Annotated in this window: 63 protein-coding genes (1 of these 63 running past the window's edge); 14 read left to right on the forward strand and 49 right to left on the reverse strand. The window is 35.6% G+C overall.

Annotated features, from left to right (window positions below; translation table 11 throughout):
• Window positions 1-2944 (reverse strand): PKD domain-containing protein (locus tag ES676_RS08705; protein ID WP_148369939.1); only part of this gene is annotated, 2944 nt, incomplete at its 3' end.
• Window positions 2945-2954: 10 nt separating this feature from the next.
• The gene (locus ES676_RS08710; protein ID WP_148369940.1) at window positions 2955-3416 is read right to left on the reverse strand and encodes a hypothetical protein; all 462 of its coding nucleotides are present in this window, start codon (window positions 3414-3416) and stop codon (window positions 2955-2957) included.
• A 165-nt stretch (window positions 3417-3581) separates the two neighbouring features.
• Between ES676_RS08710 and folE the strand changes: the two genes are divergently transcribed.
• The 3 genes from folE to yidD are packed head-to-tail and all read left to right on the forward strand — an operon-like array spanning window position 3582 to window position 6039.
• Window positions 3582-4259 (forward strand): GTP cyclohydrolase I FolE, encoded by a 678-nt coding sequence (gene folE / locus ES676_RS08715; protein ID WP_148369941.1) that lies wholly within the window; start codon window positions 3582-3584, stop codon window positions 4257-4259.
• A gap of 30 nt (window positions 4260-4289) precedes the next feature.
• Window positions 4290-5771: a cysteine--tRNA ligase gene (gene cysS / locus ES676_RS08720; RefSeq protein WP_148370107.1), complete on the forward strand. Its 1482-nt coding sequence runs from the start codon at window positions 4290-4292 to the stop codon at window positions 5769-5771.
• 34 nt (window positions 5772-5805) lie between these two features.
• Window positions 5806-6039: a membrane protein insertion efficiency factor YidD gene (gene yidD / locus ES676_RS08725; protein ID WP_148369942.1), complete on the forward strand. Its 234-nt coding sequence runs from the start codon at window positions 5806-5808 to the stop codon at window positions 6037-6039.
• Between the two features lie 311 nt (window positions 6040-6350).
• Here yidD and ES676_RS08730 read toward each other — a convergent pair whose 3' ends face one another.
• The 12 genes from ES676_RS08730 to asnB form a co-directional block, all read right to left on the reverse strand.
• Window positions 6351-6851 (reverse strand): carboxypeptidase-like regulatory domain-containing protein, encoded by a 501-nt coding sequence (locus tag ES676_RS08730; protein ID WP_148369943.1) that lies wholly within the window; start codon window positions 6849-6851, stop codon window positions 6351-6353.
• Window positions 6852-7550: 699 nt separating this feature from the next.
• Window positions 7551-8042, reverse strand: a complete 492-nt coding sequence (locus ES676_RS08735; RefSeq protein ID WP_148369944.1) for a DUF192 domain-containing protein — start codon at window positions 8040-8042, stop codon at window positions 7551-7553.
• A 2-nt stretch (window positions 8043-8044) separates the two neighbouring features.
• Window positions 8045-8971 (reverse strand): prolipoprotein diacylglyceryl transferase, encoded by a 927-nt coding sequence (gene lgt, locus ES676_RS08740; RefSeq protein WP_148369945.1) that lies wholly within the window; start codon window positions 8969-8971, stop codon window positions 8045-8047.
• A gap of 372 nt (window positions 8972-9343) precedes the next feature.
• A complete protein-coding gene (gene secDF / locus ES676_RS08745) occupies window positions 9344-12370 on the reverse strand; it encodes a protein translocase subunit SecDF (protein WP_148369946.1) in 3027 nt (1008 codons plus the stop codon).
• A 156-nt stretch (window positions 12371-12526) separates the two neighbouring features.
• Window positions 12527-13150 (reverse strand): hypothetical protein, encoded by a 624-nt coding sequence (locus tag ES676_RS08750; RefSeq protein ID WP_148369947.1) that lies wholly within the window; start codon window positions 13148-13150, stop codon window positions 12527-12529.
• A 115-nt stretch (window positions 13151-13265) separates the two neighbouring features.
• Window positions 13266-13919: a hypothetical protein gene (locus tag ES676_RS08755; protein ID WP_148369948.1), complete on the reverse strand. Its 654-nt coding sequence runs from the start codon at window positions 13917-13919 to the stop codon at window positions 13266-13268.
• 185 nt (window positions 13920-14104) lie between these two features.
• Window positions 14105-15031, reverse strand: coding sequence for a malate dehydrogenase (gene mdh, locus ES676_RS08760; RefSeq protein WP_148369949.1), 927 nt, complete (start codon window positions 15029-15031; stop codon window positions 14105-14107).
• 83 nt (window positions 15032-15114) lie between these two features.
• Window positions 15115-16128 carry a DUF6588 family protein gene (locus tag ES676_RS08765; RefSeq protein ID WP_148369950.1) on the reverse strand — a complete coding sequence of 338 codons (1014 nt, stop codon included), beginning with the start codon at window positions 16126-16128 and terminating at the stop codon, window positions 15115-15117.
• Window positions 16129-16275: 147 nt separating this feature from the next.
• Window positions 16276-18225: a DNA topoisomerase (ATP-hydrolyzing) subunit B gene (gyrB, locus tag ES676_RS08770; protein ID WP_148369951.1), complete on the reverse strand. Its 1950-nt coding sequence runs from the start codon at window positions 18223-18225 to the stop codon at window positions 16276-16278.
• A gap of 477 nt (window positions 18226-18702) precedes the next feature.
• On the reverse strand, window positions 18703-19578 hold the full coding sequence (locus ES676_RS08775; protein WP_148369952.1) for a pirin family protein: 876 nt from the start codon (window positions 19576-19578) through the stop codon (window positions 18703-18705).
• Between the two features lie 17 nt (window positions 19579-19595).
• Window positions 19596-19886 (reverse strand): GNAT family N-acetyltransferase, encoded by a 291-nt coding sequence (locus tag ES676_RS08780; RefSeq protein ID WP_148369953.1) that lies wholly within the window; start codon window positions 19884-19886, stop codon window positions 19596-19598.
• Between the two features lie 158 nt (window positions 19887-20044).
• Complete coding sequence (gene asnB / locus ES676_RS08785; protein ID WP_148369954.1) at window positions 20045-21712, reverse strand: asparagine synthase B; 1668 nt, start codon at window positions 21710-21712, stop codon at window positions 20045-20047.
• A 237-nt stretch (window positions 21713-21949) separates the two neighbouring features.
• Between asnB and ES676_RS08790 the strand changes: the two genes are divergently transcribed.
• Complete coding sequence (locus tag ES676_RS08790; RefSeq protein ID WP_148369955.1) at window positions 21950-22495, forward strand: DUF2911 domain-containing protein; 546 nt, start codon at window positions 21950-21952, stop codon at window positions 22493-22495.
• A gap of 68 nt (window positions 22496-22563) precedes the next feature.
• Here the strand turns inward: ES676_RS08790 and ES676_RS08795 are convergent, their stop codons facing one another.
• The gene (locus ES676_RS08795) at window positions 22564-23193 is read right to left on the reverse strand and encodes a 7-carboxy-7-deazaguanine synthase QueE (RefSeq protein ID WP_148370108.1); all 630 of its coding nucleotides are present in this window, start codon (window positions 23191-23193) and stop codon (window positions 22564-22566) included.
• Window positions 23194-23298: 105 nt separating this feature from the next.
• Here ES676_RS08795 and ES676_RS08800 point away from each other — a divergent pair, with 105 nt between their 5' ends.
• The 6 genes from ES676_RS08800 (at window position 23299) to ES676_RS08825 (ending at window position 28427) form a co-directional block, all read left to right on the forward strand.
• A complete protein-coding gene (locus ES676_RS08800; protein ID WP_148369956.1) occupies window positions 23299-24810 on the forward strand; it encodes a helicase HerA-like domain-containing protein in 1512 nt (503 codons plus the stop codon).
• Window positions 24811-24839: 29 nt separating this feature from the next.
• On the forward strand, window positions 24840-25397 hold the full coding sequence (locus ES676_RS08805; RefSeq protein ID WP_148369957.1) for a hypothetical protein: 558 nt from the start codon (window positions 24840-24842) through the stop codon (window positions 25395-25397).
• A gap of 63 nt (window positions 25398-25460) precedes the next feature.
• A complete protein-coding gene (locus ES676_RS08810; protein WP_148369958.1) occupies window positions 25461-26432 on the forward strand; it encodes a YitT family protein in 972 nt (323 codons plus the stop codon).
• Window positions 26432-26800, forward strand: coding sequence for a cupin domain-containing protein (locus ES676_RS08815; protein ID WP_148369959.1), 369 nt, complete (start codon window positions 26432-26434; stop codon window positions 26798-26800). Before ES676_RS08810 ends, ES676_RS08815 begins: the two co-directional genes overlap by 1 nt.
• A 4-nt stretch (window positions 26801-26804) precedes the next feature.
• The gene (locus ES676_RS08820) at window positions 26805-27632 is read left to right on the forward strand and encodes an alpha/beta fold hydrolase (RefSeq protein WP_148369960.1); all 828 of its coding nucleotides are present in this window, start codon (window positions 26805-26807) and stop codon (window positions 27630-27632) included.
• A gap of 21 nt (window positions 27633-27653) precedes the next feature.
• Window positions 27654-28427, forward strand: coding sequence for a pseudouridine synthase (locus ES676_RS08825; protein ID WP_148369961.1), 774 nt, complete (start codon window positions 27654-27656; stop codon window positions 28425-28427).
• Between the two features lie 357 nt (window positions 28428-28784).
• Here ES676_RS08825 and ES676_RS14710 read toward each other — a convergent pair whose 3' ends face one another.
• From ES676_RS14710 to ES676_RS08840, 4 genes are all read right to left on the reverse strand, one after another.
• Window positions 28785-29024 carry a TMEM164 family acyltransferase gene (locus ES676_RS14710; protein ID WP_449374890.1) on the reverse strand — a complete coding sequence of 80 codons (240 nt, stop codon included), beginning with the start codon at window positions 29022-29024 and terminating at the stop codon, window positions 28785-28787.
• A gap of 241 nt (window positions 29025-29265) precedes the next feature.
• The gene (locus tag ES676_RS08830; protein ID WP_148369962.1) at window positions 29266-30147 is read right to left on the reverse strand and encodes a bifunctional 5,10-methylenetetrahydrofolate dehydrogenase/5,10-methenyltetrahydrofolate cyclohydrolase; all 882 of its coding nucleotides are present in this window, start codon (window positions 30145-30147) and stop codon (window positions 29266-29268) included.
• Window positions 30148-30284: 137 nt separating this feature from the next.
• Entirely contained in the window at window positions 30285-31613 is a 1329-nt protein-coding gene (gene ffh, locus ES676_RS08835; RefSeq protein WP_148369963.1) for a signal recognition particle protein, read from the reverse strand.
• Window positions 31614-31933: 320 nt separating this feature from the next.
• The gene (locus ES676_RS08840; RefSeq protein WP_148369964.1) at window positions 31934-33610 is read right to left on the reverse strand and encodes a hypothetical protein; all 1677 of its coding nucleotides are present in this window, start codon (window positions 33608-33610) and stop codon (window positions 31934-31936) included.
• A gap of 139 nt (window positions 33611-33749) precedes the next feature.
• On the opposite strand from ES676_RS08840, the gene ES676_RS08845 reads away from it, so the two are divergent.
• From ES676_RS08845 to ES676_RS08860, 4 genes are read left to right on the forward strand one after another with little or no spacing between them, the layout of a single operon-like run.
• The gene (locus ES676_RS08845; RefSeq protein WP_148369965.1) at window positions 33750-34265 is read left to right on the forward strand and encodes an RNA polymerase sigma factor; all 516 of its coding nucleotides are present in this window, start codon (window positions 33750-33752) and stop codon (window positions 34263-34265) included.
• Between the two features lie 57 nt (window positions 34266-34322).
• Window positions 34323-35225: a FecR family protein gene (locus ES676_RS08850; protein ID WP_148369966.1), complete on the forward strand. Its 903-nt coding sequence runs from the start codon at window positions 34323-34325 to the stop codon at window positions 35223-35225.
• On the forward strand, window positions 35218-37509 hold the full coding sequence (locus ES676_RS08855; protein WP_148369967.1) for a TonB-dependent receptor plug domain-containing protein: 2292 nt from the start codon (window positions 35218-35220) through the stop codon (window positions 37507-37509). The genes ES676_RS08850 and ES676_RS08855 overlap by 8 nt, the downstream gene beginning before the upstream one ends.
• Window positions 37510-37567: 58 nt before the next feature.
• Complete coding sequence (locus ES676_RS08860) at window positions 37568-38737, forward strand: M28 family peptidase (RefSeq protein WP_148369968.1); 1170 nt, start codon at window positions 37568-37570, stop codon at window positions 38735-38737.
• Here the strand turns inward: ES676_RS08860 and ES676_RS08865 are convergent.
• The 30 genes from ES676_RS08865 to rplB all read right to left on the reverse strand — a co-directional run.
• Entirely contained in the window at window positions 38734-39648 is a 915-nt protein-coding gene (locus ES676_RS08865; RefSeq protein ID WP_148369969.1) for a dimethylarginine dimethylaminohydrolase family protein, read from the reverse strand. The genes ES676_RS08860 and ES676_RS08865 overlap by 4 nt on opposite strands.
• A 67-nt stretch (window positions 39649-39715) precedes the next feature.
• The gene (locus ES676_RS08870) at window positions 39716-41002 is read right to left on the reverse strand and encodes a citrate synthase (RefSeq protein WP_148369970.1); all 1287 of its coding nucleotides are present in this window, start codon (window positions 41000-41002) and stop codon (window positions 39716-39718) included.
• Between the two features lie 180 nt (window positions 41003-41182).
• Complete coding sequence (locus ES676_RS08875) at window positions 41183-43051, reverse strand: T9SS type A sorting domain-containing protein (RefSeq protein WP_148369971.1); 1869 nt, start codon at window positions 43049-43051, stop codon at window positions 41183-41185.
• Window positions 43052-43331: 280 nt separating this feature from the next.
• Window positions 43332-44624, reverse strand: a complete 1293-nt coding sequence (gene eno / locus ES676_RS08880; RefSeq protein WP_148369972.1) for a phosphopyruvate hydratase — start codon at window positions 44622-44624, stop codon at window positions 43332-43334.
• Between the two features lie 143 nt (window positions 44625-44767).
• The gene (gene carA / locus ES676_RS08885) at window positions 44768-45871 is read right to left on the reverse strand and encodes a glutamine-hydrolyzing carbamoyl-phosphate synthase small subunit (RefSeq protein ID WP_148369973.1); all 1104 of its coding nucleotides are present in this window, start codon (window positions 45869-45871) and stop codon (window positions 44768-44770) included.
• 86 nt (window positions 45872-45957) lie between these two features.
• Window positions 45958-46431, reverse strand: coding sequence for a 50S ribosomal protein L17 (rplQ, locus tag ES676_RS08890; RefSeq protein WP_148369974.1), 474 nt, complete (start codon window positions 46429-46431; stop codon window positions 45958-45960).
• Between the two features lie 61 nt (window positions 46432-46492).
• Complete coding sequence (locus ES676_RS08895) at window positions 46493-47485, reverse strand: DNA-directed RNA polymerase subunit alpha (RefSeq protein WP_148369975.1); 993 nt, start codon at window positions 47483-47485, stop codon at window positions 46493-46495.
• Between the two features lie 21 nt (window positions 47486-47506).
• A complete protein-coding gene (rpsD, locus tag ES676_RS08900) occupies window positions 47507-48112 on the reverse strand; it encodes a 30S ribosomal protein S4 (RefSeq protein ID WP_148369976.1) in 606 nt (201 codons plus the stop codon).
• Between the two features lie 174 nt (window positions 48113-48286).
• On the reverse strand, window positions 48287-48679 hold the full coding sequence (rpsK, locus tag ES676_RS08905; RefSeq protein ID WP_148369977.1) for a 30S ribosomal protein S11: 393 nt from the start codon (window positions 48677-48679) through the stop codon (window positions 48287-48289).
• An 8-nt stretch (window positions 48680-48687) separates the two neighbouring features.
• Window positions 48688-49062 (reverse strand): 30S ribosomal protein S13, encoded by a 375-nt coding sequence (rpsM, locus tag ES676_RS08910; protein WP_148369978.1) that lies wholly within the window; start codon window positions 49060-49062, stop codon window positions 48688-48690.
• A 2-nt stretch (window positions 49063-49064) separates the two neighbouring features.
• Window positions 49065-49181, reverse strand: coding sequence for a type B 50S ribosomal protein L36 (gene ykgO / locus ES676_RS08915; RefSeq protein ID WP_013305171.1), 117 nt, complete (start codon window positions 49179-49181; stop codon window positions 49065-49067).
• 5 nt (window positions 49182-49186) lie between these two features.
• The gene (gene infA / locus ES676_RS08920; protein ID WP_028289261.1) at window positions 49187-49402 is read right to left on the reverse strand and encodes a translation initiation factor IF-1; all 216 of its coding nucleotides are present in this window, start codon (window positions 49400-49402) and stop codon (window positions 49187-49189) included.
• Window positions 49403-49412: 10 nt separating this feature from the next.
• Window positions 49413-50765, reverse strand: a complete 1353-nt coding sequence (gene secY, locus ES676_RS08925; protein WP_148369979.1) for a preprotein translocase subunit SecY — start codon at window positions 50763-50765, stop codon at window positions 49413-49415.
• Window positions 50766-50779: 14 nt separating this feature from the next.
• Window positions 50780-51232, reverse strand: a complete 453-nt coding sequence (gene rplO / locus ES676_RS08930) for a 50S ribosomal protein L15 (protein WP_148369980.1) — start codon at window positions 51230-51232, stop codon at window positions 50780-50782.
• A 16-nt stretch (window positions 51233-51248) separates the two neighbouring features.
• Complete coding sequence (gene rpmD, locus ES676_RS08935) at window positions 51249-51428, reverse strand: 50S ribosomal protein L30 (RefSeq protein WP_148369981.1); 180 nt, start codon at window positions 51426-51428, stop codon at window positions 51249-51251.
• Between the two features lie 11 nt (window positions 51429-51439).
• Entirely contained in the window at window positions 51440-51964 is a 525-nt protein-coding gene (rpsE, locus tag ES676_RS08940; protein WP_148369982.1) for a 30S ribosomal protein S5, read from the reverse strand.
• Between the two features lie 6 nt (window positions 51965-51970).
• Complete coding sequence (gene rplR / locus ES676_RS08945) at window positions 51971-52327, reverse strand: 50S ribosomal protein L18 (protein WP_148369983.1); 357 nt, start codon at window positions 52325-52327, stop codon at window positions 51971-51973.
• Window positions 52328-52337: 10 nt separating this feature from the next.
• Window positions 52338-52880 carry a 50S ribosomal protein L6 gene (rplF, locus tag ES676_RS08950; RefSeq protein WP_148369984.1) on the reverse strand — a complete coding sequence of 181 codons (543 nt, stop codon included), beginning with the start codon at window positions 52878-52880 and terminating at the stop codon, window positions 52338-52340.
• Between the two features lie 18 nt (window positions 52881-52898).
• Entirely contained in the window at window positions 52899-53297 is a 399-nt protein-coding gene (gene rpsH, locus ES676_RS08955; RefSeq protein ID WP_148369985.1) for a 30S ribosomal protein S8, read from the reverse strand.
• Between the two features lie 63 nt (window positions 53298-53360).
• On the reverse strand, window positions 53361-53630 hold the full coding sequence (gene rpsN, locus ES676_RS08960) for a 30S ribosomal protein S14 (RefSeq protein WP_148369986.1): 270 nt from the start codon (window positions 53628-53630) through the stop codon (window positions 53361-53363).
• Window positions 53631-53633: 3 nt separating this feature from the next.
• Window positions 53634-54185 carry a 50S ribosomal protein L5 gene (gene rplE, locus ES676_RS08965; RefSeq protein ID WP_148369987.1) on the reverse strand — a complete coding sequence of 184 codons (552 nt, stop codon included), beginning with the start codon at window positions 54183-54185 and terminating at the stop codon, window positions 53634-53636.
• A 2-nt stretch (window positions 54186-54187) separates the two neighbouring features.
• On the reverse strand, window positions 54188-54499 hold the full coding sequence (gene rplX / locus ES676_RS08970; protein ID WP_148369988.1) for a 50S ribosomal protein L24: 312 nt from the start codon (window positions 54497-54499) through the stop codon (window positions 54188-54190).
• A 12-nt stretch (window positions 54500-54511) separates the two neighbouring features.
• Window positions 54512-54880 (reverse strand): 50S ribosomal protein L14, encoded by a 369-nt coding sequence (gene rplN, locus ES676_RS08975; protein WP_148369989.1) that lies wholly within the window; start codon window positions 54878-54880, stop codon window positions 54512-54514.
• 2 nt (window positions 54881-54882) lie between these two features.
• Window positions 54883-55140 carry a 30S ribosomal protein S17 gene (gene rpsQ, locus ES676_RS08980; protein WP_006988541.1) on the reverse strand — a complete coding sequence of 86 codons (258 nt, stop codon included), beginning with the start codon at window positions 55138-55140 and terminating at the stop codon, window positions 54883-54885.
• A gap of 12 nt (window positions 55141-55152) precedes the next feature.
• On the reverse strand, window positions 55153-55344 hold the full coding sequence (rpmC, locus tag ES676_RS08985) for a 50S ribosomal protein L29 (RefSeq protein ID WP_148369990.1): 192 nt from the start codon (window positions 55342-55344) through the stop codon (window positions 55153-55155).
• 13 nt (window positions 55345-55357) lie between these two features.
• Window positions 55358-55777 carry a 50S ribosomal protein L16 gene (gene rplP / locus ES676_RS08990; protein ID WP_148369991.1) on the reverse strand — a complete coding sequence of 140 codons (420 nt, stop codon included), beginning with the start codon at window positions 55775-55777 and terminating at the stop codon, window positions 55358-55360.
• Between the two features lie 20 nt (window positions 55778-55797).
• Window positions 55798-56520 (reverse strand): 30S ribosomal protein S3, encoded by a 723-nt coding sequence (gene rpsC, locus ES676_RS08995; RefSeq protein ID WP_148369992.1) that lies wholly within the window; start codon window positions 56518-56520, stop codon window positions 55798-55800.
• Window positions 56521-56527: 7 nt separating this feature from the next.
• Window positions 56528-56935 (reverse strand): 50S ribosomal protein L22, encoded by a 408-nt coding sequence (rplV, locus tag ES676_RS09000; protein ID WP_148369993.1) that lies wholly within the window; start codon window positions 56933-56935, stop codon window positions 56528-56530.
• 6 nt (window positions 56936-56941) lie between these two features.
• Window positions 56942-57220, reverse strand: a complete 279-nt coding sequence (gene rpsS, locus ES676_RS09005) for a 30S ribosomal protein S19 (RefSeq protein ID WP_148369994.1) — start codon at window positions 57218-57220, stop codon at window positions 56942-56944.
• Window positions 57221-57223: 3 nt separating this feature from the next.
• Window positions 57224-57671, reverse strand: partial view of a 50S ribosomal protein L2 gene (gene rplB / locus ES676_RS09010; RefSeq protein WP_148369995.1) — the 3' portion only. It continues 377 nt past the right edge of the window; 448 of the gene's 825 nt are visible here — the last part of the coding sequence; its start codon lies beyond the right edge, outside the window; its stop codon occupies window positions 57224-57226.

Below are 57671 nucleotides of genomic sequence, written 5' to 3' on the forward strand. Positions count from 1 at the left end.
TTGGTTGTCCGCCAGAAACGGTCCCTGTGGTAGCATCTATTACAGCGCCATCCGTTGGTACTGGGTTAAACACATACGTTCCGCCTGGTGTTGCTTCTGTATCGACAATACCGCCGTCGCACGTTGGCGTCATTGTTATACTCGCATCGTCTACTGATAAAACGGTAAGATCGAAAGATGCTGAAGAAGGACAAGTCCCTCCAAAGCTATACTCTACTGTATAGTTAGCTCCTGAAGTTCCATTTGTTACTGCACCAGTTGTAGGATCGATTGTTGCTGTATCCGTTGGTAGTGGATTAAAAGCATACGTACCACCTGCCGTAGCAAAACTATCTACAGTTCCGCCGTCGCACGTTGCTAACATTGTAAATGAGGCATCTTCAGTCGTATTAACCACAAATGATTGTGTACTAAAATCAGGACACGTTCCATTTGTTGTGTATTCTATAGTATAAGAGGTATTAGAGGTTCCTCCTGTAACTTCACCCGTCGCCACATCAATCGTAGTACCATCTGTTGGTACTGGATTTAAAGCAAATACGCCACCTGGAGTAGTAACTGTATCTACTACTGCGCCATCACAAGTTGCCAAAACGGTAAAACTAGGATCGTCTAAAGCAGGAATTACTAAATCGAATTGCGATGTCTCTGGACACGCACCATTGGTAGTATATTCTATCGTATAGGTTGTATTTAAAGTAACATTTGTTACTTCACCTGTATTAGCATCAATTACCGCTGCATCGGTTGGTGCAGGATTAAATACAAATGTTCCTCCTATTAAGGCTACTGAATCAACAGTTCCTCCTGTACATGTTGCATCCATTGTAAATGACGCATCATCCGCCGGCAACACAGTTAAATCTTGAGTAGTAATTCCTGGACAAGCGCCTAAAGTGTTATATTCTATGGTATACGTCGCTCCCGGCGTACCGTTAGTTACTTCACCTGTATTAGGATCGATTGTTGCTGTATCTGTTGGCGCTGGATTAAAAGAAAAGATTCCACCAGTTGTAGCTATTGTATCTACAGTTCCTCCTGTACAAGAAGGGATCATAGTAAATGAAGCATCGCTATTTGAAAAAGTAATCACCACATCGTCTGTGATAGTACATCCAGCTCCTGTAACGCTAACACCATATGTTCCTGTATTAGGAGAGGCTACTGTTAATGTAGGATTTGTTTCTCCAGCAATATCTGTACCATCTAAAGTCCATTGATACGTTGCTCCAGTTGTAGCAACAGTGGCATCTAAAACAACATCTGCATTACCAACACATAAGTTTTGATCTGGTCCTAAATCTACAGAGAAAGGAACAAAAACAGTCACATCATCGGTAACAATAACAATCTCACCATTACAGTTGGTATATGTTACTTCTGCTGTATAGGTAGTATCTTGAGTTGGGCACACACTAAATGTAGGATTTGTTGAAATTACTGTACCGGCAGCATCCAACCAAGCGAATGTTACCACACTAGGTCCAGCTGGTGTAAAACGCCATGCTTCGTCAGTAGTCACCCATGGGGAATCTGAAGTATTACGTCCTGGTGGTACAAAAGCCGTAGTACCCGCATGATTTTGAATACCTACAACTGCACTACCACCGTTCCATGAACATGTTGGCTTATCTTGAATATAGATATCAATAACATTAGTTGTTTCATACATTACCGCCATATGCGTTGCTTTCTCACTAGTACAACTAAACATTGAGACGTCATAAAAAGATACCGCCAAAACTCTATTAGGCGCAGTACCTATAACTTCCCATGCTATTTCATTACCATTAGTTGATGAAGGAAGTATATCGTGTCCTGGTGTAAAAATATTAGCCTCCCCTAAAGTTGGGTTTGTATTATTAGGCAAATTCTCACTAAAACCCCAAGCATTTGTAGTGTCGGCTGGATCAACATCAAAACGAACAACCCCATTAGAACCTACCTGAAACTGAGTCTCTACGCCTCCAAAATAACAGAAATCAAAGGGTAAGCTCTCTACTGCTGCCCATCTATCATCTGTACTAAGATTTATCGAGTTCGCTAAGCCATTAAAAGGAAATGGCGGCGTAAAGGTAATTTCATTTACGTTATACGTATTGGTTAAACCAATATCTAAATATTGTGCATTTAAATCGACACAACCGGTGGCGCAATCTACAGTTAAATCGTCACCTGCATCTACGTTAGGGTTACCGACGCTAGACGCACCAATTATCGCTACTAAATCGATAGTGTTAGTACTCTGGCATCCGTTAGGATTTGTGTCTATAATAGTAAGTGTAACATCAAACAGTCCTGCTGCAGGATAAGCGTGCGTTACCGTTTGTCCCGTTGCCGTATTTCCATCTCCAAAATCCCAAGTATAGGTTGCACCTGCTCCAGATCCAGAAAAATTACCACTACCATTAAAGGTTATAGTTTCGTTAAGATCGGCTTCTACATTACCATCTATATTTAAAACTGGAGAGGTACTATCTAGAACGGCTACAATAGTTTGGCAAGGTTCGAAACAAGAAATTGTTGCTGCCCATCCAGAAGCATTTCCACTAGCATTCGATGTGAAATTTAATGTTAAACAACCCGTTGCATTAATTGTCGTATCAGAGGCTGTTACAAAACCAGGGTTAGCAGACGCTCCACCACCAGTATATGTTCCTAAAACAGGTGCAGTCGTGTCGTCCCCATCATAAATAGTTAAAAATTCGCCATTATTCTGCGTACTGTACGCAAAACCTGAAAAATCTAATTGGGTTAGAGAATTGCCCTGATCTGGACAGATAGTAATTGTAAAGTTTTCGTTTGAGCCATAACTTGCAGATGGTCCTCCAGAATCGTAAAACGTTCCCGAACACTGCGTAAATGTACCGTTTTGCATTAACACATCTTGTGAAAAGCCAAAACTTGAAAATAAAATTAGTATTAAAAGGGTAATTTTTTTCATTGTGTATTTTTTAGTGTTCGTGCTGAGGAATTATCGTTAAAATATAAGCGCTGTTATCTATGTGATATGTCACGCGTTTTTTACCATAAAACGGTAAATTGTATTTAAGTACGTTAAAGTTGTCTGAAGAGTAAAAAGCATCTCTAGTTAACGCCTTATTATAAATATTAAAAAGTGGTATACTTGATAAAGCAGGGAAGTATGATAAATCTTTATTTTTATGCTCTACAATCTCTACTCTATTTCTTAAAATGTTTTTAATATCCTTAATGCGTTGCGGACGGTTTAACACCTCTTGATCTAAGTGATCTGCGTAAACATCTTTCAACATTTTTAATTCTTTCGCTGTTAAAGGCGCCTTAACATTGTCGGCGTAAAAGACGTGTGTTGAATGCTTCTTAGTTACCGACTGAGCCTTAACATTATAAGCGCTAAAAGTAAGCATAAACACTAAAGTGTAGAGTAATTTCATAGTTGTTTTTTATATTATAGGGTCTAAAAATAAGTAAAATATCTTTAACATTACGTTAATATAATGTTCTGTTAATTATATAACAATTCAAATTTAAAAACCCCTACCTCTTAACTATGATTTTTTTATTACTTATCTTTGCTTTTTAAACATTTTACTGGATTAATGGAAATTGATAATACAACAAAAAATCACGAGTCAATTGGTGAAAACCACATAGGTACTTCGGCAGTTACGCCTATGAAAGCAGACGCTTTTAAACTAACAAGCACAGAAAAAATTGACATCATAAAAGACGATGTACGTCATATACTAGAAACCTTAGGTCTTGATTTATCAGACGATAGTTTAAGTGGTACACCAAATCGTGTCGCTAAGATGTTTGTAAACGAAATTTTTGGTGGTTTAGACCCTCAAAATAAACCTAGCGCTTCTACTTTCGATAACAAATATAAATATGGCGAAATGCTGGTAGAAAAAAACATTACGGTGTATTCTACTTGCGAGCACCATTTATTACCAATTGTTGGCCGGGCTCACATCGCCTACATTTCTAACGGTACTGTTGTGGGCTTATCTAAAATGAATCGTATTGTAGATTATTTCGCAAAACGTCCTCAGGTTCAAGAGCGATTAACCCTTCAAGTCGTACAAGAGTTACAAAAAGTATTAAACACTGAAGATGTTGCTTGTGTAATGGATGCTAAACACCTTTGCGTCAATTCTCGTGGTATTAGAGATATCGATAGTAGCACAGTAACTGCAGAGTTTGGTGGCCAGTTTAAAAACAAAGACACCAAAAGAGAATTCTTAGATTATATTAAGTTAGACACAACGTTTTAATTTAAACAAACAGTATCATAACCTATGGCAATGCAGCTTTTTAAAAACCAAACTATTAAGATCTACAATTCGCTAAGCGGAAAAAAGGAACCTTTTAAAACAATTACCGACGGTTACGTGGGTATGTACGTTTGTGGTCCTACCGTTTATAGTCATGTACACCTTGGTAACGTTAGAACTTTTATGTCTTTCGATATGGTCTTTAGATACTTAAAACATTTAGGTTTCAAGGTGCGTTATGTCCGTAATATTACAGATGCTGGGCACTTAGAAAATGATGCCGACGAAGGTGAAGATAAAATTACAAAAAAAGCACGTTTAGAAGAAATTGAACCTATGGAAGTAGTACAACGCTACACCGTAGATTTTCATAATATTTTAAACACTTTTAATTTTTTACCGCCAAGTATCGAGCCTACAGCTACTGGACATATTATAGAGCAGATAGAATTAATTAAGACTATTATTGACAATGGTTTCGGTTACGAAATTAATGGTTCTGTGTATTTTGATGTCCATAAATATAATGAGACTAATAATTACGGTATTTTAAGTAAACGCAAATTAGAAGATCTTATTCATAATACACGAGAGCTGGACGGCCAAAGCGATAAAAAGAATCCGCAAGATTTTGCGCTTTGGAAAAAAGCCGAACCACAACATATTATGCGTTGGCCATCGCCTTGGAGCGACGGTTTTCCGGGTTGGCACCTAGAATGTACAGCGATGAGTACCAAGTACTTGGGTAATCACTTCGATATTCACGGTGGTGGAATGGACTTAAAATTCCCACATCACGAATGCGAAATCGCTCAAAATCAAGCGGCCAAAGGGCAGTCGCCAGTAAATTACTGGATGCACGCCAATATGCTAGAGCTTAACGGACAGCGCATGTCTAAAAGCACCGGGAATATTATAAATCCTACCGAGCTTCTTACCGGTCATAACGATAAAATGTCTAAGGCATACAGCCCAAGCGTTATTCGCTTTTTTATGATGCAAGCTGGGTACCGTAGCGTTTTAGATTTAACCGATGCCGGATTACAGTCTAGCGAGAAAGGTTTTAATCGTTTACTCGACGCGATTAAAGAATTAGACACTTTAACACCGTCTGAATCATCGACATTAGATATTGACAGTTGGAAGCAGAAATGCTACGACGCAATGAACGACGATTTTAATACACCTATTTTAATTGCTCATTTATTCGACGCCGCAAAGTTTATTCACCAAATTAAAGACGGCTCGCAACATGTAACAATAGCTCATTTAAACACACTTAAAACCACCATTAATGCTTTTGTTTTTGAGGTTCTAGGATTAACAAATGTTACCGAAGCCGCATCAGAAACCGATACTTTAGCCGGTGCTGTAAACGTGCTTATTAAATTACGCCAAGAAGCACGAGCCAACAAAAATTTTGCCCTTTCCGATCAAATTCGCGACGAACTCGCCAATGCGGGAATACAACTAAAAGACGGTAGAGACGGTACCAGTTTTTCGGTAAATTAAACGCACGCTTTTTTAAGCCTAAACTTTTTGTAACGTGAAAAAAATTCTAATCGCCCCTTTTTTATTTATAATTAAGGTGTACCAAGTCTTTATTTCTCCATTTACACCAGCCACGTGCCGGTACCAACCCACCTGCTCGCACTACACCAAAGAAGCACTACAAGTTCACGGCCTAATTAAGGGCGGGGTACTCGCTATAAAACGTGTTTTTAGTTGCCATCCTTGGGGCGGCAGCGGTTTCGATCCCGTTCCTAAAAAGGAGGAATAATTACGATATGCTTATGGGAATTCCCTTGTAAAAAAGGAAAGTCAGGCTTTCGCTACTCGCTTCCCAAAGAATTATTGAGGGAGCTCAAAGCATTCCGCTCAACTGCGAAGTAATCACGAATACCCTTTTAAAAAAATGAGTGAATGTTCTCCTTAACTCGATTAACGCCTTATAAAAGAAACTCTGTAAAAAAAAGAAAGGACATTATTAAAATTTAATAATGTCCTTTCTTTTTTGTAACAACGTCTATGTATACAAACACCCAACGTCCTTTGATTTAGCACTAAAACCGTAATTGTTTTAAAACGGTGTTAGCCACTATTTTTCTTTTTCAGTTTTCCTTTTATTAACTCAATTTCTTTATTTATTTTTTTTTCGTCAAGATATATAATTAAACTATCGGATTTAATTTTAAAATTCCCACTATATTTTTCAACCCAAGTTCCAGTTACAAAAGTGTTTTTATTATACGGATTTGGATAAAAAGGTTCTTCATATTCAATAAATTCGGATTGCTTTTTTAGTTTAAAGTTTTGAAATTCAGATTCCGATTCTAATTCAATTAAGAAGGGTTTATGTCCTTCGTAGGTCACTTCTATTTTTGGATCATAACAAAAACCAGACATATCTCCAATTTTAAAAAGTCCGTTTTGGTTGGATTCTGAAGTTATATTTTTTCCAACCATTTCAATTTTCGCACCGTTTATTGGCTTTCCAGTTTCTGACGAAATAATTTTCCCACTTACAATAATTTGACAGTCGCAAGAACATAATAAAAATAAAATTACGATTGAAGTAAAAAAGTTTCTCATTGTCATCTCTCAAATTGTGGCTAACGGTTACGTATATGATTTGTGCGGCTTAAAATCCGCAGGATTTTCAGCCGTAACAAACAGATTATTAAATATATAAAACTTTAAAATATGAACGGATTTAATCATAAATTATATACAATGTTAGCAATAGTACTTTTTATTTTAAAGAGTCCGATTTTATGGTTTCAGGATAATGTTCACGATAATCCAACGTATCCAAATTTGACGAATCTTTTATTTTGGTGGTTAATTGCTACTGTTGTTTCAGTTCTGTTTGTTTGGTATTTTCTAAAGTGTCTTTTTTGGATTTTAAATCCGATTCTTTTATGAAATTAGCCCATATTAAAATACCTAAAGTTGCTGTTGGGAATATGTACTTAAAGAGAATGTTTTTAATATTTTTCCAGAACAAGTTTTTAAATCCGCCCAGATTTTCTAAATCGGTTATTTGTGGCTCGAAAAATTTAAAACTATATGAATTACCCCTAACCAGTTCAACTCCAAGTTTTAATTGTTCCGCTCTAATTATAGCGATTAATTTTAAAAATTCGGATTCTGGTATTTATTTAAATTTATCTGAAAGACTACTGAATGAAGTTATTTGGGCTCTATCTTCTTTGTGTTTACATATAGATAGAAGTAAATCAATGTTTTTAGCTTGTTTGTATGTCATTTCAGTATTATTGCCAACACCTTTTATAGTGCCGAAAATTCTATTTTATCCCCAGCTTCAAGATTCCATTTTTTAGATAGGCCGCCATTTATTTCTAATACATATTGCGCAGCACTTTCCGATGGTAAAGACGATTCATCCATTGGTTTGGCCTCTCTTTGAATACTTACAATCGCTCTATTGTGGTCTAAATAGATAATATCTAAAGAAATGTGCGTGTTACGCATATAAAAACTTCGCGGCTGGCTATCTGGAAATACAAATAGCATTCCTTGGTTGTCCTTTAATTCGTTTCTATACATTAACCCTAAATCGCGTTCGGTTTGCGTTAGTGCTAATTCAATATCTAAAACTTTAATAATAGAATCTGTTCCTTTTTTAAAAAGTGTTAAATCACCTTCCTTTTTAAAGGGTACTTCTACCTGCTTAATCACCTTATTCTCTTCTTTACAAGACATTGTTGTTAGTGCAAAACAAGTACTTAATGCTATTAAGACTACACGGTATGCTTTCATAATTACTGCACTTTTGTTTTTGGTTTATAGACAAACATAAAATACAGTCCGACTATTATAAATGGGATACTTAACCATTGTCCGGTATTTAACAACCAATCGGCACGCTCTGCATTTTGAGCTTCTTTTATAAATTCTACAAAGAATCTTACGGTCCATAACAACACTAAAAACAGTCCGAATAAAAAGCCAATTTGTTCCGATTTTTTTGTTTTCAAATAGAAAAACAATAATATAATGAATACGAAAATGTAACAAAATGCTTCGTATAATTGTGCCGGGTGTCTTAGCGGCACAGCCTCCAATAAAGATACAAATTGCGGATTATCGGTTACTGCGGCATACGCCTGCTTGTAGTTTTTAATTCCAGTAAGTTGCATAATTTCGCGTTTGCCATAAAATTCTTGCACAAATCGCACTCCAAAAGGAGAGTCGGTAATTTTACCTATAATCTCAGAATTAAGAAAGTTACCAATACGTATAAAAACAGCCCCAGACGCTACAGGAATCACGATACGATCTAAGATCCACATTAAGGACTTATACTTGTATTTGCGACGGTATAAATACATACCAATAACAATACCTATAGCTGCACCGTGACTTGCTAATCCAGAAAATCCTGAGAATTCGAATTCTGGAACGAAATGAAACGGTAAAAACACACTAAAGAAATCTTGAGAGAATAATTCTGGCTGATAAAAGATAACGTGTCCTAAACGCGCTCCCAACATTGTCGCTAGAACGGTATAAATAAATAAGGGATCTAAATATTCTATTTTTATTTTTTCTCTTATAAAAATGCGCTTCATTACTTGCCAGCCTACAATAAAGGCGGTAACCCACATTAAACTGTAGAAATGAATTTTAAAATTACCTACGATGTCTATTCCCGTAATAGGATTCCAGTCGATTGTTAATAAGTGCATAGATGTATTTTTAGGTTTGTAAATATAGCATTTACAGATAATTTATTACGGTTTCTTACCAAAGGATTAACGATAATTATTATCTGTGTTATGGATTATGCTTTCATTAATTATTAATAGTTTTATAAATAGCGGTTTTATTACGGATTACCCCTTCATTTTTAATTTTATAAACAGGTATTCGTTATTACTACGCCACAGAGCGATTGTTTAAGCGCTTCCAGTGTTTCTTTGGTCAGTGAACCGCGAAATCCCTTATTTTTACTAGTAATTGCAACGTCATACCCAAAACACAGCCATTAAAATTAAGATACAAAAAAGCCTTTCAAGAACAGATCTTGAAAGGCTTTTGTATTTTAAAACTTAGAATTCTTAAGCGTTTAACTCAGTGTTTTCTTCTGTTTCTACTTCTTTATCTTTTAATGCATTCGCTGTATCTCCTTTTTTAACTGAATCGTACATTATAGGTGTTGCAATAAATAATGATGAGTACGTACCTACAATTACACCAACAATTAAGGCGAACATAAATCCTCTAATTGATTCTCCTCCAAAAATGAAGATAGTTAATAACACGACTAATGTTGTTAACGATGTATTTAAGGTTCTACTTAAAGTACTACTTAAAGATCTATCTATAACCTCATCGAATGTCCAAGAAGTGTGCTCGTTAAAGAATTCTCTAATTCTATCGAATACTACCACGGTATCATTTAAAGAGTAACCAATTACGGTAAGGATCGCTGCGATAAACGCTTGATCTATCTCTAAAGAGAATGGCATAAACTTGTAGGTTAAAGAGAATACTCCTAATAGTATTAATACATCGTGGAAAACTGCTGCTACCGCACCAAGTGAGAATTGCCATCTTTTAAAACGAAATAATATATATAAGAACACGACCACTAACGATCCTATTACAGCCCAGAAAGACTCTTTTTTAATGTCGTCGGCAATGGTTGGACTTACCTTATATTTCTTCATTAAACCAGCCGTTTTAGATTCTTTATTTTCAATAAAGCTTGGGTAGTCCATACCATTTAGGTAAGGCTGTAAAGCATTAAATAAAGACATTCTTATTTCTTCGTCTGCTTGTTGTGAAGATTCGTTAACTCTAAATTTAGTAGTAATTTTTAATTGGTTATCGTCTCCAAAGGTTTTAGCATCGGCACTACCAAAAACAGCGTCGTCTGATAACAGATCAGTAATTTCCGTTGCGCTAACAGGCTGATCGAATCGCACTTGATACGTTCTACCTCCAACAAAATCGACACCTTGATCTAAACCATTTGTAAAGAAAGAAACTAAACTTACTAAAATCATTACCGTAGAGATACCATAAGCTATTTTACGTTTCTTAAGGAAACTTACATTAATACCTCTAAATAAGTTTTTAGTAACTCCTGTAGAGAAGCTTAATTTTCCACCTCTTGCATCGTACCAGTCAATTAATAATCTGGTGATGAAAATAGCTGTAAATAATGAGGTACAAATACCTATTAATAACGTTGTTGCAAACCCTTTAATTGGCCCTGTACCAAATAAGAATAAAATTAAAGCGGTTAAACCTGTTGTAATGTTAGCATCTAAAATTGAAGATAATGCATTACTAAAACCGTCTTTAATAGCCGTTTTTTGGTCTTTACCTTTATAGAGTTCCTCTCGAATACGTTCAAAAATAAGCACGTTCGCATCGACCGCCATACCAATAGTTAATACTATACCGGCAATACCAGGCAAGGTTAATACAGCTCCTAATCCTGATAAAATACCGAAGATTAATAGAATATTTAATAACATTGCAATATCTGCAAATACTCCTGCTTTACCGTAGTAAAAGAACATCCAGATTAATACTAATGTTAACGCAATTATAAAAGACATTGTACCACTCTCGATAGCTTCTTTACCTAATGTTGGTCCAATCTCATCCGATTGAATTATCTCCGCTTTTGCAGGTAAACGACCGGCACGTAAAACGTTTGCTAAATCGGTTGCTTCGTTCAATGTAAAGTTTCCTGAAATCTCTGAACGTCCGCCGGCAATTTTACCATTGTTAATTCCTGGTGCAGAATACACGACGTTATCTAATACAATAGCAATCTGGCTTCCCGTTTTAGAGGCTTTATCGGTCATTTCTTCCCAAATTTTAGAGCCTTGAGCATTCATTTGCATCGTTACTGTTGGCTTGTTCGACGGGCTGTAAGATTGGCGTGCGTCGTCTACCACTCCTCCGCCTAACGGTGGAATGTTGTCTCTGGTTCCTTTTAATACATATAATTCTGTTAGCTCGCTATTTGGTGCTGGTTTACCAAATACGAATTTTACATCTTTAAGTTCTGTTGGCAATAAAGCTTTTACCTCACGCTTTTTTAATATTGAATATACTTTAGCACTATCTGCTATGTTAAATTGATAAACGATTGGTCCGCCTTGGTAGCCTGGTCCTTTTACTAAATCTAATAATGGATTTACTTCTTTAGTTGATGTATCTTCCTCTCCTGTAAGATCACCAATAATATCATCGGTAGCGTCTTCAGTGCTCTCTTGTGCTACTGTTTCTTCTCCTTCTACTTGGTTTTCTGCTTTTATCTCGTCTTTCAACAATGTATTTACATCATTAAAATACTGAAAAAACTGCTCTCCTTTTAAAGTATCCCAGAATTCTAATTCTGCCGTACTTGTAATTAATTCTTTAGCACGCTCAACATCTTTAACCCCTGGTAACTCTACAAGAATACGCCCTGAAGTTCCTAAACGTTGAATGTTTGGAGACGCCACACCAAATTGGTCAATACGTGTACGCAATACTTGTAATGCAGAAGCGATAGATTCGTTGATTTTTTGTGATAAAACAACTTTTACATCATCGTCCGACATTCCTCTTTTGATTTCACTTTCCAAAGAACGCGTTGCAAAAATATCTGGAGACGCTAATTTAGTATCGCCTTTAATAGCATCGAAAGCCGTGTAGAAATCGTCAATAAAGTCATTCTGACTGTCTTTCTGAAGTTCGGCAGCATCATCTAATGCTTTGTTGAAAATAGGATCTTTACTATTGTTAGCCAATCCTTTTAAGATGTCTTTTACAGAGACTTGTAAAATTGCTTCTAAACCCCCTTTAAGGTCTAGTCCTAATTTCATCGAGTTTTCTTTAACATCTGCGTAAGTACTTCCTAAGAATACTTTCTCATTAGAGGCTGCTAACGAGTCCAAATAAACGACTTCGTAATCGTTAACTTTTTCTTTTCTGTCTTCTACTGAAGCATCAAATTTACTTTCCGCAATTGTTAATGCATCGCTCTCGATTGCACTATTTTTAAACGTGAAAGATAATTGGTAAAGACTTACCAATCCGAATAAAACTGCAAACAGCTTTATTAATCCTTTATTTTGCATGGTGTTGTTATTTTATTGTCGGTTTTTTTTAGAACGAGCAAATATAGAATTTACATCGAGATTCGACAATTATTTTAATAATTAAATAGGGTGTTTTCGCTTTTATAAAATAATTTTAAAAGCTCAATTTTAAAGTAGAAAAGCACTTTTATGTGTTTACGCGCTTCTAGAATAAGAGGGTCCGGCACGAACTTCTGGAATAGTATATAAACCTTTGTTTAAAGTATAGACAATGGTAGTATTTATTTTGTAAGCTACGGCTTCAGTTTCCGATGTCAAGTTACTATATTCTTGCCCTAAAAACGAACTAAAAGTAGGACTGTTAAACCGTTCTAAATCGCGTTTTTCGTTAACGACAAGCGTTCCTTTTAAATCTATTTCTGAATCTAAATTGCGAGTAATTTCATAAACATCTACATGGTAATGATTAGATGTTTTCTCTAATGGAATACCACTATTGGGTTGATTAGAGTTCGCGATATCTATTGATAATGACGATGGCGTACCTAGTATTTTTTTAATACGCGCTACGTTTGAAGCACTATAATAAGTGATCGTGTATTTCCCGTTAGACTCAGCATGCACCTGAATCGCGTAAACACCTAATTCTTGTAATTGTTTTTTTACTAATATAATCGTTTTTTCAGCTTCGTTAGCCGAAACGTGTGCGCTATTAAACTCTAGAACGAGTTCTTGATTAGGGATAACAGTGTCGTCCCTAAAAACCCCAATACAGGCAAGGACAAGTAATAAGACACTAAAACACCAATTAGCTTTCATGTGCCAAATATATGATATACAGCAAGAAATGACAATACAATTACTGTTTTTTATACAAAAAAAGAGCAACCAAATAGTTGCTCTTTTAATAGTCTTTTATATAGAATAGACTGTTTTATTGCTTCATTTCTGTATAGCCTTCTGGGGGTGTCATATTAAATTTATCGCTAGAAACAGCTTCTTCCTTAATTTCTGTTACCGTATTTTCGATAGTAATATTTTTTCCCATCTGACTCATATTTAATACAAAATACATTGGAAACCCTTCAATTTTATCGCCATACATTTGTGATTGTTGCGAATAGGCCGTAATACTTTTAGTGGTGTAAAGCGTCATCTCTACAGTTTGTCCTCCTGCCGTCATAATCACATCGTAACCCTCACACTCGTAACCTAAAACTGTTTTTTTATCATCTCTATTTGTTACCTCAATATTTTCTACTTGTGCCGCTTTAGAATCTGTACTCATCTCCATATAGCTTTTACCGCTCATAGGGTTATCCATTAGCATTAACATCTTTTTGGTCTCCGTATCAGTAATAGTAACGACGTCTCCCGTCATCGGGCTAGACACTTCCGATCTTGATTTCTTCTCTTTAATGTAAGTTGTTGTCACCACTTCTCCAACCATTGCTAATTGCGAGTTCATAGCTTCATCGTCACTAGACATTGTTTGCGTTGATATAACGGTACCTTCCGTTAGTTTATCTTGTGCAAAACTGGTAAAACTTAACGTAACTGCTAACAGTAATAATATTGATTTTTTCATCTTATTCTAATTTTTCCGTGTTTAAGTATTATTATTTGATTTAGTTGGCAACAATAATACCAAAAATTTTTCAATTTCTTTTTAAGACTGTTAAATTATCTTTTAAAAAGAGGTCCTCTATAACTACAAAAACACCTTAAAGATTTAAAACCTTAAGGTGTTTCTTTATATAATTAGAAAACCGACTATAGTTCTAATAAACCATTCGTCGCTTTTACACCTTTAGCACTTTCTTGCATATGCGCTTTTTCGGCATCGCTTAATTTAATTTCTACGATACTTTCAATACCATTTTTACCTAAAATAACTGGCACACCAATACATAAATCATTTAAACCGTATTCACCTTCTAATAACGTTGAACATGGGAACATTTTCTTTTGGTCGCAAGCAATTGCTTGTACTAAACCAGAGACTGCTGCACCTGGTGCGTACCAAGCTGACGTTCCTAATAATTTAGTTAATGTTGCGCCTCCAACCTTAGTGTCTTCTGTTACTTGCTCTAAACGTTCTTTAGACAAGAATTCTGTTACTTTAATACTGTTTCTAGTGGCGTGCGCTGTTAATGGCACCATACCTTTGTCGCTATGTCCACCAATTACCATTCCGTCTACATCACTAATAGGGGCGTTTAAAGCTTCAGCTAATCTGTATTTAAAACGTGCAGAATCTAAAGCACCACCCATTCCGATGATTCTATTTTTAGGTAATCCTGTTGTTTTATGCACTAAATATGTCATTGTATCCATTGGGTTACTTACCACAATGATTATTGTATTTGGAGAATGCGTGATTAAGCTAGCCGATACTGTTTTAACAATCCCTGCATTGATACCAATTAATTCCTCACGAGTCATTCCTGGTTTTCTAGGAATTCCCGATGTTATAACACAAATATCACTATCTGCTGTTTTAGAATAATCGTTAGTGCTTCCGGTAATTTTAGTATCGAAACTATTTAAAGAAGCTGTCTGCATTAAATCCATTGCTTTACCTTCAGCAAAACCTTCTTTAATATCTAGTATAACAACTTCACTTGCAAAATCTTTAATGGCGATGTATTCTGCACAACTTGCACCTACTGCACCTGCTCCAACTACTGTTACTTTCATTTGTATTATATTTTAGTTTGTGTTAAATTTTATCCTCCAAATTTAAGAAATTCTTAGGACGTATGTATTTTTTTAAGAAAGTTTTAAAAGCCGAAAGTCATTCCTAACGAGGCGCTACTAAAATCGGCAATTGTATAGGCTGCATTTACACTAAAGAAACCAAGTTTTACATTTGCTCCCAAAGTTCCAATAATACCGCTAGTGTCTGATTCTACTGAAAACGGATCTACAATTTCTTTAGAAAACAAAATCCCATCAGAGACGCGATAGGTTCCTAATAAGTCCGTTTTATTTTTTCCATCTAAATACCCTACAGAACCGTACACATTAAATAGTTTTAAATTTGTCCCTACTAATAGTTGGTACAACATTGTGTGAGTTTGTGTTTCCACGCGTTGGTTTTCACCCTCTACTGTACTTGTATTCACTAAATCGTATGTTCCGTTTAATTGGGTATAAGCAATTAATCCAGAAACAGCCACCGGAAATAATTTATCGGAAGGTAGCCAAGAAGTAAACTCCTGCTGAAGACCAAAACCAAATAAGCCGGCCTCTACATCTTGTTGATTTATTTTAGGAAAATAACGTGCTTTTACTTCGGTACCTTTAAAAGGCGAAAAACTTCCTTGTAAAAACACCGTCGGAATTAAATTTATATTTGCAGATCCTATTCCTGTTGGCAAAACAATATCTGTGGTTTGTTCCCCAAACAACGGATCGTCGTAAGTAATTTCGACAATAATATCCTGATCGTTATGTCCCAATGCAGTTGCAACAGGTTTTGATGCACTCCCATCTTTAAAACGTATATTTTCGTAATCGGAAGCGGTCATTATAAACTTTTTATCTTCATCGTTTATAAAGGTTGCATTTCCAATAATGGATAATGAGAAGCCAAGTCGTTTCGGTGCTTTCGCACTGTTAGACCAATTGTTATTGATGCCGTAAGCTAAACCATCGTTTGCTGGTTTAATATAGCGTTCTGAAAATTGTTTGGTATCGTCTATACCAGCCGCCAATAATTCGTTTAAGTTTTCCTGGGCCGTTACAAAATGCACAGACGCCAATGTAATAAGAAATAGAAAAGGGGTTTTCATAAATTTTATTTTTTTTATAATATAACAAAAGTAAACGTTAGATAGTGATTATAACTCGTTTAGCTTATTTTTTATTTTTAAATATAAATAAAAAAACACCTTAAGCACATAAGACGAAAGGTGTTTTTAAAAAGTATGTATTACTAATTATACATCAATTTTTGCATAAATTGCGTTTTTCTCGATAAATTCTCGACGTGGTGGCACCTCATCTCCCATTAACATAGAGAACACACGATCGGCTTCTACACCGTTATCAATTTGTACTTGACGAAGCGTTCTAAAATCTGGATTCATTGTGGTATCCCAAAGTTGTATGGCATTCATTTCTCCAAGACCTTTATAACGTTGTATTTTTGTACCATCACCAAATTCTTGCATTAAAACTTTACGCTCATCATCACTCCAAGCGTATTGCTTTTTAGCTCCTTTTTTCACTAAGAATAGTGGCGGAGTTGCAATGTAAATATGTCCATTTTCAATCAATTCTTTCATATAACGGAAAAAGAACGTTAAAATTAAAGTTTCAATATGCGCACCATCGATATCGGCATCACACATAATCACCACTTTATGATATCTTAACTTTGAAAGATTTAAAGCCTTACTATCTTCTTCTGTTCCTATAGTAACTCCTAAAGCGGTAAAGATATTTTTTATCTCTTCGTTTTCAAACACTTTATGTGTCATCGCTTTTTCAACATTCAAAATTTTACCACGTAGGGGCAAAATAGCTTGAAATGCTCTATCCCTACCTTGTTTTGCAGTTCCACCCGCCGAATCTCCCTCGACAAGGAATACTTCACATTTTGTAGGATCTTGCTCAGAACAGTCAGATAATTTTCCTGGCAAACCACCAATACTCATTACTGTTTTACGCTGTACCATTTCACGCGCTTTTTGCGCAGCGTGGCGTGCTTGAGCAGCTAATATTACTTTTTGAACTATTATTTTAGCATCGTCTGGATGCTCTTCAAGATAGTTAGAAAGCATTTCTGAAACCGCCTGACTCACAGAAGCAGAAACTTCTCTGTTTCCTAATTTTGTTTTTGTTTGTCCCTCGAATTGTGGCTCTTGAACTTTTACCGAAATAATTGCTGTTAAACCTTCACGGAAATCATCTCCCGCAATATCGAATTTTAATTTATCTAGCATCCCAGATTCGTCGGCGTACTTTTTTAAAGTATGCGTTAACCCTCTTCTAAACCCCGATAAATGCGTCCCACCTTCGTGGGTATTAATATTGTTTACATACGAGTGTAAGTTCTCAGCATACGACGTGTTATACATCATCGCAACCTCAACTGGCACTCCGTTTTTCTCTCCTTCAAAAGAAATAACCTCTTTTATTAAAGGCTCTCTACTTCCGTCTAGAAATCTTATAAATTCTTTTAAACCTTCTTCAGAATGGAATGTTTCACCTTCGAAAGAACCATCATCTTTAACCGCTCTTTTGTCGATTAAATGAATAGTAATCCCTTTATTTAAATACGACAATTCGCGCATTCTACTGGCTAATGTATCGTAGCTATACTCTAACGTTTGCGTAAATATGGTATGATCTGGTCTAAAGGTAATTACCGTACCTCTTTTATCTGTTTCTCCAATACATTTTACAGGATACAAAGCTTTACCGTGCTTGTATTCTTGTTCCCAAACTTCGCCATTTCTGTAAACCGTAGCTCTTAAATGATCGGATAATGCGTTAACACAACTTACACCAACCCCGTGCAGTCCTCCAGAAACTTTATAAGAATCTTTATCGAACTTACCTCCGGCGCCAATCTTTGTCATAACTACTTCAAGAGCAGAAACACCTTCTTTTTTGTGAAGATCTACCGGAATACCACGACCATCATCTTCGGTCGAAATGGAATTGTCTTCATTAATAGTTACCGTAATATTATTACAGTGTCCGGCCATCGCCTCATCAATAGAGTTATCTACAACTTCGTACACTAAATGGTGAAGCCCTCGAGTTCCTACGTCTCCAATATACATGGAAGGACGCATACGAACGTGTTCCATACCCTCTAGAGCCTGAATACTATCCGCTGAATAATTCTCTTTGTTAAACTCTTCTTTTTTTTCGCTCATAGTTATAGTCTTTATAATCTAATAGTCCTTTTTTGAAAACCCCATTTTCTGCAACGGGAGTCCTTTTATGCGCTATTACAATGTCTTAAAACAGTGTGTCCTTAACATAAAAAAAGGAGGCTTAAGGCATCCTTTTGAACACCACCAAATATACGCAATTTCGAGATGGTTTTAAAGCTTTTTATGGAAAGCTCCCTGTTTTTATTAACAATTATTAATTTAAAGAAAGTCGCTTAAATCGACTAAAACACATCTTAAATTGAATAGTGACTTGTTTTTAATTATTCTGAAAACTAAAAATTTAAAAACGAGCTAAAAAGACAAGTTTTGGAGCTCCCAACCTTAATAAAAAGATCTACAGACGGGAGTATTACGACTGAAAAACGCTAAAAAAGAGAAGGAATAAAACCTTTTACAAGGGTCTCTTCTCAAAGCATTCCTCTTCAATTTATTTCTCGGGAACGACGGAGTGAATCACTATTCTAAATAGCCAAATTTACCGCTATTAAAATCGTGTATCGCTTGTGCTAATTCTTCTTTAGTATTCATTACAAACGGGCCTTGTGCGGCAATCGGTTCGTTAATTGGGGCTCCGCTTAAAACTAAAACCACTGCCGCTTCAGTGGCCTCTACCGTAAATGTTTCGCCTTTATTCTCAAACAATACAAAGTGGTCGGTAGAAACATTCTCTTTGCCATTCACTTTTACCTCACCTTCTATTACGACTAAAGCCGTGTTGTAATGCGCCGGAAAAGAAAAATCGGCGTGTGCCTCTTTTTTTAGTTTTACATTTAATAGATGCAGTGGCGTAAACGTTGAAGCGGCACCTTTAACCTCTTTATAAACACCAGCGATAACCTCAACCACACCTTGCTGATCTGGTAATTGGTATTTTTTAATACTGGAAGGATCTAGTCCTTGATATTTAGGCGTAGACATTTTATCTTTTTGAGGCAAATTCACCCATAATTGCACCATCTGAAAATCACCTCCCGCAGCACTAAACTCCTTTTCGTGATATTCTTTGTGTAAAACCCCCGAAGCGGCCGTCATCCATTGCACTCCGCCTTCTCCAATAACGCCGCTATTTCCAGCACTGTCATGATGAGCGATTTTTCCTTTATAAGCAATGGTTACCGTTTCGAAACCACGATGTGGATGCACACCGACTCCACGCGGCTCGTTTGTTGGCGGAAAATAAAATTTAGAATTATAATCCATAAAAATAAAAGGATCCATTCGTTTCATATCTAACCGAAATCCGCTCGGTATAAAATTATGCACCCGAAATCCGTCACCAACAAAATGCGGTGCCCTTGGGCGCGCCACCAACTCTATAGACTTTGTACTCATTTTACGTCTCTCGTTTTTTATTTTTTATTGTGAACAACTGAAATATCCTGATATTCTGGATGCTTATCGATATACGACAAAATAAACGAACATTCTGGTTTCACTTGTAAATTATTCTCTTTCGCGTAGTCTAAAATCCCTTTTGCTATAAAGCTCCCCACGCCTTGACCAGACATTTCTGTCGGCACTTCGGTATGTGTATAAGTAATACCATTTTCAAAACGCTCGTAAGCTGCAAAGGCGATACTATCGTTTAAATGGACTTCAAATTGATGTTTGCTTTCGTTATGTATAAGCGTGTGTGACATAGTATGATTTATTTACTTCAAAAATAAAGCATACTGAGGACTTTTAAAACGGAATGTGATAGGAATAATTTATTGCATAATATTAAGCACTCTTAATAAAAAACCCTCTTATAGCTAAAAGGGTTTTCACTTCATTCTATCATATATCTTTTATTATATTATGAATACGCCGCGTCGTGCACATTTGCAATTGCTCTACCTGAAGGTTCGTTCATATTTTTAAACGCTTCGTCCCATTCTAGGGCTATTTTTGTACTACATGCTACGCTTGGCTCTTGCGGCACACTTAGGGCCGCCGCATCACTTGGAAAATGCGCTTCGAAAATGGAGCGGTAATAAAACTCTTCTTTGTTTTGCGGTGTTTGTAATGGGAAACGGTATTTGGCATTCGCCATTTGCTCATCGCTAACTGCTATATTAACAACTTCTTTAAGTGTATCAATCCAACTATAACCAACGCCATCGCTAAATTGCTCTTTTTGTCTCCACGCGACACTTGCTGGCAACATATCTTCAAAGGCCTTACGAATTACCCATTTCTCCATACGTTCACCATTAATCATTTTATCTTGTGGGTTAATACGCATCGCTACATCTATAAATTCTTTATCTAAAAAAGGTACGCGCCCCTCTACTCCCCAAGCCGCTAAACTTTTGTTTGCTCGCAGGCAATCGTACATATGTAATTTATCTAATTTACGCACTGTTTCTTCGTGAAATTCTCTAGCGTTCGGTGCCTTATGAAAATATAAATAACCTCCAAAAATTTCATCTGCTCCCTCGCCAGACAGCACCATTTTTATTCCCATCGATTTAATAACTCGTGCCATTAAATACATAGGTGTACTAGAACGAATTGTAGTAATATCGTAGGTTTCGATGTTATAAATCACATCTTTTATCGCATCTAATCCTTCTTGGATTGTAAATTTTATTTCGTGGTGTACTGTCCCAATATGATCGGCTACTTTTCGTGCGGCGGCTAAATCTGGTGAGCCTTCTAATCCCACTGAAAAACTGTGTAATTGTGGATACCAAGCATCTCTAGTATCGTCACTTTCCACCCGCTTTTGCGCATATTTTTTAGCAATTGCCGAAATCACAGATGAATCTAATCCGCCCGATAATAGAACACCGTAAGGCACATCACTCATTAATTGTCTTTTTACGGCGGCTTCTAAGGCTTCTTTTATTTCAGCAATACTGGTTTCGTTTTCTTTTACTGCATCATAGTCACTCCAATCTCTGTTGTACCATTTTACAAACTTCCCATCGGTACTCGACATATAATGTCCTGGTGGGAATAATTCAATTTTTGTACACACACCTTCTAAAGCTTTCAGTTCGGAAGCGACATAAAAAGTTCCGTTTTGATCCCAGCCAATATATAGCGGAATAATTCCCATATGGTCGCGAGCAATAAAATACGTGTCGTTGGTTACATCGTAAATAGCGAAACCAAAAATACCATTCATTTCATCAATAAAATCAACGCCTTTTTCTTGGTACAATGCTAAAATGACTTCGCAATCACTTTGAGTTTTAAACTGGTATTTACCCTCAAATTGCTTACGTAATTCTCTATGGTTATATATTTCGCCATTTGCCGCTAAAACAAGAGTACTATCAAGACTTAACAACGGTTGTTTCCCTGAGGCTGGATCGACGATAGCCAAACGCTCGTGCGCTAAAATAGCTTTATCGTTACTATAAATACCACTCCAATCTGGTCCGCGATGTCTAATTGTTTTTGACATCTCTAACACCCGAGGTCTCAACTCTTCACTGTTCTCTTTTAAATCGAAAGCACATACAATTCCACACATAATATATCGTATTAAATTTCTTATTCTGTTTTATTTATTAAGCAAATATGGTATATCTGTTTCATATTAAAAACACAAAATACTAAAACAGTTATAAATTGTAATATAATTATTAATAATAATATGAAAATGAAACAAAACACATTACTTTTATAGTATTTTACTTAATAAGTGTAAAGTTTAACAATTTAACTCGACCTTTATAGCATAACACTTATAAATTAACACCGTAGAATTATGAAAAAAACAACTTTTATCGCCACTTGCGCTTTAGCGTTTACCACTTTACTTAGCGTTAATGTTACCGCTCAAGATTTTCCAGAATTAGACAAAAGTCCAATGGACGTAGCCGCGTTTCCAACAAGTTATAAGGACGCCAACAAATTAGTAAAAATCACTTACAGTCGTCCGCAATTAAAAGACCGTGAAGTCTCTAAATTAGCACCAATGGACAAAGTATGGCGAGTTGGCGCTAACGAAGCAGCAGAAATTTCATTTTACAAAGAGATAAAATTAGGAAAAACAACTATTAAACCAGGCACCTACACGTTTTACTTAATTCCAGGAGAAAAAGAATGGACAGCCATTATAAATGCAGATGTTAATGTTTGGGGAAGCTACTTTTATAACGAAGCTAACGATGTTGCGCGTTTAACTGTTCCTGTAAAAAAAGGTGACGCTGTTGTAGAAGCATTTTCTATTGTTTTCGACGAGAACAAAGAAAACGTGAATATGCATATTGGATGGGGAAACACAAGACTTGTTGTTCCTTTTACCAAATAGATTACAAAGTAGTTGCGCTTATTAAGCGCATAAAAAAACCTTCAGAAATGAAGGTTTTTTTTGTTCTATTAGGGTATATTTAAATACTTGTGTGTTTGTAGTGAGACTTTCCACTTTGGATATTTCATCACATAGTTCACTATTTCTGGAATCATTTTATCACTTTTACTCCATTCTGGTTGCATATATAAAATACAATCCTTTCCTACTTTTGCTGCCTGCTCTTCGGCAAACTTAAAATCGTCTTTATTATAAATAATGGTTTTCAACTCGTTAGCAACATCGTAAACACCTTGCGTTGGTAACTTCATTTTTTTAGGTGATAAACACACCCAATCCCATTCTCCTGTTAATTGGTAAGCACCAGACGTCTCAATATGCACTTGCATTCCTTGCGCTTTTAACTGTGTTGTAAGCGCTGTCATATCCCACATTAAGGGTTCACCACCCGTAACTACAATGGTGTCGCTATACTTTTTAGCGTTTGCAACAATATCTTTTGTTGCTGTTGGTGGATGCAATTCTGCATTCCAACTTTCTTTAACGTCACACCAATGGCAACCCACATCACAACCGCCTAATCGTATAAAGTACGCTGCTGTTCCTTTGTGAAATCCTTCACCTTGAATCGTGTAAAACTCCTCCATTAATGGGAGCATTTCACCTTTGTTTACTAAATCTTTTACCGCTTCCGTCATAGCGGCCAAAGATAGTATATTTAGATCTTTTTGCTGTTAATATTTTCTTGTTTTCCAAATCGTTTCATCTAAGATTACTATTTTTACACAAACAAATTAAATAGTATGAGTAAACGCGACGAATTCTTTAATCATATTACCGAAGGAAACAAAACTCAAGGCGATTTTATAACTTTAGGATCGGCTATGCTAGACGGTGAAACGGTAACTAACGCTTATGTTAAGATTCCTTTAAAAACAATGAATCGTCATGGCTTAATTGCTGGAGCTACCGGAACCGGAAAAACAAAAACGCTACAGGTTTTAGCTGAAAATTTAAGCGACAAAGGAATTCCTGTCCTTTTAATGGATATTAAAGGTGACCTAAGCGGATTAGCAAAACCAAGTCCCGGACACGAAAAAATTGATGAACGCCACGAAAAAATTGGTATTCCGTTTGATGCTAAAGGATTTCCTATTGAATTGATGACGCTTTCGGAACAAAACGGGGTAAGACTTCGCGCTACTATTAGTGAATTTGGTCCTGTTTTACTCTCTCGTATTTTGGAATTAACAGACACCCAATCGGGCATTGTATCGGTAATTTTTAAATATTGCGACGATAACAAACTCCCTTTATTAGATTTAAAAGATTTTAAAAAAATTCTTCACTACTGTACTCAAGATGGTAAAGCTGAATTTCAAGAAGAATACGGTCGTATTTCTACTGCTTCAACCGGTGCTATTTTAAGAAAACTAATCGAAATAGAACAGCAAGGTGGCGATCTCTTCTTCGGAGAGAAAAGTTTTGAAGTTGAAGATTTAATGCGAACCACTCGCGATGGTAAAGGCTACATTAACATTATAAGATTAACAGACATTCAAGATAAACCGAAGCTTTTTTCGACATTTATGTTGAGTTTATTAGCTGAAATCTATGAAACGCTACCCGAACAAGGCGACTCTGAAAAACCAGAATTAGTATTGTTTATAGACGAGGCGCATTTAATTTTTAATGAAGCCTCTAAAGCACTTCTTAATCAAATAGAAAGTATTGTAAAATTAATTCGCAGTAAAGGCGTGGGTATTTATTTTGTTACGCAAAACCCAACCGACGTTCCTGAAGGTGTTTTAAGTCAGTTAGGCTTAAAAGTCCAACACGCTTTAAGAGCTTTTACTGCCAAAGATCGAAAAGCTATAAAATTAACGGCCCAGAATTATCCTGATACCGATTATTACGACACCGCGGCGATTTTAACGGCCTTAGGAACTGGTGAAGCTCTAGTTTCTGCATTGGATGAAAAAGGCCGACCAACGCCATTGGCGGCAACGATGATGCGTGCTCCAATGAGTAGAATGGATATTTTAACGGATAAAGAACTACAAGTCGTTATCGACGATTCTAAATTGGCTTTAAAATATAACGATACAATAGACCGCGAAAGTGCTTACGAAATATTAAATAAAAAAATTGAAGCTGCAGAAGCGGTAAAAGCGAAACTCGATAAAGAAGCCGATAGCCAGAAAAAGACGCGCACCTCATCTCATCGTAGCACCCCACAAAACCCCTTAATAAAAGTATTAACCAGCGCGACTTTTATACGAAGCGTGTTTGGTATTATAAAGAAAGTATTGTAGTTAACCCCTAAATAATTAAGAATAATATAATGAAGAAACTATTTTTTACCCTTACTATCGCTAGCCTACTTTTTACTTCTTGCGAGAAAGAAGTTAATCCGTTTTTAATTTCTAGTCAGAATATTGGTTTGTTAACCGATTCTACTCAAATTAACGATTTAAAAACCATTTTCGCTGCCGACTCCATAGCTAATTTCACATCTACAGATGCCTATTTAAAAAACGGAAACGATATAGAAGTTTTCGAGAAAGGCGGAAAAAAATTGCTAGAGCTATCACCTAATCATTTGATAGATTCAACGGCTACTATTGAAACTATAAAAATTATCGATCCGCGTTACAAAACGGAAAAAGGCATTAGTACCGAAAGTACTTTTGGAGATATTAAAGCAAACTATAAAATTTCTAGTATTCAAAACACCATTAGTAATGTAGTAATTTTTGTAAACGAAAATAACACGTTCTTTACAATCGACAAAAAGGAATTGCCTTCAGATCTTCAATTTAAAGTATCACAAAAAATTGTAGCTAATAATATTCCTGATACCGCAAAAATTAAATACTTTATGGTAGGTTGGAACGATTAATTTCTGCCACTACGGATTAAAACATTTCATCACTATTCAACCTTATAAGAAGCGACATAATATATGATTCCATTTATAAAAAAAGTACTCACAAAAATTGCTAATAAACGCATAAAAAGTAGCGGTGTTCTTATTGACGACCAGAAAAATGAAGTCGGTTCTATTGTTAGAAATTTAGAAATTGAATTGTCTCACGGTCTTAAGGAAACACTATATATGGTTATTGGTGTTATTTCTGCAGGGTTTGGTTTAAAAGGCTTTTTATTACCTAATAATTTTATAGATGGTGGTGTTACCGGGATGTCGCTATTAATACAAAATATGACGGGTATTTCATTGAGTATTTTACTTATTGTCGTAAACATTCCTTTTCTAGCTTTAGCAATGCAAACTATTAGTGTGAAATTTGCTCTAAAAAGTGTCGTGGCTATTACTTTACTAGCTTTAGTGGTACATTTTGTGGACTATCCAATAGTAACCGAAGACAAACTACTTATTTCTATTTTTGGAGGCTTTTTTCTAGGTTTCGGTATTGGTATGGCTATGAGAGGCGGCAGTGTTATTGACGGTACCGAGGTTTTAGCTATTTATTTAAGTCGAAAATTATCGTTAACTATTGGGGATGTTTTACTGGTTATAAATATCTTAATTTTCTCGGTAGGTGCTTATATCTTATCGGTAGAAACTGCGCTATATGCAATCCTAACGTATTTATCTGCCGCAAAAACTATAGATTATGTTATAGATGGTGTTGAAGAATACATTGGTGTTACCATTATTTCAAAACAGCACGAAGACATTCGTTTAATGCTCACCGAAAAAATGCGCCGGGCGTGTACTATATATGCTGGTAAAGGCGGTTATAAAACGGGTAAAGATGAGTATAATAAACCCATTATATTTATCATTATTACACGTTTAGAACTTGCCCGATTTGAAACTGAAATAGACAAAATAGATCAAGATGCCTTTATAATAATGAATGTTGTTAAAGATTTAAAAGGCGGAATGATTAAAAGAAAACCTTTAAAATAATGAGCACTAAAAAATATAAAATACAGAATTCTCCTTTTGTTGTACCCACCACAGATGGCAAATTAATTGAAGAGCATTTCGGGCAAGCGACCGATGGAAACCAAGACATAAGTATTGCGCATATGGTGGCACCTGCCAATTGGGAAGAGCCTTTTCAAACGCCAGAATTCGATGAGTATACTTATATTATAAAAGGTAAAAAACAATTTATTATAGACGACGAGATTATTGTTCTCGAAGCTGGGCAATCTATTAAAATAGAGAAAAACACGCGTGTGCAATATTCGAACCCGTTTACTATTGCTTGCGACTATCTGTCGGTTTGCACCCCTGCGTTTTCTATAGACAAAGTACATAGAGAAGACTAAATATATGTCTAAAACACTTATTAAAATAATAGGTAACGCGCTAAATGCTGCTAGCTACGCGTCGCAAAACTATGCCACTAGCAAAGCTTGGAGCCTATTTATAACGCCCAGAAAAGGGCGTGTTAAAGATACACAACAGCCCTTTTTAAATACTGCGGTACAGCAAACCATAACGCACGATGCTTTAAAGATTGCCACGTACCATTGGCAAGGAAGTAAAAAGACTATTTTGCTCGTTCACGGTTGGGAAAGTAATACGCACCGTTGGGAAAAACTAATTACAGAACTTCAGGCGTTAGATTACAACATTGTGGCTTTAGACGCTCCAGCACACGGTAAAACGTCTGGCAAACATTTTAATGCTATTTTATATGCAGAGTGTATTCATAAAGTGACCACTATTTACCATCCCGAAATTATAATCGGCCATTCGGTAGGTGGTATGGCTTCAGTATTTTATCAATATCAGCATCAAAATAAAGCCGTTGAAAAACTAATTCTTTTAGGCGCTCCTTCAGAATTTACTGGCGTTTTCGAGCGCTATGTTGCTATGTTAGGTTATAACAAACGTATTGAAAAAGGTTTAAATGATCGCGTATTTTCAACATTCAATAAAACACCAGATTACTTTTCGTTAGCGCAGTTTGTTAAAGAAATATCTACGGATACACTTTTAATTCACGATAAAAACGATCAAATAATTCCGTATAGTGATGCTAAACTCATTATTAAAAATCTAGAAAAAGGCCGTTTAATTACCACTGAAGGATTTGGCCATAGCCTCCGAAAAAAAGAAATTAATAGTCATATTATAAAATTTATAACCCATTAAACTTTATTGTAGCTTTGCACTATGGAAGAAAAATTAACAAGACTGAATAAATACCTAAGTGAAGTTGGCTATTGCTCGCGCCGAGAAGGAGATAAACTTATCGCTGCAGGCCGCGTTACCATAAATGGAGAAGTGCCAGAAATGGGTACAAAAGTAAAAGAAAGTGATGTTGTAGAAGTGGATGGCAAAGCCGTTACAGAACGCAAAGACGACTACGTTTATCTTGCCTTTAATAAGCCCGTAGGCATTGTTTGCACAACAGACACCACTGTTGAAAAAGATAATATTATTGAGTACATAAATTACCCAAAACGTATATTTCCTATTGGCCGTTTAGATAAACCGAGTGAAGGTTTAATTTTTATGACGGACGATGGCGATATCGTAAATAAAATTTTAAGAGGAAGCAACAACCACGATAAGGAATATATAGTGAGTGTAGACAAGACTATTTCGCAAACGTTTATAAAGCGTATGGCAGGTGGTATCCCTCTAGAAGATTTAGGCAAAACGACAAAACCTTGTGTAGTACGACAAATAGATTCGACGACGTTTAGCATTATTCTTACTCAAGGTTTGAACCGACAGATTCGTAGAATGTGCGAATATTTAACTTATGAAGTAGTCGCATTAAAGCGGGTTAGAATTATGAATATTAAGTTGGACATCCCCGTCGGAGAATATCGCGAGTTCACTAAAGACGAATTTAAAACACTTAATATGTTATTAGAGAATTCTGATAAAGAATACAATGCTAAAGTTAAAAACGGCATTCCTACGAAGAGTAGACGTTAATTGGAAGTTGGCAACTTAGAGCGGACTTTTTAATTTAATAGATGCAGTGGTATTTTATTAAATTATAGTTGTTCCGCTCTTCACCTAATACCTTTTAAACCTTCAAGCTCCAGACTTTTTTTTATCGATAAGATAAAACGGAAGATAGATCAGTAAAAAATACGGAGTTAGAAAGACCTCAACAACAATAATATATTGCGGCCTATCGACTAAATAATCTAAAGCTGATGCGTAGTTAGTTTTCGGTTTAAGTAGGAATAATTCAATCCTAAAAGAGAGTTTACAATCAGCATTACAGCCATTTAAACTTGCAACACCAAAAAAGATTTGAAGACACTTTTAATGCTCGATCGCATATTAAAAACGACGGTGCCATATAGCCATAATAGTAAAAAGCACTAAATACGCAGTCCATGATCTAAAAAAGTTAAAAACTGGAAACTCTGCGGGGATATCCGGCGTTATAATCGCTTGAGAGGTTCCTGCAATCCCCCAAAACAGCAATATCTCGTACATCCAGTAGGTTCTATAATACGTGAATTCTACGCTTATTAAGTCTAGAAAACGACATAGTAATAGCGGTAAATCGGTAGTAATTTAATCGGTGGTTAGCGCTAAGTAAGAGTGGTAGCAATAATGGCTAAAGTAACAAGCACTCCTAAAAGTTTAAAGACACGTGTTTGTATTTCCTGGGACATCGTTATAACCCGTTTTATGAGTACAATGGTAAAAACAGCCGCAATGCGTATAGGCAAAAATGCTTATAACTCCCAATTTTTACCGATGATAAAATATTGAAAAGAGTTATAAGCATTTTATAATACTACGGTTGTCTTAGTTATCTCGCTAAGTGACGTTCTCTTGCCAATAGCGTGTTTTTAAGCAACATTGCAATCGTCATAGGTCCTACTCCACCAGGAACTGGCGTAATAAAACTCGCTTTTTTACTCACGTTTTCGAAATCGACATCTCCTGTAATTACATATCCTTTTGGAGACGACTCATCGGCAACTCTTGTTATTCCAACATCGATAATAACGGCATCTTCTTTCACCATTTCGGCTTTTAAGAAGTTTGGTACACCTAAAGCTGAGATTATAATATCTGCTTGGGAGGTAATTTGCGTTATATTTTTTGTGTGGCTATGTGTTAATGTTACTGTTGAGTTTCCAGGAAATCCTTTACGCCCCATTAAAATACTCATTGGTCGTCCTACAATATGCGAACGGCCAATAACGACAGTATGTTTTCCTTTTGTAGACACGTTGTAACGCTCTAACAATTCTAAAATACCAAATGGTGTTGCAGGAATAAATGTAGACATGTCTAATGCCATTTTACCAAAGTTCATTGGGTGAAAACCATCGACATCTTTATCTGGGTTTACAGCCATTAATACTTTTTGAGTATCAATTTGTGGAGGTAAGGGCAATTGAATGATAAAGCCATCGATATTGTCATCATTATTTAACTCTTCAATTCTATCTAATAATTCAATTTCGCTAGTTGTGTTAGATAAACGCACCATTGTAGATTCGAAACCTACACGCTCGCAAGCGCGCACTTTACTTCCTACGTAAGTTAAACTGGCTCCATCGTTACCAACAATAATGGCGGCTAGATGGGGAACTTTCTCTCCATTAGCTTTCATTTTTTTTACTTCCTCGGCAATTTCATCTTTAATGTCGTTGCTTACTTTTTTACCATCTAATATTGTCATTGCTTTGTCTTGTTGCGGTATTGTTATAAAGCGCGATTGCTGTAGCTTTACTTTTAAATATCAGTTTTCATTTTCACCGTTCTTATGTTTAAGATCGGTTGGGTTTCAATTTATAATAAAATAAAAAACAAGAAGGGTTATTTCATGTTTTTCATTGCTTGCATCATACGTTTACCGCCTCCGCCTTGCATCATTTTCATCATTTTACTCATCTGCTCGAATTGCTTCAGGAGTTGGTTTACTTGTGTCACCGACGTTCCTGAACCTTTACCGATTCGCTTTTTACGACTGGCATTTATTACCGAAGGGCTTGTTCTTTCTTCTATTGTCATCGAGTGGATAATCGCTTCAATATGTTTAAAGGCATCATCATCGATATCGATATCTTTCATCATTTTTCCAGCACCAGGAATCATTCCAACAAGGTCTTTCATATTCCCCATTTTCTTGATTTGCTGAATTTGCTTTAGGAAATCGTCGAAACCAAACTGATTCTTTGCAATTTTCTTTTGCAAATTTCTCGCTTCATCTTCATCAAATTGGTCTTGTGCTCTTTCTACTAAAGACACAACATCTCCCATTCCAAGAATACGATCGGCCATACGCGCTGGATAGAATACATCTATCGCTTCCATTTTCTCTCCAGTACCAATAAACTTAATAGGCTTATTAACTACAGATTTAATGGAAATCGCTGCTCCACCACGTGTGTCACCATCTAATTTGGTTAGGATAACCCCGTCGAAATTTAAAACATCGTTAAATGCTTTTGCTGTATTTACAGCATCTTGACCTGTCATTGAATCGACAACAAACAACGTTTCTTGTGGCTCAATAGCTTTGTGAATGTTCGAAATTTCGGTCATCATCGCTTCATCTACAGCCAAGCGACCTGCGGTATCGATAATAACAACGTTATGCCCGTTTGCCTTTGCGTGTGCAATACCAGCTTGCGCAATGGCCACAGGATCGTTATTTCCTTTATCACTAAACACCTCTATATTTAATTGCTCTCCTACAATATGTAATTGATCGATCGCCGCCGGACGATACACATCACAGGCTACCAATAAAGGGTTCTTTGTTTTTTTATTTTTTAAGTAATTGGCTAACTTACCAGAAAAGGTTGTTTTACCAGACCCTTGTAAACCAGACATTAAAATAACTGTTGGTGTTCCAGTCAAGTTTAGTTCTGCGGCATCACCACCCATTAATTCTGTTAATTCGTCTTTAACGATTTTAACCATTAATTGCCCTGGCTGTAACGTGGTTAACACATTTTGCCCCAATGCTTTTGTCTTTACTCTAGTCGTAAATTCTTTAGCAATTTTAAAGTTAACATCGGCGTCTAATAAGGCACGACGTACTTCTTTTAAAGTCTCGGCAACATTAACTTCTGTTATGCTTCCGTGGCCTTTTAATACGTGTAACGCTTTATCTAACTTATCACTTAAATTATTGAACATAGTTTATTGTCTTTTTAAGAGTTGCAAAAATAAGAATTTGATGTGTCTTTTTAAAGTTTAACTACTATTTAATTAACGCAAAAAAAAAGAGCTGTTATGGCAACAACTCTTTTTCCTACTAAAAAAACTAAATCTACTCTTGTATTTCTTTTTAAATCTAAAGGTTTACCACACTAACACACTCTATAGACTGTGTTAAAGTAATCATTTTGAATGCTTTTATTACCCTAAAAGCATATACAAATCGCTCTCTTTTAAGAATTATTGTATCTGTTTTGCATCCTTTTCAATAGACAAAACACACAAAACGAGTGTTTATTTTAATTACAATCACGTTCCATCACCATTGTATTATCTCCCATTGTCATTTCTAAACGTTCTGTATCGCAATCTATAATATGCCAGATACCTGTAATGGCTTGAATATTTGGACCACTTACATTATCGAATTCTAAATACACTCCATTTGCATCTTGCGTCACGGTGTAAGTTGTCGTTAATGTTTCACCATTTCCGGTAATTACTAGGGTATTATTTATTTGAAATTCTAAGTCATAAATTATTAAATCGTCACTACCATTAAAATTTACAACATTCCAATCGCATTCTTGTAAGTAATTAGTAAGATCGGTTTCGGAACACGTGGTAGGATTGCAGTTTTCTAGAATTAGTTCAAGTTCAAAAATTTCAAATTGATATGGATTATTAACTAATTCTACTCGTACGTATAATGTTGTTGGGTTTGTCATATTTGTATACGGAGATGTTATCGCGTATGCACCTATTTCTGCATCTACTAATGTTTCGTGATAGGTAATATAAAATTCACCGTTTGGATTGCAATTGGCATAAGCCGCGTCTAAATCGAATTGCGCAAAACCATCATTGTCATCGTCGCAACCTATTAATTCTTCATTAAAGCTCTCAAAACAACCAAACGTTTCAGGGCTACAATCGCGCTCTAAAATTAAAGTGTCTTGATTTTGTGCTAGCTCTAAATCATCATCATCGCACTCTACAATTTGCCACTCCCCTAACATAAGCTCTATAACGCTCGCACTAATATTACTAAATGTAATCACTAAACCTTCGTTCGTTTCTGAGACTTCCCAGTTACCATCAACATAATTGCCATTATCTGATATTAAAACTGAACCATCACTGTTAAATTCGAAAGTAAACACACTTAAATCGTCGTTACCGGTATAACTAGCAACACTCCAAATACATTCTACAATATTTCCATTAATGGTTTCTATAGCGCAATCGTCGTCTTCATTCATATCATCATCGTCGCAAGTATCGCCGACAGCTTCAATAACGGCTTCTAATTCCACGTTATTATTTACTTCAATTGTAGAACCATCGCTTAAAATTAAAGTGACAGGAAAATTAAGACTCGCTAAAATACCGCCATCTAAATCTTCAATAAAATTATATAACGCTTCATCATCTTGAATGGTTACCGTCTCGGTGACTTGAAAATTAGAATTGTAGACAGAGAACACAATGGGATACTGAAAATCGACACATTCAATAGCGTCATCAAGTTCTTCATCATTTAAACATTCATCCACCAACACCTCTAACTCTGATTGATTTGTGATTTCTAATGTGGTATAATCATTTAAAATAATCGTTATAGGAAACTGGATTTCTAGAGAATCATCGTCATCGCTAAATTCTTCAAAAATATTTATGATAATTTCATAATCATCTTCAGAATTCACAACAAACACAGACCCATTAATTTCAATAGTGACTGGCAATGCTATTGCAAAGCAACTTGCGTTATCGATAATATCGTCTAATGAACCATTTAAAGAGGATACACTAGACAGTAAGTTAGACAAATTAGAATTTGCACCGATGGTGTCTTGATTATTTGGGAGTGTTACCTCTACTATTTCATCTTGGCAAGACGTGACTATAAACAAGGCCAAGATTGGCAGTATAAAAAGTTTTTTAAAGAATTGTAAATGACTTTGTGGTTTCATACTTAATTATTTTTTTAGGTTAAATTCCAGAAGCCCTTTTAACTTCCTTACTTTTATTAAACAATTTAGTTCTTAAAAGTCCTACCTTGACTTTTTAAAAATAATGTTGCTACTTTGTATGCGATAGCATAACAACTATATGAGTAAAAACCTTCGAAAAGATATTTGCAACGAAACGCTTTTTAATTCTATTTTTAAAAAGCACGCAAAAAGTTTACACGATTTTCTGTACTATAAATTTGGCGCACACCTAAACCCTAAAGATAAAACGCAAGACGCTTTTATTAAACTATGGGAGAATTGCGCTAAAGTAACTCCCGACAAGGCTAAAAGTTATGTTTTTACTATTGGTAATAATTTAATGCTAAATGAAACCAAGCATCAGAAAGTGGTTTTAAAATACCAGCAAACCAAACCACAATCTTATACCAACGAAACCCCGGAATATATTATGGAAGGCAACGAGTATATGGAGAAATTACAGCGTGCTATCTCTAATTTAACCGAAGCCCAACGTACCGCTTTTTTACTAAATAGAGTTGAAGGTAAACGCCACAAGGAGATTGCAGCACTTCTCGAGATTAGCACAAAAGCGGTAGAAAAACGAATTTATGGCGCCTTAAAAAAACTTCGAGAAGATCTCGATACTATTTAGAGTGTACAAAAGGTAGGAATTATTAACTGTTAATTGTTATATAGTTGAATACACATTATGAAAAAAGAAGACTTAATATTAAAATGGTTAGATAATAACCTTAGCCCGACAGAGCTTGAAGCGTTTAAAAACCTTGAAGATTATGAGGATCTAGTGACGTTATCTCAAGCGATAATGCGCTTTAAAACCGAAGATTATAATAGCGATGACGCATTAGCCGATTTGCAAGAAAAATTAAAGGCAAAACAACAGACGAAGCAAAAAAGGAACTGGATGAAACCAATATTACGTATCGCTGCCGTTTTAGCGATTGGTTTTGGAACTTTTTATTATACCGCTACTCAAGACACTAATTTTGAAACTTTAGCAGCTCAAAAAAACACTATAACATTACCCGACGCCTCTACAGTTACTTTAAATTCATTATCTTCAATACGTTTTAATCCAAAGAATTGGAACGGTAATCGTGAAATAAAACTAAACGGTGAGGGGTATTTTAAAGTAGCCAAAGGCGCAACTTTTAGTGTACAAACGAAACACGGTATTGTGACTGTTTTAGGCACGCAATTTAGCGTAAAAGAGCGCGACTCTAATTTTGAAGTGGTGTGCTACGAAGGTTCTGTAAGTGTAAATTATAACTCAGATTCGATAATTTTAAAACCCAATGAAAGCTTTGTTGTTATAGATGGAGAACGTAAAGCAACTGAAATTGTTTCGATTGGAAGTCCGTTATGGCTTGCAAACGAAAGCACTTTTAAAAGTATGCCGCTTCGTTATGTTATTGCAGAGTTTGAAAGACAATACAACGTAACAGTAAATACTAAAGACATAAATACTACACAATTATTCACAGGAAGTTTTACGCACGAGAATATAAATGTAGCTTTACAAGCAATAACGCTACCTTTACATTTAACATTTAAAAAAGACAGCGACGTTATACTGCTTAGTAGTGAGTAATAAGAGAACACTTACTTTTTTATTTTTCTTATTTGTTTTTAATGTTTGTAATATATTTTCGCAAACCATTACAGACGATAGGCACCCGCTTGTTTCCGTTTTAGAAATTATACAAGAGCGTTATACTATTCGTTTTTCTTATGCTGATATCACCATAGCGAACAAAACAAGTGTTCTTCCAGCTGAAAATTTAGAATTAAACGACGTTTTAAATCGGTTAGAAAGAGATTGTCACTTAGAGTTTAGCGTTCTTAATTCGCGCTTTATTGTGATACAACCTGCAAAAAAGAATGTTACGGATATTCAAAAATTAGATGAAGTCTACCTCTCCGATTACTTAACCTCTGGAATCTCAAAAACGAAAGCTGGAGGCATTGCCATTCGAACCAAAAAATTCGGAATTCTTCCCGGATTAATAGAACCCGACATCTTACAAACCGTACAAGCGCTACCAGGTGTTTTAAGCACCGACGAATCGGTGTCTAATTTAAACGTTCGCGGTGGTACTCACGACCAAAACCTTATTTTATGGGACGGGATTAAAATGTACCAATCGGGACATTTTTTTGGTTTAATATCGAGTTTTACTCCCAACTTAACACGAAAAGTAGAGGTCTCTAAAAACGGAACTAGCGCGCAATTTGGTGATGCGGTTTCTAGTACGATTGCTATGGAATTGGATTCTCAATTAAATAATGAAGCGTCGGGAGGTTTAGGATTAAATCTAATTAATTTTAGCGGTTTTGGTAAAGTACCTATTACTGATAAATTAGAAATGCAAGTCTCGGCCCGCCGCTCGATAACCGATGTCTTTGAAACCGCTACTTATTCTAATTATTTTGAGCGTGTATTTCAGGATACCGATATTACGAATAGTGAAAACACCATTAAAAACGATGCCTTTTATTTTTATGATGTTAATTCCAAACTTATTTATAAGCCTTCAAAAAAAGATCAAATAAGTCTTAGTGCAACCACAACTTTCAATGCGTTACGTTATATTGAAAGCCCTACAGGAACGAGCACTAATATTTCAAGTGGTATTGAGCAGCGTAATCAAGCAGTTGGCATTACCTATCGCCGAGATTGGAATTCTAAATTTTCGACAGAAGCACAAGCGTATGTTACCCATTATAAATTGGATGCGCGAAATTTTAAAATTGAAAACAACCAGCAACTACAACAACAAAATGAGGTGTTAGAAACGAATCTTAAATTGAATACTGAGTTTTATGTGAACCCAAATTTAATTTGGCTTAATGGAATTCAAGTGTTCGAAATTGGTGTTTCAAATGGAGAAGCAACGAACAACCCTCCTTTTAAAAGTCGTCTAAAGAAGATAGCGATAAGTACATCAGGGTATAGCGAAGCCATTTGGAGCTCAACTTCCAATAAAACATTTATAAAAGCTGGCTTGCGCGCTAATAAATATTCTATTTCCAACCAGATACACATTGAACCACGATTAAGTTTTAGTCAGAAGTTTTTAAAATATTTTAAACTCGAAGTATTAGGCGAATATAAAAGTCAAATTACGTCGCAAGTTATCGATAGGCAAAACGATTTTTTAGGAATCGAAAAAAGGCGATGGGTATTAGCTAATAACACTACAATCCCTACCTTAAAGAGTAAACAAGCGTCTTTGGGATTACAATACAAAGCCAATAAATTATTGGTCAGTGCGGAGTTTTACGCCAAAAACGTAAACGGTATAACAACGAGAAGTCAGGGCATGCAAAACCAATATCAATTTGTAAATGCTATTGGAAGTTACCGCGTAAACGGCATAGATTTCTTAATAAATAAACAATTTACAAACTTTAGTATGTGGTTAAGCTACTCGTTAAGCGCTAACGATTATACCTTTGAAACCTTAAACGATGGTGCAACTTTCCCAAACACTACAGATATTACTAATGCTTTAACATTTGCCAACACGTATACCATAAACAACCTAAAATTAGCACTTGGTTTTAATTGGCATACAGGAAATATTACGACAGCTCCTGTGGTTGGAAATGAAGTGTTTGACGGCAACATAAATTATGAATCACCAAACAGCAGACATCTAAAAGATTATTTTAGAACAGATTTTTCGGCGACTTTCAATTTTAAATTTACCGAAACCACAAAAGCCGATATCGGTGTTTCTATTTGGAACCTTTTCAATACCAAAAATAATCTGAACACCTATTATTCTATAGAACCAGATGATTCGATATTAAAAATTGAAAAAAGATCGTTGGGAATAACGCCAAACGTTAGTTTTAAATTAACTTTTTAATCGGTTTAGAGTCCGTAATAAATTAATATCTTCACCGTAATAAATCCTATTAGTTATAATGAATCGCGCTTTACTCCTATTTTATTTTTGTATTTTACTGTATACCACTAAGGCAATATCACAAACCTACAATCCGTTTTATGGCGATATTGTGAACACGGTTTCTGCCTCTAACATCGTAACAGACTTAACCACATTCGAAAATTTCGGCATTAAAACAAATGGATCTACCGCTATAAATAATGCCAAAAATTGGATTGTTTCGCGTTATCAATCTTTGGGTTATACGGACATTGTTGAGCAACCTTTCACTTATTCAGGTAATACAACAAATAATATTATCGTGACAAAAACGGGGAGTGTTTACCCTAACACCTTTATAATAATCGATGCGCATTACGACACCTTAAATGGTCCAGGAACTAACGATAATGGAAGTGGTACGGTTTTACTTTTAGAAATGGCCCGTCTTTTACACAATATAAATACCGAATATTCAATAAAATTTATTCATTTTAGTGGTGAAGAAGCAGGATTAATTGGCAGCAATTATTATGTAAACAATACCGCTATTCCGGAGAATTTAGATATTTCTTTAGTTTTTAATATCGATCAAGTGGGTGGCGTTAATGGCGCACTAAATGACACACTAATTTGCGAGTATGATGCTAGCAATCCTACAGAAAACAATGCAGAGTCCCTTACAAAAACAAATAGTCTTGCCAATTGTATAAGTTTATATTCTAATTTAAGCACCGAATTATCGTACGCTTACGGCTCTGATTATGTGCCTTTTGAAAATGCCGGGAAAGTAATTACTGGATTGTACGAAAAGAATGAAACGCCGTACTCGCATACTGCAAATGATGTATTAGCAAACATGGACCCTAATTATGTGTTTGAAGTTACCAAAGGAAGTCTAGGTGCTGCACTAGAGTTTGCTGTTGGAATAAGCACATTAAGTACTCAAGAAGTTCTCCCTAGCCAAAAAAAAAACATTAAAATCTACCCCAACCCTTCAAAAGGACTAGTAACCGTATCATCTAATTTTAAAAGCATGACTTATTATACGGTATTTATTTCTGATATTTTAGGTAAAAAGGTATACGAAAAAGCCCTTAATAAACAGACTCAAACCTTAGATTTAAGCCGCTTAAAAAAGGGCGTTTATATACTTACTTTTAAAAATAAAACCGAAGTAGTTTCAAAAAAGTTAATTCTAAATTAATCTCTAATTAAAGGCATTGTACTACAACGTAACAAGCCTTCTTGTTTCGCTATTTCGGCGTAAGGTACTTCTTCAACAGTAAATCCTTTCTCTCTTAACCACGTGTTTAAACGCGTAAAGTTTTGTTCTGAAATGATAACATCTTCAGAAATGGAGAAAATATTACTATTCATGTTATACATTTCATCTTTAGAAATAACAAAACAATTATCCTTTCCGAAGAAATCTAACAACCAATTAAACTCAGTTTCATCTCTAAATCCTTCTTTATGAAGTATCGCTTTATCTTTTCCAATAGGTTGGAAACAACAGTCTAAATGTAATGCATTATCGCGAGCTTGAGTTTGGGATTTCACTAAATCAAAACTTTTTACTTTTTTATTCGGAAAAGATTCGGCTATAAAATCGACTCCTGCTTTATTAGTTCTAGCTACGATATAATTGGAGTAATCTTCACCACGATAGGTTCCAATAAAGATATAATCATTCCATAACATAACATCACCACCTTCAATATGCGCTTCCTCTGGAGGACGAATAACCTTTTTAGGATCTATTTTATCTATTATGTGCTGTATAGCATCAAGTTCTTTTTCTCTTTCGGGTAAAATGTTTGCTTTTACCAAAACATCGTCGATTACAAAGGCAATATCTCTTGTAAAAATCTGGTTATAATCCTCAATTAATTCTGGTCTGTAGACTTTTACATCATACGTATTTAAAACAGCGGCCACGGCCTCCATTTCCGTGACCATATCTTTCTCTATAGGATATGTTCCCGCTTTAATATGCTCTAACGATTTTGGGTCGTAAGCATCCTCTATTTTGGGCGTTTCACCGCAACTTTTAGCCGTTCCTAAAATAACTGCTCTTAAACGAGAGGTTTCGTTTTTAACGTTTAGTTTCAACATAATTTAAGATATAAAAAAGCTCCATAAGAATTAATTATGAAGCTTTGTGTATTGTGTTTCTATATAATTAGCGATTATCGATAGCTTTAAAATCTCTGTGATTTTCACCGATATATACTTGTCTTGGTCTTCCAATTGGTTCTTTACGTAAACGCATTTCTCTCCATTGTGCAATCCATCCTGGTAAACGTCCTAATGCGAACATTACTGTAAACATTTCGGTTGGGATATCCATTGCTCTGTAAATAATTCCAGAGTAGAAATCGACGTTTGGATATAATTTACGTTTTACAAAGTAATCGTCTTGTAGCGCTTCTTTTTCTAAACCTTTAGCAACATCCAAAATAGGATCTTCCATTCCTAAATCTTCCAACAATTCATCAGCCGCTACTTTAATGATTTTTGCTCTTGGATCGAAGTTTTTATAAACTCTATGTCCGAAGCCCATTAAACGGAAAGGATCTTCTTTATCCTTCGCTTTCGCCATATATTTTTTAGTATCTCCACCATCTTCTTTAATCGCTTCTAGCATTTCTAAAACAGCTTGGTTTGCACCACCGTGAAGTGGGCCCCAAAGTGCAGAAATACCAGCAGATAATGAAGTGAACAACCCGGCGTGAGAAGATCCTACAATTCTAACCGTAGATGTAGAACAGTTTTGTTCGTGATCTGCATGTAAAATTAATAGTTTATCTAAAGCGTTTATTAAAACAGGGTTTTGCTTGTACTCTTCGTTAGGTTTCTTGAACATCATTTTAAGAACGTTTTCAACATAACCTAAAGAACGATCACCGTAATCTAATGGCAATCCTTTTTTCTTACGCATTGTCCAAGCTACTAACACAGGAAATTTTCCTAATATTTTTACAATAGCTCTATACATATCGTCTTCCGACTCTATATTTACAGACGATGGATTAAATGCGGTTAAAGCACTGGTTAGAGAAGCTAAAACGCCCATTGGATGCGCCGTTTTTGGAAACGCATCTATTATTTTTTTAATGTCGTCGTCTACAACAGACTCATCTTTAATGTCATTATGAAATTTCTCTAATTGCTCTTGCGTAGGTAATTCGCCAAAAATTAAAAGATAAGCGACTTCTAAGAAATCTGCTTTTTCTGCTAATTCCTCTATTGAGTATCCTCTGTATCGTAAAATACCCTCTTCTCCATTTAGAAAAGTAATCGCACTCTCACAAGCTCCTGTGTTTTTATAACCTGGATCTATTGTAGTAACACCTCCTGTTACTGCTCTTAGAGTTTTTATATCTATTGCGATTTCTTTTTCAGTTCCTTCTATTAAAGGAAATTCGTGCTTTTGGCCATTAATTTCTAACGTAGCAGTTTTTGACATATTTACTTTTTGTTTTACTTGTTTTTGCGGAATGCTAAATTACAAAAAACCACTCGGTTTAGGAAATGCATTAACAAAGGTTTTAACAATTATGATATCACTAAAATTTATAATAATATAATACGAATGCTATTTTAATAACATTCATTCAATAACACCGTTTATATATAAAATAAAAGTTTACTTTGTAATAATTATTTTCTTATCTATTACCGTGGAATGCGCCGTTATTCGTACAATATAAACACCACCTTCTAAAATCGAAGTACTAACCTTTAATTTTTGTTCTGAAATATTATAAGTCTGTTCAAAAACCATTCGCCCTCGAATATCGAATAATTGCACTTTTGGATTTTTTAAAATTTTAGTAAAAGATACATCGAATTGGCCGTTATTCGGGTTAGGATATACAGAAAATATAGACTTATCGAAAGTATTGATAGCTAAAGTATTTAATAATATTTCTATTTCTAGGCGCTCACTTTCACATTCGCCATCTGGCATTTTACTCACATAAAAAGTACCATCTGTTAGTGAGGTTGACATAGAAATAAAGTTTCCTCCCGTTAAGGTATCATACCATTGCAAATTGTCTCCATTAATAATAACGTCTGCAAATGTTGGATTTGTAGCACTTGAGAAAGACTGTGGAGAAGCTCCTGTTGGCAACGTTGAAATAGTATTTATCGTGAATGCAACAGTCGAACTATTCGCACAATTACCGTTGGTGGTGTAAGTAATGTTATAAGAATTGGTACCACTTGCTGAGACATCAACACTACCTGTAGTTCCATCAATCACTAATCCGGAAGGGGAACTTGTAAACGTTCCGCCAGCTAAACCTGTTACCGCCGGCACTGCATCTGAGTCTGAGTCTGATGTACAGAATGTTGACGCCGAATAACTAAAACTCGCATCATCTAAACTGTTTACCGTGAATGCAACAGTCAAATTATTCGCACAATTACCGTTGGTGGTGTAAGTAATGCTATAAGAATTGGTACCACTTGCTGAGACATCAACACTACCTGTAGTTGCATCAATCACTAATCCGGAAGGGGAACTTGTAAACGTTCCGCCAGCTAAACCTGTTACCGCCGGCACTGCATCTGAATCTGAGGTACAGAATGTTGATGCCGAATAACTGAAACTCGCATCATCTAAACTGTTTACCGTTAGTGACACCGTCGAACTATTTATACAATTACCGTTTGTTATATACGTAATGGAATACGTATTAGTAGTGCTTGATGACACATCAACGCTACCTGTAGTCGCATCAATAACTAATCCGGAAGGGGAACTTGTAAACGTTCCGCCAGCTAAGCCTGTTACCGTTGGCACTGGATCTGAGTCTGTTTCGCAGAATGCCGACGCGGCGTAACTAAAACTTGCATCGTCTGCACTATTTACCGCTAAAGAAACAGTTGCGCTGTTTACACAATCACCGGTGGTGGTGTAAGTAATGGCATATGTGTTGGGGGCACTTGCTGACACATCAACACTACCTGTATTAGCTTCAATTATTAGTCCTACAGGAGAACTTGTAAACGTTCCGCCAGCTAACCCGTTAATCGTTGGTGAAGGATCGTAAGCTGTATTACAGAATGTGGACCCTGAATAACTGAAACTCGCATCATCATCTGCTAATAATGTGACTAGAACCTCGAGTCTAGTATCACTTTCATCTCCACCCACTGTTTGGGTTGCAAAATAACTTGTATTATCCAATAAACTTGTTCCAAGAGGTAGTGTGTTTCCTAAAGAATTAGCATCGTACCATTGAATATTATTACCGTCTACAATAACATCACTAAGTGTGGGTAAGGCGGAAGAGCAAAAGGACTGATTAGCATCTCCCGTTGGCGCCAAAGCACTTATAGTAATCGCCGTTAGGGCAGAGGGCTGCACGTCCGAAATAGCACGTTTTTTGGATTCATTATTCTTTGCCAATTCTGATTTTTGCTGAACTTTCAGAATGTCATTATTTTGTGCGAAGAGCGGCATAACTATAACAGATAGTATTGCAAGAAGTAATTTTATTTTCATAGTAGATTTTTTAGGTTTAGGGGCGTTAATTAATTCTAAACTGAATAGGGGCTAGCTTAACAAAAATACTATTCTTTTCAAATAAGAGATGTGTTTTTCGTTATTTCTTCAGATTAAACGTATTGTTTTAACGATTAAAAGCGTTATAACGCAATAGAACTACGTTTAACGACTATTTATTCAATTCAACGATTACACTTCTCACTACAAAAAACGGACTAAACCACCTTGATAAAGGTCATTTAGTCCGTTTGTAGTTATATAAAAGGTAAACTTACATCTAGAAAGCCACTTTAAACGCTTTTTCTCTTGGGTAATACGCAATGCTACCTAATTCCTCTTCAATACGTAATAGCTGATTGTATTTAGCCATACGATCACTTCGCGACGCAGAACCTGTTTTTATTTGTCCGCAATTTAAGGCTACTGCTAAGTCAGCAATAGTATTATCTTCCGTTTCACCAGAGCGGTGAGACATAACAGAGGTATACCCTGCATTATGTGCCAAATTTACAGCCGCTATCGTTTCTGTTAGTGTTCCTATTTGGTTCACTTTAATTAAAATAGAATTGGCAATATTTTCAGTAATTCCTTTGGATAGTCTTTCAACATTAGTAACAAATAAATCGTCACCAACCAATTGCACTTTATCCCCAATTTTTTCTGTTAAGTATTTCCATCCTTCCCAATCGTTTTCATCCATTCCATCTTCAATAGAAAGGATCGGATATTTTGCTGCTAATTCAGCTAGATAATCCGCCTGCTCTGTACTCGTTCTAATTTTCCCAGACTCCCCTTCAAATTTAGTGTAATCGTATTTTCCGTTTACATAAAATTCTGCAGCAGCACAATCTAAAGCAATCATTACATCTTCACCTAAAGTATATCCTGCATTATTAACAGCGACCGCAATGGTGTCTAAAGCATCTTCAGTACCTTCTAATGTTGGTGCAAACCCACCTTCGTCGCCTACGGCAGTACTTAGATTACGGCCGTGTAACACCGCTTTTAAATGATGAAAAATTTCAGTTCCCATTTGTAAGCTATGTGAAAAGTTTTTCGCTTTTACCGGCATTACCATAAACTCCTGAAATGCAATTGGAGCATCACTATGTGAACCCCCATTTATAATATTCATCATAGGAACCGGTAATGTGTTAGCGCTAACTCCACCAACATATCTATACAATGGCATACCAAGTTCGGCAGCGGCAGCTTTAGCCACGGCTAAAGACACTCCTAATATGGCATTGGCACCTAACTTTGATTTATTAGGTGTACCATCGATTTCACACATTAAGGTATCTATATAGTTTTGTTCGAAAACATTTACGCCCAGAAGTTCTTCGGCTAAAATAGTATTAACGTTTTCTACAGCATTTAAAACACCTTTTCCCATAAAGTCTTTCCCGCCATCTCTAAGCTCCACTGCTTCGTGTTCTCCAGTAGATGCTCCAGAAGGCACTGCTGCTCTACCAAAGTATCCGTTTTCTGTTTCTACATCGACTTCTACTGTTGGGTTCCCTCTTGAATCAAAAATTTGTCTTGCGTGGACGTTAATTATAATACTCATAATATATGTTTAAGTTGGTCTTGTGTTCAAATTTACTGTTTAATTTCAAGCTAAAAATAGTTATTAGTAAAGAAATACAAAAAACTATCTCGCTTTTATTAAAGTAAAAAGGACAATGAAATTATATTCATTGTCCTTTACATTTATTTAGATTTTATGTTTTCTATAAATTGATCGAATAGATAATTAGCATCATTTGGCCCTGGACTAGCTTCCGGGTGGTATTGCACCGAGAATACATTTTTAGATTTCATTTTAATACCTGCAACAGTATTATCATTTAAATGAATGTGTGTAATCTCAATATCCGAATGTGCCTCGGCTTCTTCTCTGCTAATAGCGAAACCATGATTTTGAGAGGTGATTTCTCCCTTCCCTGTCACTAAATTTTTTACTGGGTGATTAATCCCGCGATGGCCATTATGCATTTTATAAGTAGTAATTCCATTGGCTAAAGCAATGATTTGATGCCCTAAACAAATTCCGAAAAGCGGTAAATTTCTACTGATTATTTCTTTTGCTAATTCTTGTGCTTCCATCAAAGGCTCTGGATCTCCAGGGCCGTTAGATAAGAAATAGCCATCAGGATTCCAGCTACTCATTTCTTCGAAAGAAGCATTGTAAGGATACACTTTTATATAGGCATCTCTTTTAGCAAAATTAATTAGAATGGATTTCTTTATACCGATATCTAACGCGGCTATTTTAATTGAAGCGTTTTCATCTCCTATAAAATAGGGTTCTTTAGTCGATACTTTTGAGGCTAATTCAAGACCATTCATATCTGGAGTATCGGCTAAAAGCGTCTTTAATCCTTCGATATTATCGACGTCTGTAGACATAACAGCATTCATTGCACCGTTATCTCTAATGTAGCTTACCAACGCTCTTGTATCGACATCTGAAATGGCTAACAAATTGTTTTCATTTAGGAAGTCTTCTAATGAGCCTGTTGCGATATCTCTTGAATAATCGTAACTAAAGTTTTTACAAATTAAACCAGCGATTTTTATAGAATCTGATTCTACATCGTTTTTAGTAACACCATAGTTACCAATATGTGCATTGGTAGTTACACATAGCTGACCGAAGTAAGACGGATCCGTAAAAATTTCTTGATATCCTGTCATGCCGGTATTAAAACATACTTCACCAACAGCGCTACCCTCTCTACCTACAGCTTTACCATGAAAAATAGTGCCATCTGCGAGTAAGACAATTGCTTTTTTAAGTTTTTGATATTTCATTGATTCCAAAAGTTTGACAAAATTGCATAAAAAAAAGGATAAACTAAAATAGTTTATCCTTTTATTTTAAATGCTTATTAACATTTTTATTCTTCTTCTTCGTTAGAAGCTTTAGAAGCCGTATCTGCAGCTGGTTGAGTTTTACCTCCTCTTCTACTTCTACGCGTCGTTTTCTTTTCAGCTTTACCAGCATTATAGATTTCGTTGTAATCAACTAATTCTACCATTGCCATATCAGCGTTATCTCCTAAACGATTTCCTAACTTAATAATACGTGTGTATCCACCTGGACGATCACCTACCTTAGCTGCTACATCTCTAAATAATTCTGTAACGGCCTCTTTTTGTCTTAATCTAGAAAAAACAATACGTCTGTTGTGTGTTGTATCTTCTTTAGATTTTGTGATCATAGGTTCAACAAATTGCTTTAAAGCTTTAGCTTTAGCTACAGTAGTATTAATACGTTTGTGTTGTATTAAAGAACAAGCCATATTTGCTAACATTGCTTTTCTATGCGCTGTTTGTCTCCCTAAGTGGTTTACTTTTTTTCCGTGTCTCATGACATTTAGTTTTAATCACCATCTTGCTACTACTCGTTATAGAGGAGCAAAATATGATGTTTTAATCTTTATCTAGTTTATATTTTGATAAGTCCATTCCGAAGTTTAAACCTTTAACATTTACTAGTTCTTCTAGTTCTGTTAATGATTTTTTACCAAAGTTACGGAACTTCATTAAATCATTTTTATTGAATGATACTAAGTCTCCTAAAGTATCTACTTCCGCAGCTTTTAAACAGTTTAGTGCACGTACAGATAAATCCATATCAACTAATTTTGTTTTAAGCAACTGTCTCATATGAAGCGATTCTTCATCGTAAGTTTCAGTTTGCGCTATTTCATCAGCTTCTAATGTTATTCTCTCATCTGAGAATAACATAAAGTGGTGAATTAACGTTTTGGCTGCTTCAGTTAAAGCATCTTGAGGCGATATAGATCCGTCTGATTGGATCTCGAAAACTAGTTTTTCGTAATCTGTCTTTTGTTCTACTCGGTAGTTCTCGATACTGTATTTTACGTTTTTTATAGGCGTATAAATCGAATCTGTAAAGATCGTTCCAATTGGCGCTGAAGCTTTCTTATTTTCTTCTGCAGGAACATAACCTCTACCTTTTTCGATAGTAAGTTCCATATTAAAATTAACTTTAGATTCTAAGTTACAAATAACTAAATCTGTATTTAATACTTGGAATCCTGAGATAAATTTCTGAAAGTCACCAGCTGTTATTTGATCTTGTCCTGAAATAGAAATTGAAACAGATTCGTTATCAACATCTTCAATTTGTCTTTTAAAACGTACTTGTTTTAAATTCAAAATCATTTCAGTCACATCTTCTACTACACCAGCAAGTGTTGAGAATTCGTGGTCTGCACCTTCGATTCTAACTGATGTAATTGCAAATCCTTCAAGAGAAGATAGTAAAACTCTTCTAAGAGCATTCCCTATTGTTAATCCGTAACCTGGTTCTAAAGGTCTAAATTCAAATTTACCTTCGAAGTCGGTAGAATCAATCATGATTACTTTATCGGGCTTCTGAAAATTAAATACTGCCATATTTGCGATTTCTATCAGTTATTATTTAGAGTATAATTCGACTATGAATTGCTCATTGATGTTTTCTGGGATTTGGATTCTAGCAGGAATAGAAACGTAAGTTCCTTGTTTCGTGTCGTTATTCCAAGTAATCCACTCGTATACGTTACTTGAGCTAGATAAAGATCTATCTATAGTGTCAAGTGATTTTGATTTTTCTCTAACCGCAACAACATCTCCACTTTTCAAGTTGTAAGATGGTACGTTTACTAACTCACCATTTACAGTAATGTGTCTGTGAGAAACTAACTGTCTTGCTGCGCTACGTGTAGGTGCAACACCCATTCTAAATACAACGTTGTCTAATCTAGACTCACATAATTGTAATAAAACTTCACCTGTAATTCCAGGAGATGCTGTAGCTTTTTTAAACATATTTCTGAATTGTTTTTCTAAAATACCGTAAGTATATTTAGCTTTTTGCTTTTCCATTAATTGGATTGCATATTCAGATTTTTTTCCACGTCTTCTTGCGTTACCGTGTTGACCTGGAGGGTAATTTCTTTTCTCGAAAGCTTTATCGTCTCCAAAAATAGCTTCGCCAAATTTACGTGCTATTTTAGTTTTAGGACCAGTATATCTTGCCATTTCTAATTGTTTTTTAAAGAGTGATTATGAATTAAGGTCTTAATCTTATCCTTCGATAATCGTTGTTCTCTTATTAATACTTGATTATTTTTATAATTTGCAAATTTAAACATAAAAAATTAATACCAACTATAAATTAATTATAATTGATATTAATTCATTTTTCTGAATAAATTATACTCTTCTACGTTTAGGAGGGCGACATCCATTGTGAGGTAAAGGCGTAACATCAATAATTTCTGTTACTTCAATTCCTGCATTATGGATAGAACGGATAGCAGATTCTCTACCGTTACCTGGTCCTTTTACATAAACTTTAACTTTTTTAAGTCCGGCTTCTTTAGCAACTCCAGATGCATCTTCTGCAGCTAATTGAGCTGCGTAAGGTGTGTTCTTTTTAGAACCTCTGAATCCCATTTTACCAGCAGATGACCATGATATAACGTCACCTTTCTTATTTGTTAAAGACACAATAATGTTGTTAAAAGAAGCAGTAATGTGAGCTTCCCCAACCGCGTCAATTATAACTTTACGTTTTTTTATGCTTTTAGTATTTGTCTTTGCCATACTACTTATTATTTAGTTGCTTTTTTCTTATTGGCAACTGTTTTTCTTCTACCTTTTCTAGTTCTAGAGTTGTTTTTAGTACGTTGCCCTCTCAATGGAAGACTCGCTCTATGACGTATACCTCTGTAACATCCAATATCCATTAATCGCTTAATGTTCATTTGAGTTTCAGAACGTAATTCACCTTCAATAGTAAAAGTTCCAACAGCTTCACGGATCGCTCCAATTTGCTCATCTGTCCAATCTTGTACTTTGATGTTCTCATCAACATTAGCCGTTGATAAAATCTCTTGAGCTCTACTTCCCCCTACACCATAGATGTAAGTTAATGAAATCACTCCTCTTTTCTGTTTTGGTATGTCTACACCTGCAATTCTTGCCATAATTACCCTTGTCTTTGTTTGAATCTAGGATTCTTTTTGTTAATGACGTAAAGTCTACCTTTTCTACGCACGATTTTACAATCTGCACTTCTTTTTTTAACTGATGCTCTTACTTTCATCGTAATTAGTATCTATAAGTTATGCGAGCCTTACTTAAATCGTAAGGGCTCATTTCTAATTTTACTTTATCACCTGGTAATAATTTAATATAATGCATACGCATTTTACCGGATATATGTGCAGTCACAATGTGACCATTTTCTAATTCAACACGAAACATAGCATTAGATAATGCTTCTATAATTGTTCCGTCTTGTTCTATTGCTGCTTGTTTTGCCATAGTATAATATTTAAGCTACTGCTTTTCTATTTTTACCAGTTTTCATCAAGCCATCATAGTGTCTATTTAACAAGTAAGAATTTACTTGTTGCATAGTGTCAATTGCAACTCCAACCAAAATTAATAATGATGTACCACCAAAAAATAGAGCCCATCCAGATTGTACGTTTAACAACTTAACTATAAACGCCGGGAACACAGCTATTAGTGCCAAGAATATAGAACCTGGTAAGGTGATTTGTGACATAATTTTATCAAGATATTCAGATGTTTCAGAACCCGGACGAATGCCTGGAATAAAACCTCCACTTCTTTTTAAATCGTCTGCCATTTTATTTGTTGGTACCGTAATTGCCGTATAAAAATAAGTAAAAACTATAATTAAGAAAGCAAATAAAATGTTGTACCATAGTCCAAATATGTCTGAGAAATTAGCTTGCATCCATTGTCCAGTTGCAGTCCCTTCTAAGAAAGACGAACTCCCAATTAAACCTGGAACAAACATAATCGCTTGAGCAAAAATAATGGGCATAACTCCTGAAGCATTCAGCTTTAAAGGTATAAATTGTCTTGCTCCACCAAACACGTTTTTCTCATAGCCTCCAGTTGCAGATCTTCTTGCATATTGAACAGCTATTTTTCTAACAGCCATTACTAACATTACACATCCTAAAATAATAGCCATCCAAATTACCAATTCAAAAAGAATCATCATTACGTTATTACCAGTCTCTATTCTAGATACTGCATTTTGTAAAAATGACTTAGGCATATTTGCAATAATACCTACCATAATTAATAATGAAATACCATTACCAATTCCTTTATCTGTAATTTTTTCTCCTAACCACATTGCGAATACACACCCTGTTACTAAGATAACTATAGAAGAGAAGTAGAACACCCCTCCTTGACCTAATAAGAAGGCCGATTCAGGGATACCAAACATAGTACTTAAACTCGCTAAATAACCTGGCGCTTGCACTAAACAAATTGCTATGGTTAACCATCGTGTAATTTGAGTAATTTTTTTCTGACCACTAGCCCCTTCTTTTTGTAGTTTTTGTAGATAAGGAATTGCTATTCCCATTAACTGTACTACAATTGAAGCGGATATATAAGGCATAATACCTAATGCAAATACAGAAGCATTAGCAAAAGCTCCCCCTGTAAACGCATTTAGTAACCCCATAATACCATTTTCGGTACCGCTCTGTAAGTTTTCCAACTGTGCGGCATCGATTCCCGGTAAAACGATTTGGGCTCCAAAACGGTAAACTAATAATAGACCTAGTGTAACTATGATTCTATTTCTTAGTTCTTCAATTTTCCAAACATTTTTTAAAGTCTCTATAAATTTCATACTCTAAATTGGTCTTATAAAGTTACAGCTTCTCCACCAGCAGCTTCAATTGCAGCTTTTGCTGAAGCAGTAAATTTATGAGCTGTTACATTAAGTTTTGATTTTAATTCGCCTCGTCCTAAAATTTTAACTAGTTCGTTTTTACCAACTAATCCTAAATCTACTAGCGTTCCAAAATCTAATGTACTTTCGATTTTTTTCTCATCAACTAATTTCTGTAAAGTATCTAAGTTAACACCTTGATAGTCTACTCTGTTGATATTTGTAAAGCCAAACTTAGGTACACGTCTTTGAAGTGGCATTTGCCCTCCTTCAAATCCAACTTTCTTAGAATAACCAGAACGAGATTTAGCTCCTTTGTGACCACGTGTTGCAGTACCACCTTTACCAGAACCTTGTCCTCTACCTATTCTTTTACCTTGAGTTTTAACTGAACCTTCTGCAGGTTTTAAATTACTTAAATCCATTTTTCAGTATTGTTTTTTAAGCTTCCTCAACAGAAACTAAGTGATTTACTTTTCTTACCATTCCTAGTATACTAGAAGTGTTATCGTGCTCTACAGTTTGCCCAATCTTTTTAAGACCTAAAGCTACTAAAGTTTGCTTCTGAGTTTTAGTACGATTGATTGCGCTTTTAACTTTTGTTACTTTTATTTTTGCCATTGCTTTAAATATTAACTGTTAAAAACTTTTTCTAAAGAAATCCCTCTTTCACGAGCAATTGTTTTCGCATCTCTTAACTGTAGTAAAGCATCAAAAGTTGCTTTTACTACGTTATGTGGGTTTGATGAACCTTGTGATTTAGATAAAACATCATGTACTCCTACTGCCTCAAGAACTGTTCTTACAGCTCCACCAGCGATAACCCCTGTACCAGGCGCTGCAGGAATAATGTTTACTCTCGCTCCACCAAACTTACCTTTTTGTTCGTGTGGTAATGTTCCTTTCACTAAAGGAATACGTACTAAGTTTTTCTTAGCGTCTTCGATGCCTTTAGCAATTGCACTAGCTACATCTTTAGATTTACCTAAACCGTGACCTACTACTCCTGCTTCGTCTCCTACAACAACAATTGCCGAGAAACCGAAAGCTCTACCCCCTTTAGTTACCTTTGTTACCCTTTGTACACCAATTAAACGATCTTTAAGATCTAATCCACTTGGTTTTACTAACTCTGCACTTTTGTATTTATGATACATAATTTCTTAGAATTTAAGTCCTGCTTCTCTAGCTCCTTCAGCTAATGATTTTACTCTACCGTGATATAAATAACCGCCTCTATCAAAAGCGATTGTTTCTACACCTGCCTTCAAAGCTTTTTCAGCAACCGATTTACCTACCAAAGTAGCGATATCAGCTTTGCCTCCTGTTGCAGCACTAATGTCTTTATCTCTTGAAGATGCCGCGCTGATAGTTTTACCAGTTACGTCATCGACCAATTGAGCATAAATTTCTTTATTACTTCTAAAAACAGATAATCTTGGCTTTGATTCAGTACCAGAGACAATTTTACGAATTCTGTTTTTAATTCTTATTCTTCTTTCGTTTTTTGTTAACGCCATAACTTAATTATTAAGCTGATTTACCTGCTTTTCTTCTTAACTCTTCACCTACAAATTTAATTCCTTTTCCTTTGTAAGGCTCTGGTGGTCTAAAGCCGCGAATCTTCGCTGCGATTTGCCCTACCAATTGCTTATCATGAGAAGTTAATTTGATAATTGGATTTTTACCTTTATTTGAAACTGTTTCAACTGATACTTCTGGTGCTATACTCAAAACAATGTTGTGAGAAAACCCTAAAGCCATTTCTAGTTTTTGTCCTTGGTTACTTGCTCTGTAACCAACACCTACTAGTTCTAGTTCTTTAGTCCAACCTTTAGAAACTCCTTCTATCATATTATTTACTAAAGCTCTGAATAAACCATGTTTGGCTTTGTGATCTTTAATATCAGATGTACGTGTAACTATAACTTTTCCTTCTTCAACCTTTAAATCTACAGCATTGAAATTTTGAGTTAATTCTCCCAATTTTCCTGTTACTGTGATTACGTTATCTTTTACTTCTACAGTAACCCCTTCTGGAATTACTACTGGATTATTTCCTATTCTTGACATTTCTTCTCCTTTTTTAGATTAGTAAACGTAACATAAAACTTCACCACCAACATTTTCTCTTTCTGCTTGTTTACCTGTCATAACACCGTGAGATGTTGAAACTATGGCAATACCAAGACCGTTAAGAATACGTGGTAAGTCGCTTGAACTAGAATATTTACGTAAACCAGGTTTACTTATTCTTTGGATCTTTCTAATTACAGGTTCTTTAGTATCCTTATTATACTTAAGAGCTATTTTAATAGTTCCTTGTACTTTTGAATCATCGAACTTATAACTTAAAATATATCCTTGATCGAATAATATCTTAGTAATGTCCTTTTTTAAATTTGATGCAGGTATTTCAACTACTCTATGGTTAGCACGCACAGCGTTTCTAACTCTAGTAAGGTAATCTGCAATTGGATCTGTATACATGTGTATTTATTTGCGGACTTGGTTTTTAAGTTTGCTTCTTAAACCTTAGTCCAATTTATAATTCTACCAGCTTGCTTTTCTAACTCCTGGTATTAATCCTTGGTTCGCCATTTCTCTAAACATTACACGAGAAAGACCAAATGTACGCATATAACCTCTTGGTCTACCCGTTAATTTGCATCTATTGTGTAGACGTACAGGTGAGGCGTTTTTTGGCAACTTTTGTAATGCTTCGTAATCTCCAGCTTCTTTCAAAGCTTTACGTTTCTCTGCATATTTAGCTACTGTTTTAGCTCTTTTCACCTCGCGGGCTTTCATTGATTCTTTAGCCATAACTTAGTTTTTTTGAAAAGGTAACCCTAATTCAGTTAATAATGATTTTGCTTCTTTATCCGTATCGGCTGTTGTTACAAATGTAATATCCATTCCTGAGATTTTATTAACTTTGTCAATATTTATCTCTGGAAAAATAATTTGCTCAGTAACTCCTAAATTGTAGTTACCTCTACCGTCGAATCCAGTTGCTTTAATTCCATTAAAATCTCTTACACGAGGCAAGGCTGAAGTAATTAAACGGTCTAAAAAGTCGTACATTTTTTCACCACGTAAAGTTACTTTAGCGCCAATTGGCATTCCTTTACGTAATTTAAATGTTGCAACATCCTTTTTAGACAACGTTGAAATAGCTCTTTGTCCTGTTATAGACGTTAGTTCCTCCACTGCGTGATCCACTAACTTTTTGTCTGCTACTGCAGCACCAACACCTTTAGATAAAACTATCTTAGTTAGTTTTGGTACTTGCATTACATTACTATAACCAAATTCTTCTGTAAGAGTTGCAATTATTTTGCTTTTATACTCTTCTTTGAGTCTAGGTGTATATGCCATAACTATATTACTTCATTAGATTTTTTAGAAAATCTTACTTTCTTATCTCCTTCTACTCTGTAACCTACACGTGTCGCTTCTCCTTTCGAAGTTAACAGTGATAGGTTAGAGATTTGAATTGGAGCTTCTTTTTCCACGATTCCTCCTTGAGGATTTTGCGCGCTAGGTTTAGTATGTTTTTTAACCATATTAATACCCTCTACGATCGCTTTGTTGTTATCTGTCAATACTTTTTGTACAACACCTTCAGATCCTTTGTGATCTCCAGCTATTACTTTTACAGTATCCCCTGATTTTATTTTAAGCTTTGTCATCTGATTTATCAATTAAAGCACTTCTGGTGCTAATGATACAATTTTCATGAATTGTTTATCACGAAGTTCTCTAGCAACCGGTCCAAAAACACGCGTTCCTCTCATTTCCCCTGTAGGGTTTAAAAGGACACAAGCGTTATCATCAAATCTTATATAAGATCCGTCTGGACGTCTCACTTCTTTTCTAGTACGAACAACTACTGCTGTTGAAACGGCTCCTTTTTTAATGTTTCCATTAGGAGTCGATTCTTTAACTGTAACAACAATTTTGTCTCCTACAGAAGCATATCTTCTTTTAGTACCACCTAGAACACGTATAGTTAATACTTCTTTTGCCCCAGTGTTATCTGCTACTTTTAGTCTTGATTCTTGTTGTACCATAATTACTTCGCTCTTTCAATTATTTCAACTAATCTCCAACATTTAGATTTACTTAAAGGTCGTGTTTCCATGATCTTTACTGTATCTCCAATGTTACAGTCGTTTGTTTCATCGTGCGCAACATATTTCTTTGTCTTTAACACGAATTTACCGTACATAGGATGTTTTACTTTTTTCACTTCAGCAACTACAATTGATTTTTGCATTTTGTTACTAGTAACTACTCCTATACGTTCTTTTCTTAAGTTTCTTTTTTCCATCATTAAGCAGAATTATTGTAATTCTCTTTTAGTTATTTCTGTTGCCAATTTCGCTACATCACGTCTTACAGAGCGTAATTGAATTGGGTTCTCTAAAGGAGATATTGCATGTGCCATTTTAAGGTCTGAATAACTCTTTTTTGTTTCGCTAAGTTTCTCTTGTAACTCAGCTACAGATAATTCTTTAATTTCTGATTGTTTCATAACATCAAATAAATTATGCTTCGTAATCTCTAGCGGTTAAAAACTTAGTTTTTACAGGTAATTTTTGGGCTGCCAATCGAAGCGCTTCTTTAGCAACTTCTAACGACACTCCTCCTACTTCGAAAAGTATTCTACCTGGTTTAACTACTGCTGCCCAATATTCTACGGCTCCTTTACCTTTACCCATACGTACTTCTAGAGGTTTCTTTGTAATAGGCTTGTCTGGAAATATCTTAATCCAAAGTTGCCCCTCTCTTTTCATGTGACGAGTAGCTGCAATACGAGCTGCTTCTATTTGACGCGAAGTTAAAAAGTTCGAATCTAGTGATTTTATTCCAAAGGTACCGTTTGAAAGTTGGGTTCCTCTTCCCGAGTTCCCCTTCATACGGCCTTTTTGCATTTTACGAAATTTTGTTCTTTTAGGCTGTAACATTTTTTCTTTTCTTTAAAAAATTACTTTCTACGACGAGATTGGTTTTTATTATTTCCACTTGCACGCCCACCTTTTCCTTGCTTCTTAGATAATCCAACAAGAGGAGAAAGTTCTCTTTTACCATATACTTCACCTTTCATGATCCACACTTTAACACCTAATCTACCATAAGTAGTATGTGCCTCAACAAGTGCATAGTCAATATCGGCTCTAAAAGTTGATAAAGGAATACGTCCTTCTTTGTAGTGTTCAGAACGCGCCATTTCAGCGCCATTTAAACGACCACTAATTTGGATCTTAATTCCTTCAGCGTTCATACGCATTGTTGCCGCGATAGCCATTTTAATTGCACGTCTGTAAGAGATTCTGTTCTCAATTTGACGGGCAACACTTGAGGCTACTAAGAATGCGTCAAGCTCAGGTCTTTTTATTTCAAAAATATTAATCTGAACTTCTTTACCAGTAATTTTCTTAAGTTCTTCTTTTAACTTGTCTACCTCTTGACCGCCTTTACCAATAATGATACCTGGACGAGCCGTTGTGATAGTAACGGTTACAAGTTTTAAAGTTCTTTCGATAATTACTCTACTTACACTAGCTTTAGATAAACGCGCGTGAACGTATTTTCTGATCTTATCGTCTTCGGCAAGTTTATCACCATAATCGTTTCCCCCATACCAGTTAGATTCCCATCCTCTGATAATTCCTAAGCGATTCCCGATTGGATTTGTCTTTTGTCCCATATCTATCTTAGCTTTGTGTATTGTTTTTAGCTCCTACCACAATTGTTACGTGGTTAGAACGTTTTCTAATTCTGTGTGCACGACCTTGTGGCGCTGGACGCAATCTTTTTAACATTGATCCGCCATCCACTGTAATCTCCTTAACAAAAAGTTCTGCTTCTTCGATGCTTTCGTCTTCGTTTTTTGTTTGCCAGTTAGCGATAGCTGATACTAACAACGTTTCTAAACGATTTGATGCTTCTTTAGAACTAAACTTTAAAATGTTAAGTGCTTTTTCTACGCGTTCACCTCTTACTAAATCGGCTACTAAACGCATTTTTCTCGGTGATGTAGGACAGTTATTAAGTTTTGCAAAAGCGATTTGCTTTTTACCTTCCTTGATAGCGTCTGCCATTTGTTTTTTACGACTTCCCATAGCTTACTACTTTTTACCTTTATTTTTAGCACCAGAGTGACCTCTAAAAGATCTTGTTGGTGAAAATTCTCCTAACTTGTGACCTACCATATTCTCTGTTACGTAAACAGGTACGAATTGGCGACCGTTATGCACTGCTATTGTTTGTCCAACAAAATCTGGAGTAATCATACTGGCTCTAGACCATGTTTTAATTACTGTCTTTTTGTTAACTTCTACGTTAGCAGCAACTTTTCTCTCTAGCTTATAATGAACGTAAGGTCCTTTTTTTAGTGATCTTGACATATCTTATTTCTTTCTACGTTCTACAATATATTTATTACTCGCTTTTGTTTTAGAACGGGTTCTATAACCTTTAGCAGGTATTCCATTTCTAGAACGTGGATGTCCACCAGAAGATTTACCTTCACCACCACCCATTGGATGATCGACTGGGTTCATTACTACTGGTCTTGTACGCGGTCTTCTACCTAACCATCTACTTCTACCAGCTTTTCCTGAAACTAATAATTGATGATCTGAGTTAGATACTGCTCCTATTGTCGCCATACACGTAACCAAGATTAATCTTGTTTCACCTGATGGTAATTTAATAGATGCAAATTTACCGTCTCTTGCCATTAATTGTGCAAATGATCCAGCGCTACGAGCCATAACAGCTCCTTGACCTGGACGTAATTCAACACAAGATATAATAGTTCCTAAGGGAATAGTCGCTAGAGGCATAGCGTTTCCA

Source organism: Bizionia saleffrena (assembly GCF_008086175.1).
In the GTDB taxonomy this organism is placed as follows: domain Bacteria; phylum Bacteroidota; class Bacteroidia; order Flavobacteriales; family Flavobacteriaceae; genus Bizionia; species Bizionia saleffrena.

What these genes read in the sequence shown, in the direction of transcription:
- ES676_RS08710 (WP_148369940.1), bottom strand. Translation starts at nt 3,416, where the DNA reads ATGAAATTACTCTACACTTTAGTGTTTATGCTTACTTTTAGCGCTTAT.
- folE (WP_148369941.1), top strand. Translation starts at nt 3,582, where the DNA reads ATGGAAATTGATAATACAACAAAAAATCACGAGTCAATTGGTGAAAAC.
- cysS (WP_148370107.1), top strand. Translation starts at nt 4,290, where the DNA reads ATGCAGCTTTTTAAAAACCAAACTATTAAGATCTACAATTCGCTAAGC.
- ES676_RS08730 (WP_148369943.1), bottom strand. Translation starts at nt 6,851, where the DNA reads ATGAGAAACTTTTTTACTTCAATCGTAATTTTATTTTTATTATGTTCT.
- ES676_RS08735 (WP_148369944.1), bottom strand. Translation starts at nt 8,042, where the DNA reads ATGAAAGCATACCGTGTAGTCTTAATAGCATTAAGTACTTGTTTTGCA.
- lgt (WP_148369945.1), bottom strand. Translation starts at nt 8,971, where the DNA reads ATGCACTTATTAACAATCGACTGGAATCCTATTACGGGAATAGACATC.
- secDF (WP_148369946.1), bottom strand. Translation starts at nt 12,370, where the DNA reads ATGCAAAATAAAGGATTAATAAAGCTGTTTGCAGTTTTATTCGGATTG.
- ES676_RS08750 (WP_148369947.1), bottom strand. Translation starts at nt 13,150, where the DNA reads ATGAAAGCTAATTGGTGTTTTAGTGTCTTATTACTTGTCCTTGCCTGT.
- ES676_RS08755 (WP_148369948.1), bottom strand. Translation starts at nt 13,919, where the DNA reads ATGAAAAAATCAATATTATTACTGTTAGCAGTTACGTTAAGTTTTACC.
- mdh (WP_148369949.1), bottom strand. Translation starts at nt 15,031, where the DNA reads ATGAAAGTAACAGTAGTTGGAGCAGGTGCAGTAGGTGCAAGTTGTGCA.
- ES676_RS08765 (WP_148369950.1), bottom strand. Translation starts at nt 16,128, where the DNA reads ATGAAAACCCCTTTTCTATTTCTTATTACATTGGCGTCTGTGCATTTT.
- gyrB (WP_148369951.1), bottom strand. Translation starts at nt 18,225, where the DNA reads ATGAGCGAAAAAAAAGAAGAGTTTAACAAAGAGAATTATTCAGCGGAT.
- ES676_RS08775 (WP_148369952.1), bottom strand. Translation starts at nt 19,578, where the DNA reads ATGAGTACAAAGTCTATAGAGTTGGTGGCGCGCCCAAGGGCACCGCAT.
- ES676_RS08780 (WP_148369953.1), bottom strand. Translation starts at nt 19,886, where the DNA reads ATGTCACACACGCTTATACATAACGAAAGCAAACATCAATTTGAAGTC.
- asnB (WP_148369954.1), bottom strand. Translation starts at nt 21,712, where the DNA reads ATGTGTGGAATTGTATGTGCTTTCGATTTAAAAGAGAACAGTGAAGAG.
- ES676_RS08790 (WP_148369955.1), top strand. Translation starts at nt 21,950, where the DNA reads ATGAAAAAAACAACTTTTATCGCCACTTGCGCTTTAGCGTTTACCACT.
- ES676_RS08795 (WP_148370108.1), bottom strand. Translation starts at nt 23,193, where the DNA reads ATGACGGAAGCGGTAAAAGATTTAGTAAACAAAGGTGAAATGCTCCCA.
- ES676_RS08800 (WP_148369956.1), top strand. Translation starts at nt 23,299, where the DNA reads ATGAGTAAACGCGACGAATTCTTTAATCATATTACCGAAGGAAACAAA.
- ES676_RS08805 (WP_148369957.1), top strand. Translation starts at nt 24,840, where the DNA reads ATGAAGAAACTATTTTTTACCCTTACTATCGCTAGCCTACTTTTTACT.
- ES676_RS08810 (WP_148369958.1), top strand. Translation starts at nt 25,461, where the DNA reads ATGATTCCATTTATAAAAAAAGTACTCACAAAAATTGCTAATAAACGC.
- ES676_RS08815 (WP_148369959.1), top strand. Translation starts at nt 26,432, where the DNA reads ATGAGCACTAAAAAATATAAAATACAGAATTCTCCTTTTGTTGTACCC.
- ES676_RS08820 (WP_148369960.1), top strand. Translation starts at nt 26,805, where the DNA reads ATGTCTAAAACACTTATTAAAATAATAGGTAACGCGCTAAATGCTGCT.
- ES676_RS08825 (WP_148369961.1), top strand. Translation starts at nt 27,654, where the DNA reads ATGGAAGAAAAATTAACAAGACTGAATAAATACCTAAGTGAAGTTGGC.
- ES676_RS08830 (WP_148369962.1), bottom strand. Translation starts at nt 30,147, where the DNA reads ATGACAATATTAGATGGTAAAAAAGTAAGCAACGACATTAAAGATGAA.
- ffh (WP_148369963.1), bottom strand. Translation starts at nt 31,613, where the DNA reads ATGTTCAATAATTTAAGTGATAAGTTAGATAAAGCGTTACACGTATTA.
- ES676_RS08840 (WP_148369964.1), bottom strand. Translation starts at nt 33,610, where the DNA reads ATGAAACCACAAAGTCATTTACAATTCTTTAAAAAACTTTTTATACTG.
- ES676_RS08845 (WP_148369965.1), top strand. Translation starts at nt 33,750, where the DNA reads ATGAGTAAAAACCTTCGAAAAGATATTTGCAACGAAACGCTTTTTAAT.
- ES676_RS08850 (WP_148369966.1), top strand. Translation starts at nt 34,323, where the DNA reads ATGAAAAAAGAAGACTTAATATTAAAATGGTTAGATAATAACCTTAGC.
- ES676_RS08860 (WP_148369968.1), top strand. Translation starts at nt 37,568, where the DNA reads ATGAATCGCGCTTTACTCCTATTTTATTTTTGTATTTTACTGTATACC.
- ES676_RS08865 (WP_148369969.1), bottom strand. Translation starts at nt 39,648, where the DNA reads ATGTTGAAACTAAACGTTAAAAACGAAACCTCTCGTTTAAGAGCAGTT.
- ES676_RS08870 (WP_148369970.1), bottom strand. Translation starts at nt 41,002, where the DNA reads ATGTCAAAAACTGCTACGTTAGAAATTAATGGCCAAAAGCACGAATTT.
- ES676_RS08875 (WP_148369971.1), bottom strand. Translation starts at nt 43,051, where the DNA reads ATGAAAATAAAATTACTTCTTGCAATACTATCTGTTATAGTTATGCCG.
- eno (WP_148369972.1), bottom strand. Translation starts at nt 44,624, where the DNA reads ATGAGTATTATAATTAACGTCCACGCAAGACAAATTTTTGATTCAAGA.
- carA (WP_148369973.1), bottom strand. Translation starts at nt 45,871, where the DNA reads ATGAAATATCAAAAACTTAAAAAAGCAATTGTCTTACTCGCAGATGGC.
- rplQ (WP_148369974.1), bottom strand. Translation starts at nt 46,431, where the DNA reads ATGAGACACGGAAAAAAAGTAAACCACTTAGGGAGACAAACAGCGCAT.
- ES676_RS08895 (WP_148369975.1), bottom strand. Translation starts at nt 47,485, where the DNA reads ATGGCAGTATTTAATTTTCAGAAGCCCGATAAAGTAATCATGATTGAT.
- rpsD (WP_148369976.1), bottom strand. Translation starts at nt 48,112, where the DNA reads ATGGCAAGATATACTGGTCCTAAAACTAAAATAGCACGTAAATTTGGC.
- rpsK (WP_148369977.1), bottom strand. Translation starts at nt 48,679, where the DNA reads ATGGCAAAGACAAATACTAAAAGCATAAAAAAACGTAAAGTTATAATT.
- rpsM (WP_148369978.1), bottom strand. Translation starts at nt 49,062, where the DNA reads ATGGCAAGAATTGCAGGTGTAGACATACCAAAACAGAAAAGAGGAGTG.
- ykgO (WP_013305171.1), bottom strand. Translation starts at nt 49,181, where the DNA reads ATGAAAGTAAGAGCATCAGTTAAAAAAAGAAGTGCAGATTGTAAAATC.
- infA (WP_028289261.1), bottom strand. Translation starts at nt 49,402, where the DNA reads ATGGCAAAACAAGCAGCAATAGAACAAGACGGAACAATTATAGAAGCA.
- secY (WP_148369979.1), bottom strand. Translation starts at nt 50,765, where the DNA reads ATGAAATTTATAGAGACTTTAAAAAATGTTTGGAAAATTGAAGAACTA.
- rplO (WP_148369980.1), bottom strand. Translation starts at nt 51,232, where the DNA reads ATGGATTTAAGTAATTTAAAACCTGCAGAAGGTTCAGTTAAAACTCAA.
- rpmD (WP_148369981.1), bottom strand. Translation starts at nt 51,428, where the DNA reads ATGGCAAAAATAAAAGTAACAAAAGTTAAAAGCGCAATCAATCGTACT.
- rpsE (WP_148369982.1), bottom strand. Translation starts at nt 51,964, where the DNA reads ATGTATCATAAATACAAAAGTGCAGAGTTAGTAAAACCAAGTGGATTA.
- rplR (WP_148369983.1), bottom strand. Translation starts at nt 52,327, where the DNA reads ATGGCGTTAACAAAAAACGAAAGAAGAATAAGAATTAAAAACAGAATT.
- rplF (WP_148369984.1), bottom strand. Translation starts at nt 52,880, where the DNA reads ATGTCAAGAATAGGAAATAATCCAGTAGTAATTCCAGAAGGGGTTACT.
- rpsH (WP_148369985.1), bottom strand. Translation starts at nt 53,297, where the DNA reads ATGTATACAGATCCAATTGCAGATTACCTTACTAGAGTTAGAAACGCT.
- rpsN (WP_148369986.1), bottom strand. Translation starts at nt 53,630, where the DNA reads ATGGCTAAAGAATCAATGAAAGCCCGCGAGGTGAAAAGAGCTAAAACA.
- rplE (WP_148369987.1), bottom strand. Translation starts at nt 54,185, where the DNA reads ATGGCATATACACCTAGACTCAAAGAAGAGTATAAAAGCAAAATAATT.
- rplX (WP_148369988.1), bottom strand. Translation starts at nt 54,499, where the DNA reads ATGACAAAGCTTAAAATAAAATCAGGGGATACTGTAAAAGTAATAGCT.
- rplN (WP_148369989.1), bottom strand. Translation starts at nt 54,880, where the DNA reads ATGGTACAACAAGAATCAAGACTAAAAGTAGCAGATAACACTGGGGCA.
- rpsQ (WP_006988541.1), bottom strand. Translation starts at nt 55,140, where the DNA reads ATGGAAAAAAGAAACTTAAGAAAAGAACGTATAGGAGTAGTTACTAGT.
- rpmC (WP_148369990.1), bottom strand. Translation starts at nt 55,344, where the DNA reads ATGAAACAATCAGAAATTAAAGAATTATCTGTAGCTGAGTTACAAGAG.
- rplP (WP_148369991.1), bottom strand. Translation starts at nt 55,777, where the DNA reads ATGTTACAGCCTAAAAGAACAAAATTTCGTAAAATGCAAAAAGGCCGT.
- rpsC (WP_148369992.1), bottom strand. Translation starts at nt 56,520, where the DNA reads ATGGGACAAAAGACAAATCCAATCGGGAATCGCTTAGGAATTATCAGA.
- rplV (WP_148369993.1), bottom strand. Translation starts at nt 56,935, where the DNA reads ATGGGAAGTCGTAAAAAACAAATGGCAGACGCTATCAAGGAAGGTAAA.
- rpsS (WP_148369994.1), bottom strand. Translation starts at nt 57,220, where the DNA reads ATGTCAAGATCACTAAAAAAAGGACCTTACGTTCATTATAAGCTAGAG.